This is a genomic window from Pedobacter sp. R20-19 (assembly GCF_000708265.2).
In the GTDB taxonomy this organism is placed as follows: domain Bacteria; phylum Bacteroidota; class Bacteroidia; order Sphingobacteriales; family Sphingobacteriaceae; genus Pedobacter.
This window is the reverse complement of the sequence record NZ_JCKI01000007.1, coordinates 173,014-230,684: the sequence shown is the minus strand read 5'-3', so window position 1 is coordinate 230,684 and position 57,671 is coordinate 173,014. Positions and strand designations below refer to the sequence as shown.

Annotated in this window: 54 protein-coding genes (2 of these 54 only partly in view); 28 read left to right on the top strand and 26 right to left on the bottom strand. The window is 36.9% G+C overall.

All coding sequences use genetic code 11. From position 1 onward, the window contains the following. The 14 genes from AN34_RS16360 to AN34_RS16295 all read left to right on the top strand — a co-directional run. Positions 1 to 424, top strand: partial view of an N-acetyltransferase gene (locus AN34_RS16360; protein WP_029287080.1) — the 3' portion only. 278 nt of this gene lie to the left of the window's left edge; 424 of the gene's 702 nt are visible here — the last part of the coding sequence; its start codon lies beyond the left edge, outside the window; the stop codon is at positions 422 to 424. Next, positions 424 to 1,617 carry an argininosuccinate synthase gene (argG, locus tag AN34_RS16355; RefSeq protein WP_029287078.1) on the top strand — a complete coding sequence of 398 codons (1,194 nt, stop codon included), beginning with the start codon at positions 424 to 426 and terminating at the stop codon, positions 1,615 to 1,617. The genes AN34_RS16360 and argG overlap by 1 nt, the downstream gene beginning before the upstream one ends. 151 nt (positions 1,618 to 1,768) lie before the next feature. Beyond that, positions 1,769 to 2,755 carry an N-acetyl-gamma-glutamyl-phosphate reductase gene (gene argC, locus AN34_RS16350; protein WP_029287075.1) on the top strand — a complete coding sequence of 329 codons (987 nt, stop codon included), beginning with the start codon at positions 1,769 to 1,771 and terminating at the stop codon, positions 2,753 to 2,755. 158 nt (positions 2,756 to 2,913) lie between these two features. Then, a complete protein-coding gene (locus AN34_RS16345; RefSeq protein ID WP_029287073.1) occupies positions 2,914 to 4,044 on the top strand; it encodes an aspartate aminotransferase family protein in 1,131 nt (376 codons plus the stop codon). Positions 4,045 to 4,197: 153 nt separating this feature from the next. Next, positions 4,198 to 4,536, top strand: a complete 339-nt coding sequence (locus AN34_RS16340) for a four helix bundle protein (protein WP_197285546.1) — start codon at positions 4,198 to 4,200, stop codon at positions 4,534 to 4,536. Positions 4,537 to 4,617: 81 nt separating this feature from the next. Then, positions 4,618 to 5,592, top strand: a complete 975-nt coding sequence (locus tag AN34_RS16335) for an acetylornithine carbamoyltransferase (protein WP_029287068.1) — start codon at positions 4,618 to 4,620, stop codon at positions 5,590 to 5,592. 55 nt (positions 5,593 to 5,647) lie between these two features. Further along, positions 5,648 to 6,700, top strand: coding sequence for a YhcG family protein (locus tag AN34_RS16330; RefSeq protein WP_029287066.1), 1,053 nt, complete (start codon positions 5,648 to 5,650; stop codon positions 6,698 to 6,700). Then, the gene (argB, locus tag AN34_RS16325; RefSeq protein WP_029287064.1) at positions 6,690 to 7,484 is read left to right on the top strand and encodes an acetylglutamate kinase; all 795 of its coding nucleotides are present in this window, start codon (positions 6,690 to 6,692) and stop codon (positions 7,482 to 7,484) included. The genes AN34_RS16330 and argB overlap by 11 nt, the downstream gene beginning before the upstream one ends. Positions 7,485 to 7,738: 254 nt before the next feature. Then, positions 7,739 to 8,551, top strand: a complete 813-nt coding sequence (gene proC, locus AN34_RS16320) for a pyrroline-5-carboxylate reductase (protein ID WP_029287062.1) — start codon at positions 7,739 to 7,741, stop codon at positions 8,549 to 8,551. An 87-nt stretch (positions 8,552 to 8,638) separates the two neighbouring features. Beyond that, complete coding sequence (locus AN34_RS16315) at positions 8,639 to 9,706, top strand: M20 family metallo-hydrolase (protein WP_029287060.1); 1,068 nt, start codon at positions 8,639 to 8,641, stop codon at positions 9,704 to 9,706. Between the two features lie 71 nt (positions 9,707 to 9,777). After that, positions 9,778 to 11,109 (top strand): argininosuccinate lyase, encoded by a 1,332-nt coding sequence (gene argH / locus AN34_RS16310; protein ID WP_029287058.1) that lies wholly within the window; start codon positions 9,778 to 9,780, stop codon positions 11,107 to 11,109. 20 nt (positions 11,110 to 11,129) lie between these two features. Next, entirely contained in the window at positions 11,130 to 11,318 is a 189-nt protein-coding gene (locus AN34_RS16305) for a hypothetical protein (RefSeq protein WP_029287055.1), read from the top strand. Further along, on the top strand, positions 11,318 to 11,650 hold the full coding sequence (locus AN34_RS16300; protein ID WP_029287053.1) for a type II toxin-antitoxin system RelE/ParE family toxin: 333 nt from the start codon (positions 11,318 to 11,320) through the stop codon (positions 11,648 to 11,650). The genes AN34_RS16305 and AN34_RS16300 overlap by 1 nt, the downstream gene beginning before the upstream one ends. Before the next feature lie 109 nt (positions 11,651 to 11,759). Then, entirely contained in the window at positions 11,760 to 13,013 is a 1,254-nt protein-coding gene (locus AN34_RS16295; RefSeq protein ID WP_029287050.1) for a pyridoxal phosphate-dependent aminotransferase, read from the top strand. 180 nt (positions 13,014 to 13,193) lie between these two features. On the opposite strand, the gene AN34_RS16290 is transcribed toward AN34_RS16295, so the two are convergent. The 3 genes from AN34_RS16290 to AN34_RS16275 form a co-directional block, all read right to left on the bottom strand. Then, a complete protein-coding gene (locus AN34_RS16290) occupies positions 13,194 to 14,618 on the bottom strand; it encodes an RtcB family protein (RefSeq protein ID WP_029287048.1) in 1,425 nt (474 codons plus the stop codon). A gap of 12 nt (positions 14,619 to 14,630) precedes the next feature. Further along, on the bottom strand, positions 14,631 to 15,203 hold the full coding sequence (locus AN34_RS16285; protein ID WP_029287046.1) for a metallophosphoesterase: 573 nt from the start codon (positions 15,201 to 15,203) through the stop codon (positions 14,631 to 14,633). Between the two features lie 633 nt (positions 15,204 to 15,836). Then, positions 15,837 to 17,354: a TROVE domain-containing protein gene (locus tag AN34_RS16275; RefSeq protein ID WP_029287042.1), complete on the bottom strand. Its 1,518-nt coding sequence runs from the start codon at positions 17,352 to 17,354 to the stop codon at positions 15,837 to 15,839. A 290-nt stretch (positions 17,355 to 17,644) separates the two neighbouring features. On the opposite strand from AN34_RS16275, the gene AN34_RS16270 reads away from it, so the two are divergent. Beyond that, positions 17,645 to 18,661, top strand: a complete 1,017-nt coding sequence (locus AN34_RS16270) for a YafY family protein (RefSeq protein ID WP_029287040.1) — start codon at positions 17,645 to 17,647, stop codon at positions 18,659 to 18,661. A gap of 137 nt (positions 18,662 to 18,798) precedes the next feature. Here AN34_RS16270 and AN34_RS16265 read toward each other — a convergent pair whose 3' ends face one another. Then, complete coding sequence (locus tag AN34_RS16265; RefSeq protein WP_029287038.1) at positions 18,799 to 20,382, bottom strand: peptide chain release factor 3; 1,584 nt, start codon at positions 20,380 to 20,382, stop codon at positions 18,799 to 18,801. 311 nt (positions 20,383 to 20,693) lie between these two features. On the opposite strand from AN34_RS16265, the gene AN34_RS22050 reads away from it, so the two are divergent. The 3 genes from AN34_RS22050 to AN34_RS16250 all read left to right on the top strand — a co-directional run bounded on the left by AN34_RS22050 (position 20,694) and on the right by AN34_RS16250 (position 24,225). Further along, positions 20,694 to 22,964, top strand: a complete 2,271-nt coding sequence (locus AN34_RS22050) for a helix-turn-helix domain-containing protein (protein ID WP_051666686.1) — start codon at positions 20,694 to 20,696, stop codon at positions 22,962 to 22,964. Between the two features lie 75 nt (positions 22,965 to 23,039). Next, positions 23,040 to 23,417: a GxxExxY protein gene (locus AN34_RS16255; RefSeq protein WP_029287034.1), complete on the top strand. Its 378-nt coding sequence runs from the start codon at positions 23,040 to 23,042 to the stop codon at positions 23,415 to 23,417. 199 nt (positions 23,418 to 23,616) lie between these two features. Further along, positions 23,617 to 24,225 (top strand): SprT-like domain-containing protein, encoded by a 609-nt coding sequence (locus AN34_RS16250; protein ID WP_231625570.1) that lies wholly within the window; start codon positions 23,617 to 23,619, stop codon positions 24,223 to 24,225. A 58-nt stretch (positions 24,226 to 24,283) separates the two neighbouring features. Here the strand turns inward: AN34_RS16250 and ade are convergent, their stop codons facing one another. The 16 genes from ade to pdxA all read right to left on the bottom strand — a co-directional run bounded on the left by ade (position 24,284) and on the right by pdxA (position 40,208). After that, the gene (ade, locus tag AN34_RS16245) at positions 24,284 to 25,921 is read right to left on the bottom strand and encodes an adenine deaminase (RefSeq protein WP_029287030.1); all 1,638 of its coding nucleotides are present in this window, start codon (positions 25,919 to 25,921) and stop codon (positions 24,284 to 24,286) included. Between the two features lie 138 nt (positions 25,922 to 26,059). Then, entirely contained in the window at positions 26,060 to 28,036 is a 1,977-nt protein-coding gene (locus tag AN34_RS16240) for a thiamine pyrophosphate-dependent enzyme (protein WP_029287028.1), read from the bottom strand. A 30-nt stretch (positions 28,037 to 28,066) separates the two neighbouring features. After that, positions 28,067 to 29,455 (bottom strand): LutB/LldF family L-lactate oxidation iron-sulfur protein, encoded by a 1,389-nt coding sequence (locus tag AN34_RS16235; RefSeq protein WP_029287026.1) that lies wholly within the window; start codon positions 29,453 to 29,455, stop codon positions 28,067 to 28,069. Positions 29,456 to 29,544: 89 nt separating this feature from the next. After that, positions 29,545 to 31,179, bottom strand: coding sequence for a M28 family peptidase (locus AN34_RS16230; protein WP_029287024.1), 1,635 nt, complete (start codon positions 31,177 to 31,179; stop codon positions 29,545 to 29,547). A 26-nt stretch (positions 31,180 to 31,205) separates the two neighbouring features. Beyond that, positions 31,206 to 31,643, bottom strand: coding sequence for a ribose 5-phosphate isomerase B (gene rpiB / locus AN34_RS16225; RefSeq protein ID WP_029287022.1), 438 nt, complete (start codon positions 31,641 to 31,643; stop codon positions 31,206 to 31,208). A gap of 45 nt (positions 31,644 to 31,688) precedes the next feature. Beyond that, entirely contained in the window at positions 31,689 to 32,573 is an 885-nt protein-coding gene (tatC, locus tag AN34_RS16220; RefSeq protein WP_029287019.1) for a twin-arginine translocase subunit TatC, read from the bottom strand. A 164-nt stretch (positions 32,574 to 32,737) separates the two neighbouring features. Beyond that, the gene (locus AN34_RS16215) at positions 32,738 to 32,911 is read right to left on the bottom strand and encodes a Txe/YoeB family addiction module toxin (RefSeq protein ID WP_231625573.1); all 174 of its coding nucleotides are present in this window, start codon (positions 32,909 to 32,911) and stop codon (positions 32,738 to 32,740) included. A 21-nt stretch (positions 32,912 to 32,932) separates the two neighbouring features. Further along, positions 32,933 to 33,091 (bottom strand): DUF2683 family protein, encoded by a 159-nt coding sequence (locus AN34_RS16210; RefSeq protein WP_157263338.1) that lies wholly within the window; start codon positions 33,089 to 33,091, stop codon positions 32,933 to 32,935. A gap of 135 nt (positions 33,092 to 33,226) precedes the next feature. Beyond that, complete coding sequence (gene accC / locus AN34_RS16205) at positions 33,227 to 34,567, bottom strand: acetyl-CoA carboxylase biotin carboxylase subunit (RefSeq protein ID WP_029287015.1); 1,341 nt, start codon at positions 34,565 to 34,567, stop codon at positions 33,227 to 33,229. Positions 34,568 to 34,679: 112 nt separating this feature from the next. Next, entirely contained in the window at positions 34,680 to 35,159 is a 480-nt protein-coding gene (gene accB, locus AN34_RS16200; RefSeq protein ID WP_029287012.1) for an acetyl-CoA carboxylase biotin carboxyl carrier protein, read from the bottom strand. Positions 35,160 to 35,273: 114 nt separating this feature from the next. After that, complete coding sequence (locus AN34_RS16195; RefSeq protein WP_029287010.1) at positions 35,274 to 36,272, bottom strand: beta-ketoacyl-ACP synthase III; 999 nt, start codon at positions 36,270 to 36,272, stop codon at positions 35,274 to 35,276. Positions 36,273 to 36,286: 14 nt separating this feature from the next. Then, positions 36,287 to 37,228, bottom strand: a complete 942-nt coding sequence (gene plsX, locus AN34_RS16190) for a phosphate acyltransferase PlsX (RefSeq protein WP_029287007.1) — start codon at positions 37,226 to 37,228, stop codon at positions 36,287 to 36,289. Positions 37,229 to 37,328: 100 nt separating this feature from the next. Beyond that, a complete protein-coding gene (gene rpmF / locus AN34_RS21465) occupies positions 37,329 to 37,520 on the bottom strand; it encodes a 50S ribosomal protein L32 (RefSeq protein WP_010600130.1) in 192 nt (63 codons plus the stop codon). Between the two features lie 15 nt (positions 37,521 to 37,535). Continuing rightward, positions 37,536 to 38,066 (bottom strand): DUF177 domain-containing protein, encoded by a 531-nt coding sequence (locus tag AN34_RS16185; protein WP_029287006.1) that lies wholly within the window; start codon positions 38,064 to 38,066, stop codon positions 37,536 to 37,538. 113 nt (positions 38,067 to 38,179) lie between these two features. Next, positions 38,180 to 39,019 carry a sulfurtransferase gene (locus AN34_RS16180; protein ID WP_029287003.1) on the bottom strand — a complete coding sequence of 280 codons (840 nt, stop codon included), beginning with the start codon at positions 39,017 to 39,019 and terminating at the stop codon, positions 38,180 to 38,182. A gap of 109 nt (positions 39,020 to 39,128) precedes the next feature. Then, a complete protein-coding gene (pdxA, locus tag AN34_RS16175) occupies positions 39,129 to 40,208 on the bottom strand; it encodes a 4-hydroxythreonine-4-phosphate dehydrogenase PdxA (RefSeq protein ID WP_029287002.1) in 1,080 nt (359 codons plus the stop codon). 156 nt (positions 40,209 to 40,364) lie between these two features. Between pdxA and rsmA the strand changes: the two genes are divergently transcribed. Both rsmA and AN34_RS16165 read left to right on the top strand, forming a co-directional pair. Further along, the gene (gene rsmA / locus AN34_RS16170; RefSeq protein WP_029287001.1) at positions 40,365 to 41,150 is read left to right on the top strand and encodes a 16S rRNA (adenine(1518)-N(6)/adenine(1519)-N(6))-dimethyltransferase RsmA; all 786 of its coding nucleotides are present in this window, start codon (positions 40,365 to 40,367) and stop codon (positions 41,148 to 41,150) included. A gap of 131 nt (positions 41,151 to 41,281) precedes the next feature. Further along, the gene (locus AN34_RS16165; protein WP_051666685.1) at positions 41,282 to 41,878 is read left to right on the top strand and encodes a thioredoxin family protein; all 597 of its coding nucleotides are present in this window, start codon (positions 41,282 to 41,284) and stop codon (positions 41,876 to 41,878) included. A gap of 146 nt (positions 41,879 to 42,024) precedes the next feature. Here AN34_RS16165 and AN34_RS16160 read toward each other — a convergent pair whose 3' ends face one another. Beyond that, on the bottom strand, positions 42,025 to 42,306 hold the full coding sequence (locus tag AN34_RS16160) for an ATP-dependent Clp protease adaptor ClpS (RefSeq protein ID WP_029286998.1): 282 nt from the start codon (positions 42,304 to 42,306) through the stop codon (positions 42,025 to 42,027). Between the two features lie 124 nt (positions 42,307 to 42,430). On the opposite strand from AN34_RS16160, the gene AN34_RS16155 reads away from it, so the two are divergent. Further along, a complete protein-coding gene (locus AN34_RS16155) occupies positions 42,431 to 43,477 on the top strand; it encodes a 3-oxoacyl-ACP synthase III family protein (RefSeq protein ID WP_029286997.1) in 1,047 nt (348 codons plus the stop codon). Positions 43,478 to 43,596: 119 nt separating this feature from the next. Here the strand turns inward: AN34_RS16155 and AN34_RS16150 are convergent, their stop codons facing one another. Together AN34_RS16150 and AN34_RS16145 are read right to left on the bottom strand one after the other, a co-directional pair. Then, entirely contained in the window at positions 43,597 to 46,050 is a 2,454-nt protein-coding gene (locus AN34_RS16150) for a hypothetical protein (protein WP_029286996.1), read from the bottom strand. Then, on the bottom strand, positions 46,016 to 47,041 hold the full coding sequence (locus tag AN34_RS16145) for a hypothetical protein (RefSeq protein WP_029286995.1): 1,026 nt from the start codon (positions 47,039 to 47,041) through the stop codon (positions 46,016 to 46,018). The genes AN34_RS16150 and AN34_RS16145 overlap by 35 nt, the downstream gene beginning before the upstream one ends. A gap of 28 nt (positions 47,042 to 47,069) precedes the next feature. On the opposite strand from AN34_RS16145, the gene dtd reads away from it, so the two are divergent. From dtd to AN34_RS16125, 4 genes are all read left to right on the top strand, one after another. Then, positions 47,070 to 47,522 (top strand): D-aminoacyl-tRNA deacylase, encoded by a 453-nt coding sequence (gene dtd, locus AN34_RS16140; RefSeq protein ID WP_029286994.1) that lies wholly within the window; start codon positions 47,070 to 47,072, stop codon positions 47,520 to 47,522. Positions 47,523 to 47,615: 93 nt separating this feature from the next. Beyond that, a complete protein-coding gene (locus tag AN34_RS16135) occupies positions 47,616 to 49,157 on the top strand; it encodes a glycosyltransferase family 39 protein (RefSeq protein WP_029286993.1) in 1,542 nt (513 codons plus the stop codon). A gap of 279 nt (positions 49,158 to 49,436) precedes the next feature. Beyond that, positions 49,437 to 50,528, top strand: a complete 1,092-nt coding sequence (locus tag AN34_RS16130) for a hypothetical protein (RefSeq protein ID WP_029286992.1) — start codon at positions 49,437 to 49,439, stop codon at positions 50,526 to 50,528. 12 nt (positions 50,529 to 50,540) lie between these two features. Further along, a complete protein-coding gene (locus tag AN34_RS16125; protein ID WP_029286991.1) occupies positions 50,541 to 51,029 on the top strand; it encodes a hypothetical protein in 489 nt (162 codons plus the stop codon). Between the two features lie 4 nt (positions 51,030 to 51,033). Here the strand turns inward: AN34_RS16125 and AN34_RS16120 are convergent, their stop codons facing one another. Beyond that, positions 51,034 to 52,443, bottom strand: a complete 1,410-nt coding sequence (locus AN34_RS16120; protein WP_029286990.1) for a hypothetical protein — start codon at positions 52,441 to 52,443, stop codon at positions 51,034 to 51,036. A 97-nt stretch (positions 52,444 to 52,540) separates the two neighbouring features. Between AN34_RS16120 and AN34_RS16115 the strand changes: the two genes are divergently transcribed. Next, positions 52,541 to 52,870, top strand: a complete 330-nt coding sequence (locus AN34_RS16115; RefSeq protein WP_029286989.1) for a nucleotide pyrophosphohydrolase — start codon at positions 52,541 to 52,543, stop codon at positions 52,868 to 52,870. A gap of 97 nt (positions 52,871 to 52,967) precedes the next feature. On the opposite strand, the gene AN34_RS16110 is transcribed toward AN34_RS16115, so the two are convergent. After that, positions 52,968 to 53,279, bottom strand: coding sequence for a DUF4286 family protein (locus AN34_RS16110; protein ID WP_029286988.1), 312 nt, complete (start codon positions 53,277 to 53,279; stop codon positions 52,968 to 52,970). A gap of 73 nt (positions 53,280 to 53,352) precedes the next feature. Here AN34_RS16110 and AN34_RS16105 point away from each other — a divergent pair, with 73 nt between their 5' ends. Next, entirely contained in the window at positions 53,353 to 53,910 is a 558-nt protein-coding gene (locus AN34_RS16105) for a GNAT family N-acetyltransferase (RefSeq protein ID WP_029286987.1), read from the top strand. A 73-nt stretch (positions 53,911 to 53,983) separates the two neighbouring features. Here the strand turns inward: AN34_RS16105 and AN34_RS16100 are convergent, their stop codons facing one another. Continuing rightward, entirely contained in the window at positions 53,984 to 55,810 is a 1,827-nt protein-coding gene (locus AN34_RS16100; protein WP_029286986.1) for a tetratricopeptide repeat protein, read from the bottom strand. Between the two features lie 268 nt (positions 55,811 to 56,078). On the opposite strand from AN34_RS16100, the gene AN34_RS16095 reads away from it, so the two are divergent. Continuing rightward, positions 56,079 to 57,671: the 5' portion of a prolyl oligopeptidase family serine peptidase gene (locus tag AN34_RS16095; RefSeq protein ID WP_029286985.1), read on the top strand. It continues 294 nt past the right edge of the window; 1,593 of the gene's 1,887 nt are visible here — the first part of the coding sequence; it begins with the start codon at positions 56,079 to 56,081; its stop codon lies beyond the right edge, outside the window.

The following is a 57,671-nucleotide window of genomic DNA, read 5'->3' as shown; positions in this document are numbered from 1 at the left end:
TGGTTTAGCCCACGCCATCAAAGAGAAAGTTTTCGATCTTTCCAGAAGTTTATATCCCAAGGCGAAAATTTTTGGTTTAACAACTGGTTTGGCAGTAATGAAAATTAACTCCGACTTGGGTTATGAGCCTGTTACCTATTCTGAACTGACACAGGATGAGGAATTCTGGAAAGGCTGCCAAAGCTGCGTCAATTTCGATATTTTGAAAATGAAGGAACGTAAAAACTGCATGTGTACTGCCATGTTATATGATCCGGCTACTCAAAAGCATGATGCCGCAAAGAAATTCGCAGAAGAATTACAGAAGAAACCTAGATTATACGAACGCTTTATGCGCATAAAGCAGCATTTAGTTGTAAAGCCTAAGCCAAAATCTGGTTTAAAGGCATTAATGTTTTTATTTACCCTATTATTTCATAAATAATGAAGAAGAAAGTTGTTTTAGCCTTTAGCGGAGGTCTTGATACCTCATTTTGTTGTATTTATTTAGCACAAGATCGTGGATTAGAAGTTCATTCAGTAATTGTAAATACGGGTGGCTTTTCTAATGAAGAATTGCAGGAGATTGAAAAAAGAGCTTATGCCTTAGGTGTAGCTTCACATGCTGTAGTAGATGAAACTAAAAGTTATTACGATGATTGCATTAAATACCTGATTTTCGGTAATGTACTTAAAAATGCTACTTATCCGCTTTCTGTGAGTGCAGAGCGTGTAAGCCAGGCTACTGCAATTGCCAATTATGTTAAAAAGGTAGGTGCCGATTATGTTGCTCACGGAAGTACTGGTGCTGGTAATGATCAGGTACGTTTTGATATGATTTTTAATATCCTGATTCCAGGTGTTGAAATCATCACACCCATTAGAGATTTAAAATTATCCCGCGAAGCGGAAATAGAATATTTAGCTGAACATGGTGTTGAATATAGTGCAGAAAAAGCCAGATATTCTATTAATAAAGGCTTATGGGGAACATCAGTAGGTGGAAAAGAAACTTTAACTTCTCACGAAACCTTACCAGAAAGTGCCTGGCCAACGCAGGTTTCAGAAACGGAAGCACGTAAAATCGAATTAACCTTTGAGGAAGGTGAATTGGTTGCCATTGATGGTGAAACGCTAGCGCCGGTTAACGCCATTCAAAAATTACAGGCCATTGCTCAACCCTTTGGAATTGGTCGTGACATTCATGTTGGTGATACCATCATCGGAATTAAAGGCCGGGTGGGTTTCGAAGCTGCGGCACCAGTATTAATTATTAAAGCTCACCATACTTTAGAGAAGCACACTTTAACCAAATGGCAGTTAAGCTGGAAAGAGCAATTGTCTTCTTTCTATGGCAACTGGTTGCATGAAGGTCAATTCCACGACCCGATCATGCGGAACATCGAAGCCTTTTTAGCTGATACCCAAAAAGTAGTTAGCGGAAAAGTATTTATTGAGTTGTTGCCTTATCGTTTCCAGATTATCGGTATTGAATCTAAGCATGATTTAATGAGCAACAAATTTGGTAGCTACGGCGAAATGAACAATGCCTGGAGTGGAGAAGATGTAAAAGGTTTCTCTAAAATTTTTGGTAACCAGGTGATGATTTGGCATAAGGTAAACGGAGAAGAAGCTTAAGGCTGAAAGACTAAAGCGGAAAGCTACCTTTATGCATCTCGTCATTGCGAGGAGGCACGACGAAGCAATCCCCAAAGTGTTGTCATCCTGAGCTTGTCGAAGGAGTATTAAAATCTAATTTTCATATCCATCTATATTGATAGAACAGATTATGAGTGATAAAATTAAAGCAGGAATAATTGGCGGAGCGGGTTACACAGGTGGTGAAATGCTTCGTATTTTGGTTAATCATCCTAATGTTGAAATTGCTTTTGTAAATAGTACCAGCAATGCCGGAAACTTAGTTTCTGATGTACACACTGATTTAATCGGAGATACAGATCTAAAATTTGTAAGTGATATTCCGCAAGATATTGACGTATTGTTTTTATGTGTTGGCCATGGTGATGCAAAAAAGTTTTTAGCAGCCAATCCCATCAAGGAAAGTATTAAAATCATTGATTTATCTCAGGATTTTAGATTAACTGCAAATGATGAGTTCGAAAATCGTAAGTTTATCTATGGCCTGCCGGAGTTAAATCGCGAAGCAATAAAATCTGCCAGCAACATTGCAAACCCAGGATGTTTTGCTACTTGTATCCAATTAGGTTTATTGCCTTTAGCTGCAAAAGGTTTAATTAAAAGTGAAGTTCACATTAACGCGACAACTGGTTCAACAGGAGCCGGACAAGGCTTAAATGCTACTTCACACTTTAGCTGGAGAAATAATAATCTCTCTATCTATAAAGCTTTTGAGCATCAACACCTGAATGAGATTGGCGAAAGTTTATTGCAGTTGCAGCCATCACTAAAAGATAGTTTAAGTTTTATTCCGCAACGTGGCGCATTTACCAGAGGTATTTTAGCTGCTATATATTTAGAAAGCGATTTAACTTTGGAAGAAGCACAAAGCATTTTTGAAGAATATTACAGTAGCCATCCTTTCACACATGTAAGCCGGCGAAATATCGATTTAAAACAGGTTGTCAATACCAATAAAGCGCTGGTCCATGTAGAGAAACACGGCGATAAATTATTTATCATCAGCATTATTGATAACCTCTTAAAAGGTGCCAGCGGACAAGCGGTTCAGAATATGAACCTAATGTTTGGCTTAGACGAAACAGCAGGTTTGAAACTAAAGGCAGCCAATTTTTAATTTAAGCTTAAAGTGGAAAGCCCAAAAGCTAAAGCAAAACAGCATACCGCCTGAAGAAACAACTAATATTTAATTAGACTAAAGCCCAAGGATAGCGACCAGAATGAAATTCGCAGGAAGCTTTAAGCCTTTAGCTTTAGTCTTTAAGCTCAAAAAAAATGAACTTATTCGACGTTTATCCTCTTAACGATATAGAAATTACTAAAGCATCAGGCAGCAATGTTTGGGATGCTAACGAACAAAAATATTTAGATTTATATGGTGGCCATGCCGTGATTTCCATTGGTCACACCCATCCGCATTATGTTAATCGCTTAACTGAGCAGTTAAATAAAGTTGGTTTTTACTCTAATTCAGTTAAAATTCCTCTGCAAGTACAGTTGGCCGAGAAATTAGGTCAGGTTTCTGGGAAGAAAGATTACCAGTTGTTTTTGGTGAACTCAGGAGCAGAAGCCAATGAGAATGCGCTAAAATTGGCCTCATTTTACAATGGCAGAAAGAAAGTAATCGCTTTCACGGGTGCTTTCCACGGGCGTACATCATTGGCTGTTGCGGTAACCGATAATCCAAAAATTGTAGCGCCGGTTAACCAGACCGAAAACGTAATCTTTTTACCTTTTAACAATGAGGTTGCTTTAGAAGAAACTTTCAAAGCGCAAGGCAATGACATTTCAGCGGTAATTATTGAAGGTATTCAAGGTGTGGGTGGAATTAAAGAAGCTTCAAAAAGTTTCTTGCAGAAAATCCGAACACTGTGCGATGAATACAATTCGGTTTACATTGCTGATTCCGTTCAGTGCGGTTATGGTCGTACAGGTTTATTCTACTCGCATGATTATGCAGGTGTTGAAGCTGATGTTTACACCATGGCCAAAGGAATGGGTAATGGATTTCCAATAGCTGGAATTTCAATTGCACCTAAATTTAAGCCTTGGCATGGCGAATTAGGTACTACTTTCGGTGGTAATCATTTGGCCTGTGCTGCAGCATTGGCTGTTTTAGAGATAATGGAGCAAGATAATCTCATGAAAAATGCTGAAGAAATCGGAAATTACTTAATTACAGAATTGAAAAAATTTGAACAGGTAGTTGAAGTTCGCGGTCGTGGATTAATGATTGGTATTGAATTGCCAGCGGAGCTTGCTCACGTTAAAAAAGAGTTATTATTCACTTACCATATTTTCACTGGCGAAGCAAAACCGAATGTGATCCGCTTATTGCCAGCCTTGAATTTAACAAAGGCACATGCTGATGAATTTTTGGAGGCATTTGGTAAACTTGTTTATTAGCGGAAAGCTAAAAGATTAAAGCTGAAAGCAGACTGCGATTAGCTTATATGATGACAAAAAACTAATTTTAAAGAATCCCTATTTTCAATTGGAGGAACTTTGGTCTTTCTGCTTAACGATTAAGCTTAAACGAAAATGAGAGATTATCAAAAATTGGAAGTTTGGAAAAAAGCGCATTTGATGGTACTATTTGTTTATTCAGATGTACTTCCATTATTTCCGCTGTCAGAAAAGTATGATTTGTATAGCCAGGTAAAAAGGGCTGCATATTCAGTTCCTTTAAATATTGCGGAAGGCGCTGGAAGAAATTCAGATATGGATTTCGCAAGATTTTTGGATATGGCATTAGGTTCTTGCCATGATGCTGAATACGCTTGCCTGCTTGCAAAAGATTTGAGATACTTGAATGAAGAAAAGCATCAGGAAATAAATAATAAAACTAATGAAGTTAAAGCAATGCTGATAGGCTTGCTGAAGCGATTAAGAAAATAATTTAGTTAAAGATTTGGCAATTAGTTTTTTGCATTTGGCAAAAGCTTTTATCCTTACGCTTTAACCTTTAAGCTCAACAAAATGAAACTTTTCACTTCCGTACACGATGTTCCAAGCATCAAACAATTTGTAGAAGATGCGCTTGAATTAAAGGCGAATCCATATGCGCACCAGGATTTAGGTAAAAACAAAACCCTTGGATTGGTATTCATGAACCCAAGTCTGCGTACTCGTTTAAGTACCCAAAAGGCTGCTTTAAATTTAGGGATGAATGTGATGGTGATGAATATGGATAAAGAAGGTTGGGCATTAGAAACACAGGATGGTGTAGTCATGAATGGCTCAACTGTTGAGCATATTCGTGAAGCCGCCGCCGTTATGGGGCAATATTGCGATATTTTAGGATTGCGTTCTTTTCCAAAGTTGGACAACCGTGAGGAAGATTACAGTGAAGATTTCTTCAATAAATTTGTTAAATATTGTGCTGTTCCGGTAGTTAGTTTAGAAAGTGCAACACGCCATCCTTTACAGAGCTTTGCTGATATCATTACCATTCACGAGACCTGGACGAAGAAATTAGATGGACACAAACCAAAGGTGGTTTTGGCCTGGGCACCTCATGTAAAAGCATTGCCACAAGCTGTTCCAAACTCATTTGCCGAATGGATGTGTAAAGCACAGGAGGAAGGAATGATTGATTTTACCATTGCTCAACCTGAAGGCTATGAACTTTCAGTAGATTTTACTAACGGTGCCGATATTCAGTATAATATTGAGGAGGCATTGGCTGGAGCTGATTATGTATATGTGAAAAACTGGAGTAGTTATCAGGAATATGGTAAAGTATTAAATTATCCTGAAGGCTGGATGATGGACAATGAAAAGTTAAAATTCACTAATGATGCGAAAGTAATGCATTGTTTACCGGTTCGCAGAGATCTGGAATTATCTTCTGAAATATTAGATGGACCAAATTCATTGGTCATCCATGAGGCGGGCAATCGTTTATGGGCAGCACAAGCCGTAATCAAAGCCATGCTAGAAGAATTGAAATAGCAAAATGCCTTGGTTCGTGTTGATACAATACGATCATTAAATACAATTTTTATATATGATTAACCCAATTAAAAATACTTTATCCGATTTCGAGCAAGTGATCATCATGATCAACGATGCCCGGAATCGGGTTTACAGTAAGGCAAATGCCGAATTGGTGATGTTGTATTTTAATATTGGAAAAATTGTTTCAGAAAAAGTTTTAGCGGGAAATTGGGGAGATGGAACGGTAAACGATTTAGCAGATTATATTGCTGAAAGGCAACCCCTTTTAAAAGGATTTAATCGCCGCGGACTTTATAGAATGAAACAATTTTATGAAGTTTATAGCGATTCGGAAATTGTGTCACCACTGATGACACAATTTCAAGATGCTGTAAATGAGCGATATAAATTTGTGTCAGCACTGCTGACACAAATTAGTTGGACAAACCATTTACTAATTTTGGCTAAAACAAAAACAAGCGAAGAAAAACTATTTTACCTTTATCAGAGTATAAAAGATAAATTATCTACCCGAGAACTCGAACGCCAGTTAAATTCAGCTACTTTTGAACGAACAATGCTTGGCAATAAATTTAGTACGGCAGTTACTTCAAAATTACCTGCAGGCATTTTTAAAGATCCTTATATTTTTGAATTTTTAGCCCTACCAGAAATTCATTCTGAAAGTGATTTGCAGCAAGCGCTGATTAAAAATCTTCAAAATTTCATTTTAGAAATGGGTAAAGGGTTTACTTATATGGGGAGTGAATACCGTTTGCAGGTAGGGAATAAAGACTATTATACCGATTTATTATTTTACCATCGTGATTTACAATGCATGGTTTTATTTGAGCTTAAAATTGAAGAATTTCAACCGGAATTTTTAGGTAAGCTAAATTTTTATCTTGAAGCCTTGGATCGTGATGTAAAAAGGCCACATGAAAATCCAAGTATTGGTGTTTTATTATGTAAAGGCAAGGATGAAGAAGTGGTAGAATATGCACTATCCAGAAATGTATCACCGGCACTAATTGCCGATTATGAAACCAAGTTGATAGACAAAAAACTGCTCGCAGAAAAATTGCATCAACTTTCTGAAATTTTTTATAGAAATGAACAATAAGCAACTTACCATCATCAAAATTGGTGGAAACGTAATCGATAACTCAGCAAACTTACATCAGTTTTTGCTGGATTTTACAGCTTTGCCTGGCGATAAAATATTGGTTCATGGTGGTGGTAAAATCGCAACAGAACTGGGTGAAAGCTTAGGCATCGAAGCGAAAATGGTGGATGGCCGCCGAATTACAGATATTGAAACCTTGCGAATCGTCACCATGGTTTATGCAGGGTTAATTAATAAAAATATGGTTGCCCAGTTGCAAGCCAAGGGCAGCAATGCCATTGGTTTAACCGGTGCAGATGGAAATATCATTCAGGCAAAAAAACGTCCTGTAAAAGAGATCGATTATGGTTTTGTAGGTGATTTGGATGAAGAATCTGTTTCTGCCGAAACCTTAAATAAATTATTGCAAGCCGGATTAGTTCCTGTTTTGTGTGCCATTACACATGATGGAGAAACCCAGCTGTTAAATACCAATGCCGACACCATTGCATCATCAGTTGCTGTAGCCATGTCTGCTTTATATGAAACACGTTTGGTATATTGCTTTGAGAAAAAAGGAGTGCTGAAAGATGTGAACGATGATGATTCTGTAGTTCGAGAAATCAAAGCAGATGAATTTGAAGGTTTAAAAGCTGATGGAACAGTGCAGGGCGGAATGATCCCAAAATTGCATAATGCATTTGAAGCGATTAAAAAAGGTGTTTCAGCTGTTTATATCGGTAAAGCCGATGAATTGGCAGAACTAGCTGATGGAACTTTTGGAACGAAGATGAACCCCTAAATCCCCTAAAGGGGACTTGTCATTGCGCTTAAGCGTTTTGCAATTCCCCTCTTTTAGAGGGGTGCCCGCAGGGCGGGGTGTTAGTTATAATGTAATAATGCAGCCTAAGATTGCCTCGCGCCTCAGCATGACAATGAGTTTAAAAAAGATTGCAGTGAATAGCAGGACTAACATTAATAGTATTACTGAAACTGCTTTTCAAATAAATATTAATTGATTAAAATCGGTGAAATCACTAAAATCTGTGTAATCAAATGAATAAAAAAATAGCCATCATTGGAAGCGGAAATATCGGTTTATCTTTAGCGAAAGGCCTGGTGAAAGCCGATTTTGCCAAAGCCATCGACATCACGCTTACCCGGAGAAATATCGATCATTTAAAACCTTTCGCCGATGCTGGATTTGTAGTGAGCAACAATAATAAAGAAGCGGTTGCCAAAGCTGATGTTGTAATCCTTGCCGTATTGCCACAACAATTAAATACAGTTTTGGATGAAATTCAGACTTCTATTGTTCCGGCTAAACACCTGGTTATTTCGGTGATTTCTGGTGTCAGCTGCGCTGCCGTTCGAGAAAAATTAGGAGAAGATGTAGAGGTAATCCGGGTAATGCCAAACACTGCAATCGCCATCGGACAATCTATGACTTGCATGGCCAGCGATAATGCCTCAGCAGAAAATATTGCGGATGTGACCAAAATGTTCGAAACGGTAGGTTCGGTAGTTAAAATAAACGAAGATTTAATGACTTCCGCTACAGCACTTTGTGCATGCGGCATCGCATTCTTTCTAAGGGCAATCCGGGCAGCATCACAGGGCGGTGTTGAAATTGGTTTTCATGCCGATGAAGCACTTAAAATGGCTGTTCAAACGGCAAAGGGAGCAGCCGATTTACTTTTATTGCATGGTACACACCCGGAATCAGAAATAGATAAAGTAACTTCGCCAAAAGGTTGTACCATTGCCGGTTTAAACGAAATGGAACACAATGGTTTTAGCTCATCACTCATAAAAGGAATTAAACTTTCAGCTTTAAAAGCAGGAAATTTGTATACCAAAGAAAGCTAAAAGCAGAAAGACTAAAGCTTAAAGCAAATAAAAGTAGCAAATCAAGATGAAATTTATCTTGATACTTATTACCAATTACTTGATACTATGTTACTAGAAAATATACAAAAAGAAAGCCTGGACTTATTGCGGCAGTTGATTCGTATCCAGTCTTTTAGCAAAGAAGAAGACCGGACGGCGAATTTAATTGCGCAGTTTTTGGAGGAGAGAGGGGTTAAGATCCAGCGTAAAATGAATAACGTTTGGACTTACAACAAACATTTTGATGCGGCTAAGCCAACATTGCTTCTAAATTCACATCATGATACGGTAAAGCCAAATTCAGGTTACACCCGCGACCCATATGATGCAGCCATTGAAGGAGATAAATTGTTTGGTTTGGGCAGTAATGATGCTGGTGGTTGTCTGGTTTCACTAATTGGTGCATTTTTGTATTATTACGAACAAGAAAATTTAAAATATAACATCTGTCTGGCTGCAACGGCAGAAGAAGAAATTTCTGGTAACAATGGATTAGAATTGGTTCTGCCCGATTTAGGTGAGCTGGAATTCGGAATTGTAGGTGAACCGACAGAAATGAATTTGGCCATTGCTGAACGTGGATTATTGGTATTGGATTGTGTGTCTCATGGTAAGGCTGGTCATGCGGCACGTGAAGAAGGCGAAAATGCCATTTACAAAGCTTTGAAAGACATTGAATGGTTCAGGAATTATCAGTTCCCGAAAGTCTCTGAAGTTTTTGGTCCGCTGAAAATGACAGTTACGATTATCAATGCAGGTTCACAGCATAATGTGGTTCCGGCAAATTGTACTTTTACTGTAGATGTTCGGGTAACTGATGCATATACAAACGAAGAAGTTCTGGAAATCATCCGGGCAAATGTAGATTGTGAGGTAACCCCACGTTCCATTAGGTTGAAACCATCATCCATAGATAAGAACCATCCGGTTGTTCAGGCCGGAGTAGCATTGGGAAAAACCACTTATGGCTCTCCAACTACATCCGATCAAGCTTTGTTGGATATTCCTTCCGTAAAATGTGGACCAGGTTTTTCTGGCCGCTCGCACATGGCTGATGAGTTCTTATATGTACGCGAGGTTGCAGAAGGTGTGGAAGGATATGTAAATATGCTGAAACCAGTTATCCTATTTTAGATTTTAGATTGATGAATTACGATTTCGTAGTTCAAAAATCGTAAATCGTAATTTTAAAATCGTAAGTAAGAATGAAGATTTGGCAAAAAAATATAGACGTAAATAAATTTGTAGAAACCTTTACGGTTGGAAAAGACCGCGAACTGGACCTGCAGATGGCAAAGTTTGATGTTTTGGGTTCCTTGGCTCATACAGAAATGTTAGAAACGATTAATTTGCTAACCGCAGATGAATTGAAAACCATTCAAAAAGAACTGAAAAACATCTACGCAGAAATTGAGTCTGGAAATTTCACTATTGAAGATACAGTAGAGGATGTTCACTCGCAGGTAGAATGGTTGCTTACGCAGCGCATTGGTGAGGCAGGAAAAAAAATTCACAGCGGGCGTTCACGTAATGATCAGGTTTTAGTTGATTTAAAATTATTCTTCAGGGCTTGTATTGAAGATATGGTGAGCCAAACATCAGCCTTGTTTAACCAATTAATCGAATTAAGTAATACGCACAAAGATAAGTTTATGCCAGGCTATACGCATTTGCAGATTGCCATGCCATCATCATTCGGACTATGGTTTGGTGCCTATGCAGAAAGCCTTGCCGATGATCTGGAACTCATGCTCGCTGCATGGAAAATTACCAATAAAAATCCATTGGGTTCAGCTGCTGGTTATGGTTCTTCCTTTCCATTAAACAGAACTTTAACCACTGAATTATTAGGATTCGAAAGCTTAAACTATAATGTGGTTTATGCGCAGATGGGACGTGGAAAAACGGAAAGAATTTTAGCCCAAGCGATGAGTTCCATTGCAGCTACTTTAGCCAAAATGGCAATGGATGTTTGTTTGTTCATCAACCAGAATTTTAGTTTCATTAGTTTTCCGGCAGAACTGACTACAGGTTCAAGTATTATGCCGCACAAGAAAAACCCAGATGTTTTTGAGTTGATTCGTTCACGTTGCAATAAAATCCAGGCTTTACCGAATGAAATTGCCATGATGATCACCAATTTGCCATCAGGTTATCACCGTGATTTACAATTGCTAAAGGAAAATCTTTTCCCCGCAATTACTTCCTTGAATGAATGTTTGGAGATCGCTACGTTTATGTTTCAAAACATCACCATTAAGGATGATATTCTGAAAGAAAAGAAATACGACTACCTGTTTAGTGTAGAGGTGGTTAATGAACTGGCGCTACAAGGCGTTCCATTCAGAGAAGCATACAAAATTGTAGGTGAACAGATTGAAAATGGTACCTTTGCACCATCGAGCCAAATACACCATACACACGAAGGAAGCATCGGCAACCTTTGTAATGAGCAAATTTCTGCAGTAATGCATGATGTTTTATCGCAATTTGGTTTCGGAAAAGTGAATAAAGCTATTGAAGATTTGGTTAAATAAATTTTGCTAATTTTGTAATTATGACAACTTTAACAATAGAAATTAAGGATAAAGACGCAGGTTTCGTAAAAGAGTTCCTCAGCAAAATTGGTGCTAAAGTTAAAGTAGAACCAACAAGTCAGATTACTTCTGAAATTGCTCAGGCTTTAAAAGAAATTAATGAGATGCAGCAAGGAAAACGTAAGCCTTTAAGCCTAAAAGATATTTAATGGCTAATGAAGTTATTTATTCAGACGTTTTTATCAAAAAAGCCAAAGTCTATAAAAAGAAATATATCTCTTTAGTAGAAGATCTCTACGAACTCGAAGAAAAACTTCTTGAAAATCCGCACCAAGGTAATGATCTGGGTGCAGGTTTGTACAAAATTAGACTTGCTGTAAAAAGCAAAGGAAAAGGTAAAAGCGGAGGATTTAGGATAATAACTTATTTAATTTCAAATACCCCTGATGGAATCATTATCAATATGTTGACCCTCTATGATAAATCAGAAGAAAGTACTATTGATAAAAAAGAACTTCAGAAAATAATTAAAGCATTATAAATCTGCTAATAGCAGATTAATATATATTTATGAAACCATCATGATTTTCCATCAGGAATAATTAATAAGTCATGATAGCTTCATCACCCTACAAATAAAATATAAACAGATGAAAGTTTCAGTATTGGCCAGTTCATTAATCGGCTCAGAAATTATAAAAATCGGTAACGAAGTTAACGAAATGAAGCGCAAAGGTGCTTCAATCGCTAATTTAACCATAGGCGATTTTGATGCGAACATCTACCCGATTCCAACCGAATTGAAAGCTGGGATCGTAGATGCGTATCATGCTAATCAAACCAATTATCCACCTGCAGATGGGGTTTTATCCTTAAGAGAAACTGTTTCTGAACTATTAAAAGATAGGTTCGGATTGGAATATAATACCAATAGTATTTTAGTTTCCGGTGGCTCTCGTCCGTTAATTTATGCTACTTATTTAGCCTTAATTGATCCGGGAGATACCGTTGTTTTCCCTGCACCATCATGGAATAACAATCATTATTGCCACTTAACTTCTGCAGAAGCTGTTGCTGTAGAAACCGATGCAGCGCACAACTTCATGCCAACTGCGGCGCAATTAAAACCGCACTTAAAAGGTGCCACGTTATTAGCACTTTGCTCTCCCTTAAATCCAACAGGAACCATGTTCGATGGTGATTCTTTAGCTGAAATATGTGATGTTGTTTTAGAAGAAAATGCAAGTCGTGGAGCTGACGAAAAGCCATTGTATTTAATGTACGATCAGATTTATTCACTTTTGACATTTGGAAAAGAACATGTAAACCCAGTTTCATTGCGTCCGGCGATGCGTGAGTTTACGGTATTTGTGGATGGAAGTTCTAAGTGTTTAGCTGCAACTGGTGTACGTGTAGGTTGGGGTTTTGGTCCGGAAGATATTATCAATAGGATGAAGGCTTTGGTTGGCCACATGGGCGCCTGGGCACCAAAAGCAGAGCAGGTAGCCATGTCAAATTATTTTAATGATAAAGCACAGGTTGATTCTTTCTTAACCAGTTTTAAAAGTCAGATTCAGGATAGTTTGAATGCGCTTTATAATGGCTTTAACGAATTAAAAAATGAGGGATTTAACGTAGAGGCTGTTGAACCAATGGGGGCCATTTATTTAACCATCAAAATCGATTACATCGGAAAAACTACCGAAGATGGTCAGCTTTTAAAAGACAGTGCAGACGTGAATTTCTACCTGATCAAAGAAGCAGGTGCTGCTTTGGTTCCTTTTTCAGCCTTCGGAAATGCAGATAGCATGCCTTGGTTCAGGGCATCAGTAGGTGCATGTACTTTGCAAGATATTAAAGATATGCTGCCAAGGATTAAAGTGGCTTTGAGTAAGTTAAAATAAGATTATAAGCGTATAAGAAACCCTCTTCAATTAATTTTGAAGAGGGTTTTTTGATTGATCGTCATGCTGAATTTATTTCAGCATCTTTCTTGCAAGATAGATTCTGAAATGAATTCAGGGTGACGATTTGACTTTAGACTAAGGACTTGGGACTCAAGACTCCCAGCTCTGAACTCCAAACTAATCCTCCCTGCTTCCATCATCAGCCATTCTCACCATTTTTGGTTCAAATTTGGCTATTACATCAACCAGTTCTGTTTGTGCGGCCATTACTTTGTTAATGTCTTTATAGGCCATTGGTGCCTCATCTAAGCCAGCTCCAATTAAGGTAACGTTGTGATCTTTCAAAATGGCTTTCATATCCGATTTAGTAATCGATTGAATCGCCTTTGTTCGGCTCATTTGTCTACCCGCACCATGCGAAGCTGAATTGATTGCATTTACTTCGCCTTTTCCTCTCACCAGAAATCCTGGTGCAGTCATGCTTCCCGGGATAATTCCCATCACACCTTTACCAGCTGGTGTTGCACCTTTTCGGTGAACAATTACTTCTTCGCCATCAAGCATTTCTTTCCAGGCAAAATTATGATGGTTTTCTACCTTGGCTAAAACTTTAGCACCAATGGCTTTGGTTAATCTTTTATGGATAACCTCATGACAAGCAGAGGCGTAATCGCCGGCCAAATTCATGGCAATCCAATATTCTTGCCCTTCCGCCGAGTTTAAATCCAAATAAGCCAGGTTTGCAGCCTCTTTAGGGAGTTTACAGATTTCTTTCGCCAGTTTGGTGTAATGACCTGCAATGGTTGCTCCAAGGCCACGAGAACCAGAGTGTGTTAACAAAGCCACGTAACGGCCTCTATCGATATTTAAAATTTCATCGCGTTCGGCGAAATCAATAATACCCCATTCCACAAAGTGATTTCCACCGCCCGAAGTACCCAATTGCGCCCAGGCCTTTCCATGTAAATTTTTAAGAAATGGAGTGGAATTAAACGCTTCATTTTCTAAAACTTCATGATCTGCCCTTTCGTCACTTTTGAAGTTTTGTCCGGCACCAAATTTGGTAAAAGCAATCAGTTCTCGTTTGTACATGGCATCCTTCCCGAAATAATGTTTTTCTGGGATATCGAAAATACTCAAAGCCATACGGCATCCGATATCTACACCTACGCCATACGGAATAATTGCATTTCTAGTCGCCAAAACACCACCAATCGGCAAACCGTAACCTTGGTGGGCATCAGGCATTAGTGCACCAGCTACCGAAACAGGCAGTTTCATGGCAATATTCATTTGATTTCTAGCGCCTTCTTCTATATAATCAGCACCGAAAATGGAATAGTCTTTTGCATTTTTAACCAGCTCGATTGTGCCATCCGATTTTGGATTCGACTCTTCAATAATCGCTGTGGCCAATACATTTAAGACTTCGTCATCCAAAAAACTTTCCGGGTAATCTTTCACTTTTTTAAATAAGGCCAGTAATTCTTTTTCTTCTATATCCGTGAAATTTTCTCTCAGGATACCTAAAGTTAGGCCTACTATTTTTCCTTCGGAATAACCTATTTCTATGAGGTTATTCCCTGTTATGTTGTTGTTCATTGCTATTTCGTATCACTTATTTCTAGGTCCAAATGGTGGCATCCATTTCTTTTTTATCATAATGTTTTTTATATCCCGATAAGATAGTGGATAAAAGTTGTGACAGTCTACGCCGACATCAAATGACAAAGAAGTTTCGTCATCTGGTAAACTACCATGTGAATGGCCATATAAATGCCAAGTTCCGTGATGACTAGCGTTCCAAACCTTCATTGCGTAATGACTCAAGACTATAAGCCTTGGTCCTTTGTTTTCTGAATCGTTATCATTAACCTTTAATTCAAAATAATCTTTTATCCATTCGAAACAATCAGCGCATTCTAAGGCTGCGCTTTCATGATTTCCTTTTATCAAATATATTTTCCCGTTTAATTGTTCTCTGATCTGCCGAGTTCTATTTGCAGACATCAAGGCAAAGTCACCTAAATGATAAACAATATCATCTTTTCTAATTTTTTCGTTCCATCGTTTTATCATCTCGGCATTCATTTCATCTCCATTTGCAAAGGGTCTTTTCGAAAATTCAATGATGTTCTTGTGCCCGAAATGATTGTCGGACGTGAACCATATTTTATTTGTATTCATATTCTATTTAATTGCGTATTGATGTCATATGAATCAACTACACTATTCTAATAATCCTCGGCAAGCAACATTCGCCTAACCGAAGGGTTCTAAATTTAATTTATTTTAATTAATGAGGCAAAAGGTGCAAAATGTATCAATTTTTGGACGAAGTAACATTTAGCTACGGCACTCATTTTTTGAGCGTGTTTAATATTTAAGAGCAAAACTGGCAAGTGTGTATTTACTAGCAGGATTCGAACCTGCACTATATTCAACCAATCGAAGTAACACTTAAACAACGGCATCTTAATTTTTTAATTAACAGAAGCAAAAAGCAACAAAAGTTTATGGGGCAAGTCGTTGCCGGAGTCGAACCGGATAATCTTGCTGGTTTTACAGCTTCATTATTCCTCCCCTCAATTGTGACGAAGTAACTCTTGTTTACGGCATTCTGTGTTATTTTAATTAAGCAAGGTGAAAAGCAAAAGGAGACTGTTTCCTGCTCTAACCAATTGAGCTATTCTATTTTATAAGAAGTAGGACTCGAACCTACAACCCGGGTATCCCTAAATACGAAGTAACTCTTTTTTACGACACTTGCTTTTCTTTAATTTCTTTTAAACTCCCGCAACTAAATATTGCGGGAGGGGTTTACAATGTAATCTGATTTATTTTTTCTAAAGCAAATTTGGTATCTTCCATTGCCGAAAGGATATCGAAAATTTTATCCGACCATCCTGCCAAAAGATAGACATCATTTTTTTGTATATCTAAAGGTACTTTACCATAACCAGAAAGATCAAATAAGAATAATTTTGCATCGGGAGCAATTTTTTTATAATTAGTCCATGATTTGGCAAATGAATGACTGGTATGATTACTGTTCCACATTTGTGTATCGGTAAATAACATCACTTTATCAACTACTTCTTTATTTTTGACCAGGCTTTCAATAACCAGATGCCCGTTTGTGGAGTAACCAACCTCACCCTCTCTTCTGTAATATTCCATCACATTTGCTAAAACATTTCTTTTCGGCATATTGATTATTTTCCAGGTATCACCGAACATGCCTGATACTACATTTTTGCATTGCGATTGTAGTAACATCGCCAACATTAATCCAATATCATATAAAAATATCGAGCTTTTTGGCGAAATGGCATGTTGCATTGAACCTGATACATCGCAGGCAATCACTACCGAAGTATTAATGCCAAAACCTTTAATGTTTTTTGCACAGCACATTACTGCATCTTCCAGAGCGTCTAATATAACCGAAGTGTATTTCGATTTCATCACTTTGATCTCACGGTAAGCTGATAAAAACCTGAATGGCAATTGCTTTGAGCTTAAAACTGCTTTTTCGTTTGACAAATAACTACAGATCATTTCAATATGGTTACCGGATACATTAGCTTCCAAAATGTTGCGCAGGTTTCTCAAAAGGGCCATATAACCGATTTTTTTGCTTTCGATCATTTCTTCCCATTTTTGGGTAAAGGCCAATGCTTTGGCAGATTCATTTTCAAATCTGTTTTTACCCAAAGCCGAAAACTCCGTTTCCCAGGTGTAGGGCGTTGCTAAACTATCTGATGCTATTTTATTAAATATCAACTGTTGATTGGCATCTTTAGCTTTAGGGTGTACCAAAAACAAAGCATCTTTTAATTTTACCTCCGCGTTTCTATTGTATTTCGCGAATTGATACTCATCAAAATTGTTAAAAGATGCTACCAAACCTTTTTGTATCTGTTTAGAAAGTTTATTCAGTTTTTTGGTTTGCGTCCGCTCATTTGCAATCTGATAGTAAGCCAACATTTCGGTGATCTCATCAGCACGTAAAACAACCCTGTTTACTGTTTTGCTCACGATTGAATTACCTGAAGTTTTTCTGGCCAACTCTACCGATAAAACCATTGGGATTGATCTCAAATTCATCTCCGTCCTGGCATAAACAGCCAATCTTGCAACGAATTCCGGATTGCATTTTTCAATCAAAGCCTTAATTCTTTCTAACCTGCTGTTGCCAGCTTCATAAAACGAATCGTTCAATCCTGTAGTCACAACTGCAGTATACAGTTCCATTTCAGGACTCATGATATATGCTTTTGCACCCTCATGATTTGTTGTTACCTGTATGTTTTTGTTAAAGAAATTGAATCTCATAATCGTTGAATTAAGTGTTTAAACTTTTATTTAATCAGTGCAAATTTCTTTGCCATTCTGACATTACAAAGATGCCACCACCACTATGCGGCTGATTTGCGCAGTAAAAATTATTTTGATATAAAAGAATTAATTATCTGATAATTAGGTAAATAAATTTAATTTTTCCATTATATTTTTTCTTTTATCGTCCAATTGCGCAATTGTATTGCGTAGATGAAGAACACTTTGCTATATTTAATTAAGCTTTACGATCAGATTGTTAGCGTGAAACCCAAATTGTTTAAAAAATGGCAGTAAATAAATTAGCACTCATTCGTTACAAAACTATCGACGATTGCCTGAAAAACCGTTTCCGGAAATGGACATTGGAAGATCTTATCGAAAAGGTATCTGAAACGCTTTATGAACTGGAAGGGATAACCACTGGTGTAAGTAAACGCACCATTCAGGCAGATATTCAGCTGATGCGGAGTGATAAGCTTGGATATAATGCACCGATCGTAGTGAAAGATAAACGCTTTTATGCTTATGAAGATTCAAATTTCAGTATTACCAAAGCGCCGATCAATAATGCTGATGTCGATAAGATGAAGGAAATTGTTGGTGTACTGAAACAGTTTAATGCATTTAATTATTTTGACGAGATGAGTGATATGATTGCTCGTTTGGAAAATAATTTGAACAAATCGACCAAACAAAGTGGTAATCACATCCAATTGGAAAGTAATAAACTGGTAAAAGGCCTGGAATGCATTCCATCCTTATATCAGGCGGTTTTGAATAAACGATCGCTATTGATCGAATATAAGTCTTTCAAGGCGCAGCAGGCTCAACAAGGCATTTATTACCCTTATCTATTAAAGGAATATAGAAACAGGTGGTTTCTTATCTGTAAAGCCAAAAAACGTCAGGGAATTTTGAATCTGGCTTTGGATCGGATTATTGAGTTTCAAGAGCTACCCAATGAAGAATTTGTTGCATACCAAGGGATAGATTTCGATCGATATTATGATGATTTAATTGGTGTAACCAAAAGTGAAAGGGATCGGGCACAAAAGGTAGTTTTAGAGTTTACAAATGATCATGCGCCCTATGTACTTACAAAACCTTTGCATTCCTCGCAAGTTGTATTAAGTAAAAATGAGAAAACGACTACTTTTAGAATTGATGTGGTATTAAACTTTGAACTGGAACGTGAAATATTGGGTTTTGGGGAGTGTGTTAAAGTACTGTCGCCAAGATTATTAATTTCTAAAGTGAAAAGACGGCTGGGGCAGAATTTTAAACAGTATGAAACTAAATAATGATTGCATTTTGAATGATTGAATGAGAGAATATAGGCAGCTATGCAGGCATTCTCTCATTCAAAATTCTTTCATTTAATAACGCTGTTATTCACTCATTCTTTCATTCAATCAATCTATAATTCTTTCATTCCATATTAACTCTTAAACTCACTCGTTTTATGGAATTCAATATCAGGATAATCTTGTTTGGTTAAATTGATCATGTATTCACTATCCGCTAAATAAACTGGATTGGCTTCCTTATCAAATCCAATATGTTGTTGCTTACGCTTCACAAATTCATCCAGTTTTTTTCTGTCGGTAGAAGTAACCCAGCTTGAGCGGGTATAACTCAATGTACGGAAGCGACATTTTGCACCATATTCATGCTCTAACCTAAAATTGATTACCTCGAACTGAAGCTCACCAACGGCGCCGATCACTTTCCTGTTTCCCGGCTGCATCACGAACAATTGTGCCACACCTTCATCCGTTAACTGCTCAATACCTTTTTCCAATTGTTTGGTTCGCATAGGATCCATGTTTTCTACTTCTTTAAAGATAGATGGAGAGAAACTAGGGATTCCTTTGAACTGCAGTTTTTCACCTTCGGTTAAAGTATCACCGATTTTAAAGTTTCCACTATCGTATAAACCTACCACGTCACCTGGCCAGGCCTCTTCAACAATACTTTTCTCATTGGCCATAAAATCCATCGGATTAGAGAATTTTAATTTCTTATCCTGACGGGTATGGTAGTAGAATTTATTGCGCTCAAATTTGCCAGAGCAGATTCTTAAGAAAGCAATCCTGTCGCGGTGTTTTGGGTCTAAGTTGGCATGGATCTTAAATACAAATCCACTGAAATTTTTCTCTTCAACCAATACGTCACGCTCTTCAGCTTCTCTATGTCGAGGGCTTGGAGCGATATCAATAAAAGTATCTAAGAGTTCTTTTATCCCGAAATTATTGATCGCACTCCCAAAAAACACAGGTGCAACCAAACCATCGGTATATAAATCTTTATCAATTTTACCATAGATACCGTCAACGAGTTCCACATCGTCTTTCAACGTATTGATCTCGTTTTCTTTCAGGTAATTCAATAAAGAAGGATCATTTAAATCATTGGCCGCTACAACCGAATCGGTTACTTTGGTTTTATCAGAATTAAATAAATTTAGGTGTTTGTTATAAATGCTGTATACGCCTTTAAAAGTATGGCCTTGACCAATTGGCCATGAAAGCGGACAAAGGCTGATACTTAGTTTTTCTTCAATTTCATCTAATAAATCGTAAGCCTCTTTACCTTCACGATCCATTTTGTTAATGAAGATGATAACCGGTGTATTTCGCATACGGCAAACCGACATGAGTTTTTCGGTCTGCTCTTCCACACCTTTCACACAATCAACCACCAGGATAACGCTATCCACCGCTGATAAGGTTCGGTAAGTATCTTCCGCAAAATCTTTGTGACCAGGTGTATCTAAAATATTAATGCGCTTGCCACTATATTCGAAACCCATTACCGATGTTGCAACTGAGATTCCACGTTGCTTTTCAATCTCCATAAAATCGGAAGTGTTGCTTTGATTCGCTTTGTTCCTTTTTACTGCACCAGCAGTGTTAATGGCACCACCAAAAAGCAGAAATTTTTCTGTTAATGTGGTTTTGCCTGCATCGGGGTGACTAATAATGGCAAAGGTTTTACGTTTTTCTATTTCAGGGTTAAGCATAATAAAATTTTGGATGTAAAGGGTGATGAAACCTTGTTAAAGGAATTTAACAGCGATAAGAAGTTGATATTGTTGTTTCATCAGGCGGCAAAGATAAGAAAAAGATGAGTGATTTGGTTAACTGTTTAATTGAAAACAGATTGCAGTTTTTTAAAATTGAAAAGCAAGTTTTTTCAAATTAGTTTCCACTGGTATTAACTTAAAATTATCGCTAATATTTAAAATTTCTAAGCAATCATTGTTTAGTTTTGTGCTAAAATGTTTAGCTTTATTCATCCCTCCGATTATTGCTGACAAAAATTTTACTGCCGATGTCCATTTTAGAAGAAACTTCTATGCCTGCAGAAATTGCGGCTAAATTTGTGAATTATACCTCAAAACATGTTTTCTTAACCGGAAAAGCAGGTACTGGTAAAACCACTTTTTTACGTAAGCTAATTAAACTTACCCATAAAAAGGCCTTAATTGTTGCACCAACAGGTATAGCCGCCATCAATGCATCGGGGGTAACCATTCATTCGCTTTTTCAACTTCCTTTTGGTGCTTACCTGCCAGATGCGGCAGGTGCCTTGATTAATGAAAATATTAATTTCAACTTCAATACATCCAAAACACTGGTAAAGCACATGAATATGCAGGGGAATAAACGCCGCATGTTGCAAGAATTGGAATTATTGGTAATTGATGAAGTAAGTATGTTGCGGGCAGATATGCTTGATGCCATCGATTTCGCTTTGCGCTATGTGCGTCGGAACAGAAATCTTCCATTTGGTGGGGTACAATTGCTATTTATAGGAGATTTACACCAGTTGCCTCCTGTTGTTAAAAATGACGAGTGGCGCATTATGGCTAAATTTTATAAAAGCATTTATTTTTTCGATGCGCTGGCCTTACAAAATAATCCGCCGGTTTATATCGAACTTGATAAGATTTACCGTCAGGATGATGCCGTTTTTATAGATTTATTGAACAACCTGCGGAATAATAAAATCACACCAGAAGATACCGCTTTATTGAGACAGCATTTTAAACAGGATTTTAAACCTTCGGCTGATGATAATTATATTACCTTAACCACGCATAACAATAAGGCAGATAGTATTAATCGCGAAAGGTTAACACAACTCAAAACTAAATCTTATTTTTTTGAAGCAAAGGTTCAGGGTGAATTTAATGAATATGCATACCCAAATGATAAAAGCTTAGAATTAAAGGTTGGTGCACAGGTGATGTTCATTAAAAATGATATGACAGCCGAAAAGCGTTATTATAATGGTAAAATTGGTGTTGTACATCATATCGAAAAAGATATAATAGAAATTGAACTTCCTGAAGATAAAGTGGTGATTCAGATTTCGCCATATACCTGGGAAAATGTGAAATATAAATTGGATGAAGCAACCAATGAAATTAAAGAAAACGTTGCAGGTTCATTTATTCAATATCCTATAAAACTCACCTGGGCCATTACGGTGCATAAAAGTCAGGGTTTAACTTTTGATAAAGCCATTATTGATGTTGGCGATGCCTTCGCTCCGGGTCAGGCCTATGTTGCACTATCACGTTTACGTTCTTTAAATGGTTTAGTTTTAACCTCTCACCTTCGGGATAGTGGTTTGCAGCAAGATCAGAATGTGCACTATTTTTCTAAAACTAAGCAGCCATCAGAAGTACTGCATGAGCAGATCAGTGTAGAGAGTTATACTTTTATCAGGAGTTATCTTTTTGCAGCATTTGATTTAAACCTGATCCGGTATTATTTAAAGGAACACAGTCAAACTTTTGATAAAAGTGAAAATAAATCTGCCAAGCAAAAGCATGAAGATTGGACAAATACAGTATATGCTGACTTTCAGAAAATTACAGCTACTGCCGATACATTTGTGAATCAGCTTAAAAATCTTTTTTCTGAGCAAACGGAATACACTTTATTTAATGTATCAAAAAGGGTAGAGGCTGCATTAAAGTATTTTAATCCTTTAGTTAAGGAAATTTCAGATCGTTTTCTGGCTCAAATTGAAGCTGTAAAAGAAGAAAAACAAATTAAAACCTATGTAACCGAACTGCTTGAACTGGAGATTCTGGTGTATGAACAGCTCAAGAAAATGCATAAAAGCAAGGCTTTATTACAGGCGCTTATTGCGGGGAAAGAATTTAGCAAAGCAGATACAGAGGCGCTATTAAATACTTCAGAGCGGAATCAACAATTGCAAAAGGCCATTCAATTAAAAGGTGAAACACTGAAAGTGAAATCTGCAGTTGAAAAGAAAAAGAAAGAACCAAAGATTGATACTAAACTAGTTAGTTTTGAACTTTATGAACAAGGAAAAAGCTTAGGAGAGATTGCAAAAGAACGTGGCTTTTCAGTTGGTACAATTGAAGGTCATTTGGCATACTATGTTTCCACGCAACAACTGGATGTTACAAAGCTCGTTAAGCCTAATAAAATCAGAAACATTACGGATGCGGTAGAAAGTCAGAAAACAAAATCGATGGCTACGATACGGGAATTTCTAGGGAAAGATTATTCTTTTGGCGAGATCAAAATGGTATTGGCTTCTTTGTTCCCATCGGAAGAGTAACGATTTAACCGCAAAGAATGTTATTTCATTTTACCACAGAGAAACAGAGTTAAGGCACAGAGAGCATAAAGTTTTATGGAAGAAGATTTATTAACAAGAACCATCATTGGGCTGGCAATAGATGTACATACAGCTCTTGGGCCAGGATTGCTGGAGAGTGCTTATAAGGAATGTTTATTCTATAAGATTGACAAGGCAGGCTTTCAAGTTGAAAAAGAAAAAATAATGCCTTTGCATTTTGAAGATGTAAGATTGGATTGTGGTTATCGGATTGATATTTTAGTAGAGAATAGGTTGGTTTTAGAGTTGAAAAGCGTAGAGCGTTTGACTGATATTCATTTGGCACAAACCTTAACTTATATGAAATTAGGTGGCTATAGATTTGGGTTGTTAATGAATTTTAATGTTTTAAGAGTAAAGGATAGAATCAAACGTGTTGTAAATGGTTATTAAATTGGCTATATTTTCTCTGTGAAAACTCGGCGTGCTCTGTGGTTAAATTAAAGAATGGCATAAATAGTTATTAAAAGCCTGTGTTTTCTCTGTGTAAACTCCGTGTGCTCTGTGGTTTATCTATTGTAAAATTATGTTTTCTAAGTAAATCTTTGTGCCCTCTGTGGTAAGAAATACTAAAATACTTACCTTAGCATTCGTGAAGAAAATTGATTTATTAGCGCAATACATGCCTGCCGAGGCCGCACCGCTAATTGCAAAGTGGATTGATTATTTTCAGTGTGAGTTTAAAATCGCTAAAACACGCACTACAAAACTAGGCGATTACCGTCACCCTTTTCGGGATAAGGGACATCGCATTTCTGTAAATTTCAATCTTAACCATTATGCTTTTTTGGTTACTACTGTTCATGAATTTGCGCATCTTTTAACCTGGAACGACTTTAAAAACAAGGTAAAACCTCATGGCTCAGAATGGAAAAAGAACTTCCAAAGGATGATGGTTCCGTTTTTTGAAATGAAGGTTTTTCCTGTAGATATTCATCTGGCCATCAATAATTACATGTCAAACCCTGCTGCTTCCAGTTGTTCTGATCTGAATTTATCACGTGCTTTAAAAAAGTATGATACGAATAAAACCGAAACACTGCATTTAGAGCAAATACCCATTAATACCAAATTTAGAATTAAAGATGGCAGACGCTTTACCAAAGGCGAACAAATCAGAAAACGGTACCGTTGTATCTGTTTAGATGATAAACGGCTATACTTATTTAATCCTTTGGCTGAGGTTTTTGTGGTAGAATAAGAATAAACGCGTGAATTCGTCATTGCCTTTGGTAAACTAAATGCAATAACGAATTATTTTAAACAAACTCAAACTTATCACCATCAAATAATCCTTTATCACTTAATTTTAAACGTGGAATAACAAGTAAAGCCATAAAAGAAAGGGTCATGAACGGAGCGAGAAGCGTAGAACCCAAATCTTTCGCAAACTGATCTATTAAAGTATAACTTTCAGCTACCTGATACCCATTTTGATGACTCATCAAACCTGCGACTGGCAAAGCCAGAACTATTTCCTTTCCAAGGCCTATGGCAGCTACTCCGCCAGTTTCTTTGATTACCAGATTAACGGCTTCGCAAATGCTTTTGTCATCTACACCAACTGCAATAATATTATGACTGTCATGTGCCACACTTGAAGCGGTTGCACCATTTTTTAAACCAAAGTTTTTTACAAATGAAATTGCGATTGGTGCATCCTGATAACGGTTAACCACCACCATTTTCAATACATCATTTTCTACATCACTAACGATATTTTGCTCCAAAACATGGGGTTTTGCTGAAAGCCTATTCGTAATTAACTGGCCATCTAAAGCCTCAATTACTGCAATTTCTGTCTGATCGGTGAAAGGAAATTTAAAATCCTCAATTTTTTTGAGGCTACACTTAAAGTGATTTACGGATTCTTGGTTTGGTGTCTGCTTTATCCAATCACCAATCATTTTTCCGTTTTCAGCAAGCAAATTCCCATCAATGTAGGTTTGTTTAACGTGGAAGTTTTTTAAATCTTCAATAACAATAAAATCAGCAAAATCACCCACCTGTAGCTGGCCAACATCCAGTTTGTAATGGATAATTGGATTAATACACGCAGCCTGCAGAATGTTGAAGATATTAATTCCTTTGGCAACAGCTCTCGCACATAGGGCATTGATATGATTTTCGACCAGACTATCAGGATGTTTGTCATCGCTACAAAACATCATCATTTCCGGCCATTCATTTAATAGATCAATCAATGCGTCAAAATTTTTAGCAGCACTTCCCTCACGGATGAGGATTTTCATTCCACGCTGTAATTTATCTAATGCTTCTTCGGCTGTAAAACATTCATGATCTGTAGATATACCAGCATCAATATATTGTTGAACAGCATCGCCACGTAAGCCAGGTGCGTGTCCATCTACAGGTTTGTCAAGTTCAAGCGCTGCGGCAATTTTCATTAAAACTTCTTCATCTTTATAAAGTACACCCGGAAAATTCATCATTTCACTGAGGTATTTTATTTCCGGACGCATTAAGAGCGCTTTTACATCATCATGATTGAGCTCGGCACCTGCAGTTTCAAAAATGGTAGCAGGCACGCAGCTTGGCGCACCAAAGTTAAACTTGAATGGTACCGTATTGCCATTATTTATCATGAACTCAACACCTTCTATGCCGCAAACATTGGCAATTTCGTGAGGGTCGCTAATGGTGGCGACTGTTCCATGATTAACTGCTAACCGTGCAAATTCACTAGGAATAAGCATGCTACTTTCAATATGTACATGGCTATCAATAAAACCTGGTGTAATAAAATGAGCATCTTCTTTCTGTTCAGAAATTTCTATAACCGATTTTATCTTACCTTCTTCAACCAACACTTCACCAAAGAAAATTTTTCGCTTTGTGATGTCAACTATGTTTCCTTCAACTTTAAAATTGCTCATTTTTATGTAATTTGTTTTGCACGGTCGTCAGCCAGAATTCATTTCAGGATCAAAGGCAATTCAGATGCTGAAATAGATTTACTTCGTAGCTTTCCGCTTCGCTACAGGTTTGCATGACGATACGGCAAGAAATACTTTTTAATATTTTAATAATTTATCTATTGTTTTCGCTAACCTTGCCTTTGCTAAAAAATCTTCTTCTAACACTTTGCTCATGGGAATGGCGGTATCTAAACTGGCACAGCGTATAACAGGTGCATCTAAATCCGAAAAGCAATGTTCGCCAATCCAGGCTGAAATTTCTGCACCAAAACCGCTGGTAAGCGTATCTTCATGTAAAATTAAAACTCTTCCAGTGGTTTTTACTGCACTAGCAACTGTTTCTTTATCCCAGGGTTGCAAGGTTCTTAAATCAATTAGGGTCATATCACTAAAAGGATTGTTTTTGATGTAATCTAAAGCCCAATGCACACCCAAACCATAGGTGATAATGGTAAATTTATTTCCACTGGCTAGTGTAACCGCCTTTCCAATTGCTGTAGTATAATAACCATCCGGAACAGGAGCAGTTAAACTTCTATATAAATACTTATGCTCGAAATAGAGTATTGGATTTGGATCTTCAATTGCAGCCAGCAGTAATCCTTTTGCATCTGCCGGAAAAGCTGGATATACAATTTTTAAACCAGGTGTTTTAGTAAACCAGGCTTCATTGCTTTGTGAGTGAAAAGGACCAGCACCCGTTCCAGCCCCTGTAGGCATACGTACCACCACATCCGCTTTTTCGCCCCATCGGTAATGTGTTTTGGCCAGGTTATTTACAATCTGATTAAAGCCAACCGTAACAAAATCTGCAAATTGCATTTCTACTACGGCTTTATAACCATTAATGGAAAGACCTAAGCCCGCACCAACAATGGCAGATTCACAGATTGGTGTATTCCTTACCCTTTCCTTACCATATTTTGTAGTAAAGCCATCTGTAATTTTAAAGGCTCCTCCATAATCTGCAATGTCTTGTCCCATTAAAACCAGATTTGGATATTTTTGCATGGCTAAATCCAGTCCTTCGCTTATCGCATCCAGATATCGCATTTCTGTTGATGATTTTCCCGATTCTGTAATCTGTTGAGTGTAGGGGAAATACATATCAGCTTGTTCATGATTGGCACCTGCCTCTGGTTCCGGTTCATTGAAGGCTTCTTCAACAGCTAACTCAATATCTGTTTTAAACTGAATTTTAAAATCAATAACTAAATCAGGCGTTAAAACACCTTGCTCAATTAAATAGGATTCATAATTACTTAAGGGGTCTTTCTTTTCCCATTCATTAAATAATTCTTGTGGAACGTATTTGGTACCTGATGCTTCTTCGTGCCCACGCATTCTGAAAGTTAGACATTCTACAAGAACCGGTCGTGGGTCTTTCCTGATTTCATTTGCCAACTGATCAATGGTATGATAAACTTCAAGAATATTGTTGCCATCAATTTGAACCCCTTCTATTCCATAACCTATTGCTTTGTCAACTAAATTTTTGCATCTAAATTGTTCTGATTTTGGTGTAGATAATCCGTAGCCATTATTCTCAATCAGGAAAATAACGGGAAGATTCCAAACTGCAGCTACATTAACCGCTTCATGAAAATCACCTTCGCTGGTTGCGCCTTCTCCGGTATAAACCAAGGTAGCTTTAGGCTGCTTGTGCAAAACATCGGCCAGCGCTATGCCATCAGCTAGGGCCATTTGCGGGCCAAGATGGGAGATCATACCAATAATTTTATAATCTTGTGTGCCGAAGTGGAATGACCGATCGCGACCTTTGGTAAAGCCAGTAATTTTGCCCTGCCATTGGGCCATTAATTTTTTTAGTGGAATATCGCGTGAGGTAAAAACACCCAGGTTACGGTGCATGGGCAAAATATATTCATCATTCTGCATGGCTAGGGTACTGCCAACTGCAATGGCTTCCTGACCAATGCCTGAAAACCATTTGCCAATTCTGCCCTGGCGCAATAGTTTTAGCATTTTCTCTTCAACCAATCGGGGATAAAGCAGCCTTTTATATAAATTCAGTAAGAATTTGTCGTCTTTATCTCCTCTGTGAAATTGCATATCTGGTTATTTTGACTAATGACTCTGGACTCAAGACTCCTTACTTTTCTTCAACTCCTCCCATTGTTTTGCGAAAGATTTATCGGCAACCTTTGGCATTTCACGGTATTTACCCCAGCTTTTTTTGAAGAAAGATTTCAGCATAAAATTTTTAAACTTTCCACCGAAAAAATCCATCCATTTGCGTTTCTGCATCATCCGGTTGAACATTCCCCAGCCCAACTCTTCCACTTTGCCATTTTCGTGTGTAGCAGCAGCATCCCGGCGGTTCAGCAATAACATTTTATGAATATCAATTTTAACCGGACAAACTTCAGAGCATTTTCCGCATAGGCTGGAGGCATAGCTTAAATGCTTAAACTCTTCCATGCCTTTAAGGTGTGGCGTAATTACCGAACCAATAGGACCACTATAAGTTGTATTGTAGGTATGTCCTCCTATATTTTTATATACCGGGCAAGCATTTAAACAAGCACCGCAACGGATGCAATACAATCCTTGGCGCTGGTCTTTTTGCGCCAATAGATTGGTACGGCCATTATCCAAAAGAATTACATACATCTCTTCCGGTCCATCAGTTTCATTTGGCTGACGCGGACCACTCAAAATAGTATTATAAACAGTTAAATTTTGCCCGGTACCATGCGAAGCCAATAGTGGCCAGAATAAGTCCAGGTCTGCTATAGATGGGATTACTTTTTCAATACCTACAATAGCAATATGTATTTTTGGGAAAGTGGTACTTAACCGGGCATTCCCTTCATTTTCAGTAAGTGCAATACTGCCGGTATCAGCAATAAGAAAATTTCCACCACTAATACCAATGTCTGCCTTTAAATATTTATCACGAAGTAATTCTCTTGCCTTTTGAACCAGTTGTGGCGGTGTTGCGTCAATAGGCGTTCCAAACTTATCGTGAAATAATTTTGCAATATCCGTTGCACTTAAATGCATGGCTGGCGTAACAATATGGTAAGGTGCCTGCCCAAGCAATTGAACAATATATTCGCCTAAATCACTTTCTAAAGATTCAATTTGATTACTTTCCAGAAAATCATTCAAATGGATTTCTTCGGTGGTCATCGATTTTGATTTGATTACCGTTTTACCATTGTTTTTTTGAATGATGTTTAAGATTTCTCTTTGGGCTTCTGCTGAGTCGTTTGCCCAGATCACTTTACCACCACGACGTTGAAAATTCGATTCAAATTCTGGTAAGAATTTATCTAAATTTTCCATTACACGCCATTTGATCACATGCGCCTTCTTTTTAGAAGCTTCGAGATTTTCGAATTTTGATAAGCCACGCTCTACTGCCGTATTGTATTTACCAATGTTATAATTGATGGTTTTACGATGCGGTAAATCGAAAGCTTTTTCATCAGATTTTTCTAAAAATTCCTCGGCAGTCTTCATCATATTTCAAAGATATGAATTTCTGTTGCTGACGAAAACTATGTGCATAAAAAAGCCCCCTGAATAATCAAGGGGCTCGTTTTATGACTTTCTTATTTCTTTGGATTACCTTTTCCATCCAAATCTACTGTCGGTCGCTTAGCACCATTGGCTAATTCCCATGCTGTATAGTAAGTTAACTGCGCTCTTTTTGCCAATAGCGGAAAGTTAATTTTACTTACTTCGTCTCCAGGCTGGTGATAATCTTGTTCCAACATGCCATCATAATAGAAGATAATCGGAATGCCGAGCTTAGCAAAGTTATAGTGATCTGAACGGTAATAAATGCGTTGAGTATCTTTTGGATCGTCATATTTATAATCCAGAATCATTTTAGTATAAGTTGCATTTACCTGCTCACTCAGTCTACCCAGTTCTGAACTTAACATTTTTGAACCTACAGAATAGATATAATTAGCAGAATCAGGTTTACCCAGGTATTCTTCACCAATACGGCCAATCATATCGGTATTTAAATCTGCAATTGTGTTTTCAACCGGGAAAACAGGATGCTCTGAATACCAATCAGATCCCCAAAGTCCTTTTTCTTCACCAACCACAGTCATAAATAGAATGCTACGTTTCGGACCTTTACCGGCTTTTTTAGCATCTGTAAATGCTTTGGCCATAAGTAACACGCCTGTAGTTCCTGAACCGTCATCATCGGCACCATTATTAATTTTATCTGCACCTGGAGCTTCTGGAGTGATACCGATGTGATCATAGTGTCCAGTTAAAACCAAAACTTCTTTTTTCAATTTAGGATCAGAACCTTCTAAAAACCCTAAAACATTCTCACAGCGAAGTGGTGTTTCTTTTTTCATTGCGCTGGCAGAAATGGCAACATTAATAGTTTGAGAAGCTGGTTGCCTGGTATCTGCAATTTTATTTTGAACAGCTGAAACTGAAGTGCTGCCTACTTTTAGAATTTCATCTGCTGTGGCAGTAGATATTGAAATGGAGGTAAAAGGATTCATTTTCTCCATCCTTTCTACGGTTTCTTTTGATTTCATCACCATTTGACCAGAAAGATAAGCTGCTTTGCGTTCTTCGGAAAGATTATCTAAAGCAGGGTCAATTAAAATTACAGCCTTTGCTTTATTTTGGGCCAGGTAATTTATTTTTCTTGATCTTGCCATCATCATCGCACGGCGATCATTTGGATCTGTTGTTTTTGTTGGATCGCCATTTACGAAGATCATCACAATTTTTCCAGCTACATCTAGTCCATTGTAATCATTATAACTATCATTGGATACGCCATAACCTGCAAAAATTAAATCATCACTGCTAAAAGTAAAGCCTTTTAGCCCTACAGCATTGCTGGCAATAACAAAGTCTTTGTAGGCTACCTTCGGCTGGCCGTTAATGGTTAACATGCTTTCGCTTAATGCATAATTTACCAAATCAATTTTTTGAAAATAACTGCCATCAACAGGTCCTTTCAAACCTAAAGATTTAAAATAATCACGAATATAATCTGCAGCCATCCAGGCACCTTTTTTTCCGGTCTCGCGACCTTCAAATGCATCAGATGCCAGCACTGAAAGATGTTTATAGGCATTATCTTTATTAATTGCCTTGCTAAAACGCATGGCATCTTTATTTGGTATTAGTGGTTTAATTTGCGCAAAGCAACCTAAAGATAGGAAAGACGCTAAGCCAAGACTTAAAATTTTTTTGTTCATTATTGAATAGTTAGATTAGTTTTTAGTTAACACGAAATTTTATCAACTCTAATTTGATGACGGCCACCTTCAAATGTGGTATTTAAAAAAGTGGTTGTAATTTCTTTTGCCAGTTCTTCTGATACAAACCTTGCCGGAATACATAAAATATTAGCATCATTATGTTTCCGAACCAATGCTGCAACTTCGTTTTCCCAACAAAGGCCAGCTCTGATTCCGCTATGTTTATTGGCTGTAATGGCTACACCATTAGCAGATCCGCAAAGTAGTATGCCAAAAGTAAATTCACCATTTTCTACAGCTGAAGCCACTGAGTGTGCAAAGTCTGGATAATCTACTGAGGCTGAAGAATGCGGTCCAAAATCTTTTACTTCGTAATTTTTTAGGAAATTCTTTAACACTTCCTTGTATTCAAAGCCTGCATGATCTCCGCCAATAGCGATTTTTATTTTAGTCTCAGACATGTTCAAATGTATACACAATTATAAAATCTGTTCGTAATGTTTTTGTTAGTTAGCGTAGAAAGCAGCATCTGCTTTTTTCTTCTTTCTTTCGATATATGCGGACACGAAAATACTCAATTCATACAATAGGAATAAAGGCGTGGCCACAATCAGCATGGTCATAATATCAGGCGTTGGTGTTACTATGGCTGCTATAATTAAGATAATTACGGCCGCGTATCTTCTGCTTGATCTCATCAGTTTAGGTGTCATTAATCCTAATTTTGATAAGATGAAAATAATTACCGGCAGTTCGAAAATGATACCTGTTCCTAAGGTTAATGTGGCTACAGAAGAAAGATAAGAATCTACTGTAAAAGTGTTTTTTATTTCTGCACTTACAGTATAACCTGTTAGGAAATTAACTGAAAGCGGGCAAACAACGAAGTATCCGAAAAGGATACCGATGATGAATAAGATTGAGGCGAAAAAGACAAAGCCGCTGGCAGATTTACGTTCGTTATCATGTAATGCAGGTTTAATAAAACGCCAGATTTCCCAAAGCAGATAGGGGAAGCCTGCAATAATGCCACACATTACGCACACATTAAGCTGCAGGTTGAACTGACCAGCCATTTCAGTATTGATGATTTCACCATTAATTTTGGTGATACACATATCTTTACCTAGTGATGGAAAATTTTCAACCAGTTTGCACATCATCCTGTAAGTCCAGAAATCAGGTTTTTTAGGGCCGAAAATAACTTTATCTAAAATCTCTTCATTAAAGTAAAAGGCAATACCTGTAAATACACCTATGGCAATTACGGCTCTGATTAAATGCTTGCGGAGTACATCAAGATGATCAAAAAAAGACATTTCTGCCTCTAAAGTTGTTCCTTTTTGTCCGATTGCTTTTCGTAGGGATGTTTTTTCTGTAGTGTCGCTCATGTTGAAAACAAAAATACCATTCTAAATGAATAGAATGGTATTTACGTGTTAAATATAGAAATAGTTTATGCTTTTATTAAAAATTTCAGGTGCTGATTTCAATATTAATTGTAATGGCCTTTTAAAGAATGTATTTTAATGATCTGTTCCTCTTCTAAAACCTCTTAAATAATTCTATGTTCAGAATTTATTCTTCTTGACCATTTTCCCGCGAGATTATATTTTAAAGCCTCTGGCTTTCCGATTCCCTTGAAAGGAGAAATAGCAATCGATTGTATTAATTCTTGAATTTTATTTTGAATAGCCTTATTGCCAGTTTTTCCAAAAGAGGAGATCATTCTCTGCAACTTCATCAAAGGCTATTTCCATAAATCCTCTACTTTTATAGTTTTAAATTTGCCATCCTTGTAATTTTGATCCGATTCTTTAATCTTTGCCACAAACTCAGGATTATATGCTTTTTCCTCTTTTTCAAAAGAAATTTTCATCGCTTTTAAAACTTGTTTTATAGCATTCAATTGAGCCTTATTTTTCGGGATGTACAATTAATGTTTCCATAATCAAATTTAATAAAATAATTCCAAAATTTAAATAAGCAAAAATCCCATTTTGGTTTTACCAAAATGGGATTAATATTGTCAATTAGTAAGATTTTATTCTGAAAATTCAAATGTTTCCATAAACTTAGTGGTGAAATTTCCTGCTCTGAAATTAGGATCTTTCATCAATTGTAAATGGAAGGGAATAGTCGTTTTAATTCCTTCAATTACAAATTCACCTAAAGCACGCTCCATGGTACAAATGGCTTCTTCGCGGGTTTGCGCCACACAAATCAACTTTGCAATCATTGAGTCGTAATTTGATGGAATGGAATAACCCGCGTAAACGTGGGTATCTACCCGAACACCATGTCCACCTGGTGAGTGGAAATTCGTAATTCTTCCTGGTGAAGGGCGGAAGTTATTTGCCGGATCTTCAGCATTGATACGACATTCAATAGCATGCATGTCAGGGAAATAATTTTTACCTGAAATTGGAATCCCGGCAGCTACTTTAATTTGTTCTTTAATTAAATCGAAGTTAATTACTTCTTCAGTTACCGGATGCTCTACCTGAATACGGGTATTCATTTCCATAAAATAGAAGTTACGGTGTTTATCAACCAAAAATTCGATTGTTCCGGCACCTTCGTAATTTACAGCTTGTGCACCTTTAATGGCCGCTTCACCCATTCTAACACGAAGTTCGTCAGTCATAAAAGGTGATGGAGATTCCTCCACTAATTTTTGGTGACGGCGTTGAATAGAACAGTCACGTTCTGATAAATGACACGCCTTACCAAACTGATCACCTATAATCTGGATTTCAATGTGTCGGGGATCTTCGATATATTTTTCTAAATATAAACCATCATTACCAAATGCAGCTCCAGATTCCTGACGGGCACTATCCCATGCATTTTCAAAATCTTCATCTTTCCAAACTACCCGCATTCCACGGCCACCGCCACCAGCAGTAGCTTTTAAAATAACCGGATATCCCATTTCGTTGGCAATAGCAATACCTTCTTTAACGCTGGTAAGTAAGCCTTCTGATCCAGGAATGGTAGGAACACCTGCAATTTTCATCGTTTCTTTTGCAGAAGCTTTATCGCCCATACCATTAATTTGCTCTGGTGTGGCACCAATAAATTTGATGTTGTATTCACGGCAAATGTTAGAAAACTTAGCATTTTCTGATAAGAAACCGTAACCCGGATGTATGGCATCAGCATTGGTTAATTCTGCTGCCGATATAATATTTGGAATATTTAAATAAGAATCTTTACTTGGTGGAGGACCAATACAAACAGCCTCATCAGCAAAACGTACATGTAAACTTTCGCGATCGGCGGTAGAGTAAACAGCAACTGTTTTGATGCCCATTTCCTTACAGGTACGGATAATGCGTAATGCAATTTCCCCTCTATTGGCAATCAGTATTTTTTTAAACATAATTTTTCCTTTTCGTCTCTGTTTTAAAATAATCGTCATGCTGAATTAAATCCGGCATCTATTTAAAAAAGAAGACCCTGAAATAAATTCAGGGTGACGTAAATGTTTATAATTAAATAGGTTCTACTAAAAATAATGGTTGATCATATTCTACCGGAGATGCATTATCAACCAGAATTTTAACGATACGACCTGAAACTTCACTTTCAATTTCATTAAAAAGCTTCATTGCCTCAATGATACATACAACCTTACCAACGCCAATCTCATCGCCAACATTTACAAACATTGGTTTTTCCGGACTTGCAGAACGGTAAAAAGTACCAATCATTGGAGATTTAATAGTAATGTATTTTGATGCATCTTCTTCAGCAGCTGGAACAGCAGGTGTTGCTGCAACTGGAGCAGTAGGAGCTGTAGCAACCGGAGCAGCGGCCTGTACAAGCGGCGCTTGTGGTACGGTAGCATGCACAACTGTTGGTGCCTGGTTTGTTTTAATCGTAATCTTGAAGTTTTCTTGCTCAATAGCAACTTCGTTTACTCCAGAACGAGAAACAAATTTAATCAGTTCCTGTATTTGTTTGATATCCATTTTTTAATCCTTGTTATGTAAAAAATAGTGTATAAATGAATTAACTAAGTTATACTTTTTTTGTTTTAAATTTTATAGTTAACAGACTGAAGACTTTCGACTTCCGACTGTGGGCTAATTTGAATCGTATGCCCACTTAAGGTAAATTGAACCCCATGTAAAACCGCCACCAAAAGCAGCCAATACAATGTTATCACCTTTTTTTAATTTACTTTCCCATTCCCATAAACACAGTGGAATGGTTCCGTTAGTGGTATTTCCGTAACGTTCGATATTGATCATTACTTTATCCAATGTTACACCCATCCGATTTGCCGTGGCATCAATAATGCGTTTATTGGCTTGATGTGGCACTAACCAGGCTACATCATTAGAAGTAAGATTGTTGCGTTCCATAATTTCAGCAGCAACATCTGCCATATTGGTTACCGCGAACTTAAATACTGTTGGGCCTTCCTGATGGGCATAATGTAATTTTGCATCAATGCTTTCATGAGTGGCCGGCTGAACTGAACCACCACCTTTCATGCCCAGGAAATTTCGGCCTGCACCGTCAGTTCTTAGGATAGAATCCTGAACACCCAGGCCTTCTTCATTTGGCTCTAATAAAGCACAACCGCAACCGTCGCCAAAAATAATGCAGGTAGTGCGGTCTTCATAATTGATGATGGATGACATTTTATCACCACCAACAACCAAAACTTTTTTATGCCTTCCGGATTCTACGAAAGATGCACCAGTTGCTAAACCGAAGATAAAACCAGAACATGCTGCCTGTAAATCGTAACCCCAGGCGTTAGTGGCTCCAATTTTATCTGCTAGTACATTGGCTGTCGCTGGAAAAGTAAAGTCTGGGGTAGTGGTACAAAAAATAATGAGCTCAATTTCTTTCGCATCTATTCCTCTCTTTTTAAGCAAGCCGTTTACAGCATGAACTGCCATATCTGATGTGCCTAAACCTTCACCTTTTAAAATTCTACGTTCTTTAATGCCCGTTCTGCTGGTAATCCATTCATCAGAAGTATCAACCATGGTTTCTAACTCTGCGTTGGTAAGCACATAGTCGGGGACGTAACCATTTACTGCCGTAATAGCAGCATGAATTTTACTCATTTTAAGAATTTTTGTTAATTTTTAAATGCCATTCTAATTTTTTCTACCAATCCTGTAGTAATCATTTCTCTGGATTGAAGAACCATATTTTTAACAGCTAGCGGACTTGAAATTCCATGTCCGATAACAACAGGAGCGTTAACGCCTAAAACCGGACTTCCACCATACTGTTCGTAGTTAAAGCGATCAAAAAACTCATCTTTTAATCCTTTTTTGATTGTAATTACGTAGAAAGATTCTGCTAATTTAAGCATTACATTTCCAGTAAAACCATCGCAAACAATTACATCAGATTTATCATTAAAAAGATCCCTACCTTCTACATTACCCACAAAATTAAACAGATCTGTTTCTTTCATTAAAGGGAAAGTTGCCATACTGAGCATATTTCCTTTTTCATCCTCTTCACCAATATTCATTAAAGCAACTCTTGGGTTATCTATTTTAAATAGGTTTTCTGCATACAAGCTGCCTAAAACACCAAATTGTAATAGAATATCTGGTTTGCAATCTGCATTGGCACCCACGTCTAATAATAAACCTGTACCGCCTTTAAGCTTTGGAAGAATGGAACATAAACAGGGACGAATAATGCCTGGAATAGTTTTAACGCTAAATACAGCGCCAACTAACATGGCACCAGAATTACCTGCACTTGCGAATGAATCGATTTTACCCTCTTTAAGAAGATTAAAACCAACCGCAATGCTCGAATTTGGTTTCTGAACGATTGCTTTAGTGGGATGTTCGCCCATACCAATAACTTCATCAGTATGAACGTATTCAAAATGATCCGGATTAAAACCCTCTTCTGCGAGAATGGGTTTAATCTGTTCGGTATCACCGATAAGAACAATATGTTCTCCGGCGTTTAGCGATTGATGAGCTGCTATTGCTCCCAAAACAATTGCTTTGGGAGCATAGTCTCCGCCCATTATGTCGAGGCCTATTTTCATCGAAAAAATCTGTTTGTGTTAAGTTAGGTTAAATCCTAAATTTTCAGTGGACTAAGGTATGACTAAAGCCGCTGAAAACACAAACAATTTCTTAAGAAAATTACCCGATTTGAGTATTTTCGATAACCAATTTACCGTTATAGTATAGGTTACCATCAACGTTGTATGCACGGTGAGGTACGTGAATAGCACCTGTTGCTGCGCAAGTTGCCAAAGAAGGTGTCACTGCTTTGTAGTGTGTTCTTCTTTTATTTTTTCTCTGTTTCGAGATTTTCCGTTTTGGATGTGCCATTGGTGTATAATCTAATTATTTTTTTAACTTATTAAGGGCTTCCCAACGTGGGTCGCTTGTTTGTTCATTTTCTTCTGCCTGCTTATCGATAGAGAGTTGTTCTAAGCGATCAATCATTTCCTGATCACAATCTTTACCTGCCTGCTCACAATTTTTGATATATGGTACTGAAACGTTTATCATTTCATATAATGGACCTGATATATCAATCTCAGAATCTTTACGGCTTAGCGAAATGATTTCTTCATCATTGCTTTCCAGTTCATCTCCTGCAAATTTTACAATCTGTCTTTCGTATAGGTTAACCGGGTATGCAAATTCCGATAAACATTTATCGCAATCTAAATTTAATGTTCCCGCAACTTTAAATTTTAAAAGCAACATGGTCTCTTGCTTATCAAGTTCAAGATTAACCTTCAAATTGCCACTTTTAATTAACGAATATTCAAAAGCACTAAAAAAACGGTCATCAAGCTCATAATCAAACTGATGAGTTCCCAATTTTAGTCCGGTAAACGGTATAGAAAATTGTTTTAGTGGGTTCAAAGTACTGTAAAATTTTAGCCTGCAAATGTATGGATAAAATAATTAGATTAAAAATGTTTTTTAAAATTGTTATCTATTTAAAAAACCAATGAGGTTTTAAAAAACCCATAGGTTTAGCTTTTTAAAATCATTTTTTTATTGTTTCTGCTCCACTCACTCCACGAGCCAACGTAAAGTTTTGGAATAGTTAAGCCGGCGTAATCCATCGCTAAAAGTGTGTGGCAGGCTGTAATGCCAGATCCACAGTGTACAATCACATTTTCAGGTTTTACAGTAGCTAATGCAGCAGTATATTTTTCTTTTAGTACATCAGGTGATAAAAATCGCCCTTCCTCATTTAGATTTTCTGTAAACGGAATATTAACGGCTCCTGGAATATGACCAGCTATGGTATCAATTGGTTCAGTAAGGCCAGCGTAACGGTTAGCATCGCGAACATCAATAACCATATACTCCTGATGCTTTGCCACGTCTTCCACCTCATTAATATCAGACAATGGCAAACTCCAGGATGATATTGTGTATTTACCAGCTGATTTAGGAGTTTCTGTTTGATTGGTAGTAGGGAAGCCAGCTTTTATAGCTGCTTGAAATCCCCCATCAATTACCTGAACTTTTTCATGCCCGATTGATCTCAGCATCCACCATAATCTTGCGGCTGCATTACCTGCATTCTTATCATCATATACGATGACATGCGTATTTTTAGTGATGCCAAATTTTTGTAATACCTGAGCAAATTGTTTAACATCAGGTAATGGATGACGGCCGCCTTTTGCAAAGTCGCCGATATTGGCCAGGTCTTCGTTTATATCTGCAAAAAGTGCACCTGTTAAATGTTGTTCATCGTATCGGGCTTTCGAACCGGCACTGGCATCTATCAATACAATTTCTTTATCCTGATTTATACGGATCAGATCTTCGGGTTTTATAATCGGGGCTAATGTTGACATGGGGTTATCTGTTAATTATACTCAAACCATCAGACTTATATGTTCATATTTATGGCAAAATGCGGTATCCTGCACTTTGATTTTCCACTTTTAGCTTTTCTCTTTCCGTTTAAGACGCATCATCTTTAATATCAAACTGCGTTTCCACAATTTTACCTCCAGAACGCAACTGGCCACTTAACATTTCTTCTTGTTCTCTACGATTTTTTACAATATGAATAGCTGAAAATAAAGCCTCTGTAAATGAAGTAGAATCTGCAAGATCTTTTCCAGCTATATCATAACCGGTTCCATGATCTGGAGAAGTACGAACAAAGTTTAAACCTGCTGTATAATTTACGCCGTTGTGAAAAGCTAAAGTTTTAAAAGGAATTAATCCCTGATCGTGGTACATGGCCAGAACAGCATCAAATTTTTTGTAACTGCCATTTCCGAAAAAACCATCTGCAGGGTAGGGGCCGAAAACCATCATTCCTTTATCATATGCTTCCTGAATGGCTGGTGTAATAATTTCAGCCTCTTCTGCGCCTAATAGGCCATTATCACTGGCATGTGGGTTTAAACCGAGCACCGCAATTTTTGGTTTTTCAATCCAGAAATCCTTTTTTAAACTCTCATTAATCAGCTTTAATTTACTTAAGATTTTATCTTTAGTTATAGAAGTTGGCACATCTTTAACCGGAATATGTCCGGTAACTACACCTACGCGTAAATTTTCGCTGATTAAGAACATCAGCACATCTTTACTACCACTTTTTTCTTGTAAATATTCCGTATGACCTGGAAATGCAAAGGTTTCTGATTGGATGTTATGTTTGTTGATTGGTGCAGTAACCAAAGCATCAATTTCGCCAGCTACTAAATCTGCGGTTGCTCTTTCAAGCGATAAAAGCGCATATTTTCCACCTGTTGCAGTTACCTGGCCAAGTTCAATTTTTACATCTTCTTCCCAGCAATTAATCATGTTTGCCTTTTTTACCTGTGCCTGGTTGGCATGATTGATTACATTAAAACTGAAATCACCAAGGTTATTTGCCTTTCTGTGAAAAGATGAAACTTTTGTGTGTCCGTAAACAATTGGAATACAATAATTTAAAATAGCTGGATTGGATAACGTTTTGATAATTACCTCTAAACCAATACCGTTCACGTCGCCTATACTAATACCTATTTTAAGTTTATCGCTCATAATTACTGGAAAATTTTAGCGCAAAATACTGATTTTCGATTAAAGACTTTAAAAAAAATGAAAGCGCATAGCGCACTAAGTTATCCGCGAAGGAATATTAAGTCTATCTTTGCTAATCATTTTAATTTTTAAAAGCCCTTTTTGGGGTTTGGGTTTATGAGTTTAGTAAAAGCAAAAAAACATTTAGGTCAGCATTTTTTAACTGATAAGGGCATTGCTAACCGCATTGTTGAAGCTTTGGTGAATACCGATAAGTATCATCAGGTTTTAGAAGTTGGTCCGGGAATGGGAATTCTTTCTGATTTTTTGTTGAAACGTGAAGATTTACAAACTTATTTAATTGATATTGATACGGAATCTTACCATTTCCTGAATGAGAAGTATCCACAATTGGGTGAACGTTTAATCAATGGTGATTTTCTGAAATTAGATTTTGATGCCATTTTTCCAGGTCAGTTTGCCATTATCGGTAACTTTCCTTATAATATTTCTTCTCAGATTTTATTTAAGATTTTGGATAACCGCCATAAGGTTGTGGAGATGGTTGGTATGTTTCAAAAAGAAGTTGCACAACGATGTGCTTCGCCTGCAGGTACAAAAGATTATGGAATCCTAAGTGTTTTTCTTCAGGCTTATTATAAAATTGAATACCTTTTTACCGTAAAGCCAGGTACTTTTAATCCACCACCAAAGGTTAATTCAGCCGTTATTCGCTTAACCAGAAATGAAACGGAAACGCTGGATTGCGATGAAAAACTGTTCTGGCGTGTAGTTAAAGCAGGCTTCAATCAACGAAGAAAAACATTGCGTAATGCAGTGTCTGCTGTAATGCCGAAAGATAAAATGGATGATCATATTTATTTTGAGAAACGTGCCGAACAATTAACCGTTGATGATTTTGTGGTACTAACACAGCATCTAAGTAAATTGATGGCAGTTTAGTTTTTTTTGTCATTGAAAAAACACCTGCGTAATCCCAAAATTTTGTAATTATCCACTGAGAGATTTCTTGCAAATCCGTGATTATTTTCGTTAAATTTCTCCTTTCCTTTGCGCTGTAATTGAAAGACACCATGATTAATTATAGCGAAATTTTTAGTGAGCAGGGAATGGATTATCAAACCTATCGTGCTTTGGTAGACCAACTTTTATTAGAAGGTAAATCTACTAGTGAGGCTAGTTATGACCTGCATTACACTAAAATGAATGTGCAGCGCATGAATCGGGTTGATAAAACCGTTAGTTTAACTGATGATTTAACTTCTACCATTAATCATTTAAAAGGTAATTATAAGTTCTTGGTGATTACTGAAGGCTGGTGTGGTGATGCTGCTCAAATTGTTCCAGTGTTCAATAAAACCGCGACTGCATCTTTAGGTAGAATTGATTTGAAATTTGTGTTGCGAGATAAAAATCTACCATTAATTGATGCACATTTGACTAATGGTGGCAGAGCGATTCCAGTTTTAATTGTGTTGAATGAAGCAGCCGATCAGGTTTTAGCTACTTGGGCACCGAGACCACAGATTTTACAGGAACTTTTAAAAGAATGGAAAAAGGAAACAACTGAGATGCCAGTTCTGGCCGAAAAACTGCATGGCTGGTATGCGAAAGATAAAACGCAAAGTACGCAAGCTGAGTTGACCAGGCTTTTGAAAGGATTATTATAAGGTAATAGCTTATACAGCATATCTTTTCTGAAAATCGTCATTGCGAAGCCGATTTTTAATTGGCTGAAGCAATCTTTATCACGAGTAGGAAAGATTGCTTCGTCGTTCCTCCTCGCAATGACGACTCCTCTTTTATAATATGAAGATTAATCCACTGAAACCGTCAATCCTTCTTGCTGCAAAATTTTGCGATACACTTCCATTTCTGTAAAAGAACCTTCCAAAACAGGGCATTTACCATCATTATGTACTTTCCAGGCTATTTTTTCAGATTGAGCCTCATTATAATCCAAATACTTCATCATGCAATAGATTACATGATCGAAAGTATTGATATCATCATTCCACAAAATAAGGCGGTGTACGGTTTTTAAGGAAGTTAAAATTTCTTCGAGCGTAAAGGTCTCTTCTTTGGTTTCTGTAGACATGGGGCAAAAATAAACATTAGTATCAAGTATTTGGTATCAAGTATCAAGATTTTGTTCCTTTGCGAATAATAATGGCTTAGGCAATAAATGATTAACTTTGTTTTACACAAATGATCAATAACACATGCATCAATCTAAAATAGGCGGAATTGGTTACTACGTTCCGAAAAATGTTTATACCAATACTGATTTAAGTCGTTTTATGGATACCAATGATGAGTGGATTCAGGAACGCACCGGTATTCAGGAACGTCGTTTTGCTGATCGTTACGAAGAAACCACTACTACAATGGGAGTTGAAGCAGCAAAAATTGCTATTGAACGTGCTGGCATTACCGCAAAGGATGTTGATTTTATTGTTTTTGCTACCTTAAGTCCTGATTATTATTTTCCTGGTTGCGGGGTTTTATTACAACGTGAAATGGGTATGGGGGAAATTGGTGCATTGGATATTCGTAACCAGTGTTCGGGTTTCGTTTATGCCCTTTCAGTAGCTGATCAGTTTGTTAAAACCGGGATGTATAAAAATGTTTTGGTAGTGGGGAGTGAGAAACATTCATTCGCCATGGATTTTGAAACCAGAAGCCGAAATGTATCTGTGATTTTTGGTGATGGGGCAGGTGCAGTCGTATTGCAGCCTACAGATGAAACAGATAAGGGTATTTTGAGTACGCATCTACATAGTGATGGTGCTGATGCAGAAATTTTAGCAATGCATTATCCAGGATCACATGCTAATAAATGGATGAAAGATAAACCAGCTTTTCCTGATCAGGAATTGGGTGGTTTATTTATGACAACAGAAATTTTAGCGAGTGGTGCTGTTTTGCCATATATGGATGGCCCATCAGTGTTTAAAAAAGCTGTGGTTAAATTTCCTGAGGTAATTCGTGAGGCTTTGGTCGCTAATAATCTTACCGAAAAAGATATCAATCTGCTGGTACCACATCAGGCAAATCTTCGCATCAGTCAGTATGTGCAGAATCTATTAGGCTTAAATGACGACCAGGTTTTCAATAACATCCAGAAGTACGGAAATACCACAGCTGCATCAGTTCCGATTGCTTTATGCGAAGCTTGGGAAGCGGGAAAAATCAAAAATGGCGATCTGGTTTGCCTTGCTGCCTTTGGATCTGGTTTCACCTGGGCGAGTGCATTAATCAGATGGTAGAATCTTTAGTTAAATTTAAAGCAGAAAGGTTAAAGTGAAGATAGCATCATGCTCATTATCTTGCTTTGACTTTCCAATTCTGCATTAACTTTTCTGCTTTTGCCTTTTAGCTTTTACGCTTACTTCCCAGCAATAAAATCTTCCAGATAGCTACATTCATTTACTGCGATTCTATAAAAAGGTGTTTTCGCGTACTTTGTTTTCAGTTCTTTAAAATAGGGATTGTTATAATTAGCTGCTATAAAATCCTTATAGGCTTTGCTTTTGGTGTCATAATAACTGTAAGCAGAATAGTCAGCATTACTGATAATTTGCTTTTGGGCACATTTGGCAAGCATAAAAGTGCATTTAGCTTTAAAATCTGGATTTGTACTTAAAGCCATTGCCTTTGCATACCATACGGCAGCTGTTTTAGCCAACTTATAATCTACATCATAATTGTATTGTGGTTTTTGTTCATTGGCATAAGTGCTCCAATCATAACTAATCAAAAACCATGAATTGCCATAATAGCCGGTTTGGTAAACAGCATTTGCCATGCGATAATAATAACGGGCTGCATTCTTTTTATCGGTTACAATTAATTTCTGTAAACGGGCCATTTCCCTGGCGAAAATTACTTTATTAAATCGCTGATTATTTGAAGCATATTTTTTGGGGTAATCATTTACAGTTTCTATGAAGGGATTGGCAACCAGCCTGGCTTCGCTATCATCGGCATACCAATCATCAGGTGAAAAATACTGGTAGCTAGCTGAAACTTTTTTAAAGTAAATCAGTGCTTTCTCATACTGATGGGTTCTTAAATAGGTGGTGCCATAAAGCTCGTAGAAATCATCATTTGCCATATGGTTTAATGCTTGGGTAAGCATGCCTGTTAAGCCTGTGTTACTATTTTTTACTTTGTAATTAGCCAGAGCAGCCATACTTTTTGGTGTTAAATAATTCTGCCAGAATGCGGTGGCTTGATAGCTTATGTTGTTAAATGATATGGCGTTTATTGCCGATGCGGTATTGATATCTGCCTTAACCATTGCCAGCGCAGCAAGGGCAGTATCGCCCATTTTTAAATAGGCTGGTGCCATAACCTGCTGATAAAAATTTCTGGTGGTGATGGTAAAGCGTTGATCTGTACTTTCTCTATCGCTAATACGTTTTTCAGTAGAGTCTTCTTTGTTTTCAGCATAGCGCTTTTCATCTAACCATTTTAAAGTAGCTACCAAGTCAGGATCATTATTAAAAGCATTGCCCTTGCTGATGTTTTTAGATCTAACTAGTAAGTCTGTAATCCGATATTGATCACTTAACCTTTCGGGCAATTGATTGGGATTAAGCTGATTGAGGTATTCTGCAGCCAAATCGTTTCGATCCTCCATCCAGGAAAGATAGGCCGCGGTAATGGTGCCCAACTCCGGCTGCGGATATTTCTTTTCGGCAGCCAGCTTTAAAGCAAACTGCTTCACATCCGTTAAGTTTTTAATATTTTTTTTCCTTAAGCTGTCGTTGTCAAGATCATTATATCGACTGAAATAACTTCCATAATAACCTCTTGAAATGTCGCTGGAGTTATTTAAGCGCTCTTCCAGTTTATTCACTTCCCTAACCAAGAGGGCTCCGTTTAATAAACTTGCAGGCTCAAGCTGGTAAATCTTCTCCAGGTTTTTAATGTTGATATCGGAATTTCCAAAAGAATTAATGGCATAAATAGTAGCCCTATCCTGATCATTTTGTGCAAGTTTAAGCACATCTTCTATTTTGCTGCTGGTATAAAAATAATTTTTGTAAGCCTGAATTCTTCGTTCCGGACTTTGCTCGAAAACCTTTGCAAAAAGGTATGCTGCCTCTATAGGTTTACCAGAATGCCGAATGGCACCTGCATAAACTGCCAGCCCCCAGTTTTTAACAGCAGAATTAACCTGGCTTGTTTTAATGTAATTTTCATAAACATTGATACTCTGCTCCTCATTTGCGGCATAATGGAATAAACGTTCTGCCTGATAGGCGTAACGCAATTTTAAAAACTCATCTCGTTTTACTTTTTTAATAAAGGTTATCGCTTCATTTGCTTTTTTATCCATGGCTGCTGTATCTCGCGGCATTGGATCCCACAGGTTATAATGAATAACGGTCAATGGTTCGCAGCTTTTAGCAAATAAAAAATATTTCATTGCCAGCTTATTCTTAAGTAAAGCTTTAATGAATGTGTTTTTATATAAACTATCAGGCAGTTTTCGTAGGGTTTTACTAGCAAATTGCTGAAGTTGGGTTTCTGTAAGGCTGTCCGTTTGATACATGATGCGGTATACATCTTCTACTGAGGCACCTGTGTATTTTGCCCATTCTTGGCTGTTTATCTGCGTTTCATCTTCCACTTCATTATCATCATATAAATATACATTGGCATTATAGGAAAAGGGTTTGTAGGTGTCGCCCTGAATGTTATTATGGAAATAACTTACGTAATAGTCATAGGGATCGGCCTCCGGACCACAGGCAATGTTAACGGCGATTTCTCCAAAAAAAGTAAGCAAGAAAATGCTAAAAATTATTGATGATTTTGTAAAAGTCTTCATTCGTAAAATGTTTTAAAAGATCGGAATCTAGATGATAGAAAACCAGGTTTCGTTCTTCTGGTTTTAAATGTCGGGATAAAAAATCAGATGTTGAAAGTAAATCATTGGCAGAAATTTCTTCCCATCGGATGACATCGCCGCGTTTTAATCCTGCTGCAGGATAATCTGTTAACAAATCATACAAAATAGATTTTCCCCTTTGCTTAAATAATCTTTTATTCTTGATCTGTGTTTTGCTTATTCGCTTAGAAATTCCTGCATATTCTTTTTTTCTGAATACCACAGCCCATTCAAATAAAGGCAAAGCAACATCTAATTTTAGTGGATAATTTTCCAGATCATCTTTCAGGTAGAGATCCATTTCACGCTGATCAAGAATGGAATTTTGGTTACCATACTTCCTCAGATTGCCCATATTGTAACACATCAGCATGGCTTTTTTAACGGGTGGAATGCCACTGGTAATCACGTTTTTTACCTGATGCAAACGTAGTGTAACCGAAATGTTTTTACCTTTTAAAAGGGGATGGGCGGCTAATTTTTTAAGAAAATTAAAATACCTGTCCCTGGTATTTTTTGTCCAATCGCAATCGATTTGAAGCTCTGCGTAATTTTGTTTTCCGGCTTGTTTTACTTTGGCATCTACAAAATTGGCAATCCGATCGGCCAGCCATTTGTTTTGGCTAGAATCTAAATGATTGAATATATTATTAACCAAAAAAACAACCGGAATAATATTTACCTGCTGAGGTAAGGGATTAGAAAATTTAATTGGTGATATGGGTACAGGCTGTTGCAGATCTGTATTATAATCTACATCCATGATCCTCACATACAAAGATTTTGATTTAAATTGATCAAGATAACTGGTTTCGTCTTTCTGGTTTTGATAATCAGTTCTCCAATAATAAAAGGTTGGATGAACGATTGATTTTCGTTTACAGCCGAAGATGAGAAATACAAAAATCACTAAAATACTTATCTTGCGCATATCAATTTATTGAGCAAAAGTATATAAAATGCGGGCAGTTTTACAAAGAGTTACACAGGCAAGTTGCACAGTTGATGAAGAAATTACAGGGGCAATAGATTACGGGTTTCTAGTTTTATTGGGTATTGAGGAAACTGATACTTTAGAAGATTTAGATTGGTTGGCACAGAAAATCATTGGCATGCGTGTTTTTGGTGATGAAAATGGAATGATGAATAAGGCATTAGCAGATATCGATGGAGACATTCTGTTGATTAGTCAGTTTACCCTCTTCTCTTCAACTAAAAAAGGAAACCGACCTGGATTTACCAGAGCGGCCAGACCTGATGTGGCTATTCCATTGTATGAAAAAATGATTGTAAAGCTATCAGCGTTGCTTGGTAAAAAAGTGAAAACCGGAGTTTTTGGCGCTGATATGAAAATTGCCTTATTAAATGATGGACCCGTTACCATTATTATCGACACGAAGAACAAGGAATAAATTAGATTTAAACGTTACAATCGTAACTAGTTATGCTATTATCTGTCAAAGTGGTAATTAATCTGTTTCAATAAATTATTGCCCTAAATGAATATGGAAGGTAAAAGTCCGAACCGACTGATAGAATATAGTGCCCTTACTTTTTTCTTGCTTTTAAAGATCGTTTTATCTTTTGTATTGGTTAATTCAGTTTATGAACTTCAGCGTGATGAGTTTTTGCATCTTGATCAGGCCAACCATCTGGCTGCTGGTTTTACTTCTGTACCGCCGTTAACTTCATTGTTTTCTTTAATGATTAAGTGGTTGGGTAATGGCCTGTTTTGGGTGAAATTTTTCCCTGCTTTATTTGGGGCACTAACTATTTTTTTTAGCTGGAGAATTGTAGCACATTTTAAAGGAAATCTGTTAGCCAAATGTTTCGTTGCTGTTGCTTGCATATGCTCTTTACTTTTAAGGCTGAATACACTCTATCAACCCAATTCTTTTGATGTGCTGGCCTGGACAGCTTGTTTTTATTATTTGATTAAGTATTTTGATCAAACGGCACCTAAGTATTTATATTATTTTGCAATTTCATTTGCACTTGGTTTCTTAAATAAATACAATATTCTTTTTTTGATTATGGGCATGTTGCCTGCAATAATCATCAGCCCGAATAAAAAAATATTTGCCAATAAGCATTTGTATTTAGCAATTATGATCGCCTTGATGATCATTTCTCCGAATATAATATGGCAGATTACCCATGATTTTCCAGTACTTACTCATATGAAGTTACTGGAGAAAACCCAGCTCATTCACGTTAATCGGGTCGATTTCTTTATCAATCAATTGCTGTTTTTTGCCACCAGTATTTTTATTCTACTTGGTGGAATAGGTGCATTGATTTTTTATAAGCCATTTGCCAAGTACCGATGGGTGATTTTAACTTACCTTTTCACCATGGTTATTTTTAGCTATTTCAGGGCTAAAGATTATTATGCTTTGGGTTTATATCCTGTATTACTCGCCTTCGGAGCAACTTATTTTGGGATTATTCTTTACAAACGCTATGTATGGATTGCTTTGCTTCTGGCTTTTAACATTGGGTTGTTTATTTATGCATTGCCTTTAATCATGCCAATCTATTCTCCTGAACAGATTATTGCAAATCACGATCGTTTTGAAAGAGTTGGATTGTTACACTGGGAAGATGGAAAAAATCATCAATTACCACAAGATTATGCAGATATGCAGGGTTGGAAAGAAATGGCTGCCTTAACAGATATTGCCTATGCAAAGGTTAAGGATAAATCAGCACTACTGGTGCGTGCAGATAACTATGGGCAAGCTGGTGCTATTAATTATTACTCTAAATTTAAAAATACAAATGCGGTATCATACAATGCTGATTATCTCTATTGGTTTAAAATGGATAAGCCAATTAAAGATGTAATTTTAATTCAGGGTACTTATGATGAAGATCCAGAAAGGAAGAAGGAGCAACCCCTTTTTGAAAAGATCACTAAAATTGGGGAAGTAAAAAATCCATTTTCAAGAGAATTTGGCGCAAGTGTTTTCTTACTGGAAGGCGCTAAAATCGATATAAATGAACTGATTAATCAGGAAATAGAAGAAGAGAAAGAATATAATTAAGCACGTATTAAATTTTTGAGGCATAGATTTGATAATATCGGCACGCACCATACGCAAAAAAATGAAAGTTAGATGCTTAGAACCCTATTAAGATTGCTTCATTAAACAATGAATTGTTTGCAATACTGATTGACATAAAGATAAGGCGTAATTAACAGGTTTATTCTATATTTGATTATCTTCAAAACAATTATGATGAATTTACGCTCCAGTTTCTTTAAAAATCTATTGTTATTTGGTCTTCTGTCTGTCCTGTTTTTGACGTCTTGTAAAAGGGTGGTGAAAACAGACCTAGATGAAGTTTCATCTGCTGATGATATCGAGGAAGTTTCCAAGGCTGAATACCAGCAGATGATGAATATAAAAGTGCCTTTGAAAACAGTTTTAGTTGATCAGCGCTATTCCATCACCATTCCGGAAAACAGCGATTTTGAAGTGAGTAAGATGAGTTCAAAAGAAATCGTATTGGGGGATATAGACCTTACAAAAATTGATTCGAGCTTCTTAAATGTTAGTTTAAATAATTTTTTTACCAGAAGTGAAGGGCTTTATTCGGAAGAGGTTTACATTGTTCCTGGAAACGATCCAAAGCAATTTTCGATCGATGATTTAAAAGCGAGCAATGAAAGGATAGATGCTGTTTATTATGAAGATGAAAATAGTGTTATTTATGTTCAGGGCGATACTTTCTTTACTTATAGTATCCATTATGATGACATGAAAAAGTGCTTCATTTTTTATAAGGGAGAAATCAGCTGGACACAGAAGTATCCTAAAAAGCAAAAGCTAGCACTTTCTTTACTCCTTGTAAAACATGCAAAAAGCTTAACGGCAATGGATTATCCACCTGTAAAATTTACATCTTGGAACGATTACGTTCAGCATATGCCCGTTTTAGAAATAAATTGGATAAATGGTATGTTTAGTAAGATTGAGAAAGAACTTAAATTTTTTCTGGAACCTAATGAACAGTCTTCGCCAAGAACACCAGGCAACTATACTTTTGTTAAGTTATTCAGGCCATCACCTGATGAACTGCTCAGTTTCTATAAAGGTGTAGATCAGCTTAAAGCCAATAAAATCAGTGAAACGGATTATTATTCCAGGCCTGAAATTCTTCGTTTGGACAGCCAGTTTTCTTATCAGTTAAAGGAAGAGATGGGCTGTTATGTGGTTATAGCGAGTTCGAAAAATGATGATGGAAGCATATCACGTAAGGAAACAACTGTGTTTTGTCCTGTTGATTATAAGGGAAAAACTTTTATACTTAAAACTGATAAAGACCTATCTCCATCCGATGCTGATTTTTTTGTAAAAATGTTCAGCTATTTTAGTAAACACTACACCCTAAATACAACAGCTAACCCATAACCGCCCAGAAAAATGTATAGAAATTATCTGTTTTCAGCCTTATTTATTTTAGGCTTAAGTTCTTGTAATCCTATAGGTAAGGAATTAACCGTATTGGAGTTAACACTAGGTGAAATTGCATCGGCAGAAAACATAAGCCTGAAAAAAGGCGATGTGGTAACCATTTGGTCTAAAGTTTTGAAAAGTAGTAAAGGTGAAGGATCAACATTTAGAGTGAAATATAATATTGAAAATAAAGGCCAGTCCATTCTTTTTGATAGTTTAAATGTGGATGCTCAGGATCATGTAATCAATTCTAAAAAAACAAAGGAATCTAACAATGAAAGCAGCTCTGAAGGTGATAGCACCATTTATTATACCGTACATGAGTATGAAACGGAAAGCAAGAAGTTTACCGTACCAAAAGATGGTAAATATTCTTTTGATTTTAAGCTTACTGAACGCTCCAATCAAAGTAGTTTTTTTGGAAATAAATTATCTATAGTATTACGGAAATCTTAGAAAACTATTGAAATTTATCAATATAAGTTTCGAAATCCTCACGGTTTTGCTTTTCAAAATAAGGTGTGTAAAAGCACTTATGAAGAAAGTAATCGATGATATAATAGATAATAAAAGTAGCCAGGGTTCCGATCCATACAAAGGAGATTAGTTTTTTCTGAATGAAGGGCCAAAGGCCATCTGCAAAGTCAAAAAATGCTTTCAAGTCAGCATAATATAAAATAACCACAGCTAAAAATGGAATAACCTTCGTGCTCCATTTAAATCTTGCCAATAATATAACTGATATCATAAATACCAGCAATTTATAAAGAGGTTCAAAAGTTCTGTAATCTGGTTTTAAGGAAAAATAATGATAAGTGTAATATAAAATGAGCAAAGCCACATAAATGATCAAATGCACATTTCTGTTCTGTTTTAATTTATCAATATAACTGTTGGTCGTTTCTAGGTTTTTTTTAAATAAAAGTAAGCTGAAAAAGGAAGCCAGATTGATGATCGGTAAAATTGCTAATGTATTTACTACGCCGAAATAACGTTTTAACGTGAAGTTTCTATATTGAATTAACGTGGCGAAAAACCTTCCACAGATAAAAAGTACCAATAAATTAGCGGTAATGTAAAATAATGTAGAAAATGCTATAGATGAAAAAGAGAATGAAACCTTCAGTGCCGAAGAACCCATATCCAATACTGAAAGCAGTAAAATAGGATAGCTAATTAAAAAGCTCAATTTGAAAAAACTGGTTGATACAGACTGTTCATCTAAAGGATTCAAAATCTGCTTCACCTGATAGATTCTGTTAGACAGATAGAAAAAGCCAACTAAAACCGAAATCATTTTGAGTGATACGATCATAAATATGATGGATACGATGGCATCTTTTAGATAAAGGTTGCTGGTGCTAAAGCTACCTATAACGCTATATAAGGAATCAGGATCTGAAGAGATGGTTACACTAAAAATTAAGATGAAGATCATTTGAATAAGAGTAGCCTTAATTTTTGAAATGTTATTAGGTTTAGCTTCAGCCTTGAAATAAAAAACTGCAAATAGGAGGATTGGTGTTAGAAAAGAAAGCACATCAATTACCTGATAAATTAATGCACTATTGTCAAAATTGAAATGATAATCTATAAAACTGGGCCAATCTTTCTTAAATATATAATAAGGAGAAAATAATAATTGAATGATTAAACCTTTCAATAATATTTTATTTTTATAAAAATACCATGCAAAGATTAGACTCTCCAGAAACCAGGTTTGTACGCTCCACAAATAGTCATATAGTACATTATCAGGTCCATAGCTATCGATGAAGTAACAGCTGATTTGCAAAACGGCGATAATGACACCCAAGATCCAAATAGATTCAATTGCTTTTTGTTGTTTTTCACTGAAGAGCGTATTCATAAGATTAATTTAGATTATTTAGCGTTTTTATTTCGGAATATAAATTTATATCAGCCTAAATTATGAAATTTAACCCACTAAAAAATAAAAGAAAAAAATGACCATTAACGAAGCACAAGAAACTGTAGACCAATGGATAAAAACTACGGGAATCCGTTATTTTAACGAGCTTACCAATACTGCAATTTTAATGGAAGAGGTTGGGGAGGTGGCCCGGATTATGGCCCGTCAATACGGTGAACAATCTTTTAAAAAAAGTGATGAGGCGGTAAACCTGGCCGATGAAATGGCTGATGTGATGTTTGTATTGATTTGCCTGGCCAACCAAACCGGTATCAATCTAACAGAAGCCTTTACCAAAAACCTGGAAAAGAAAAGCATCCGTGATGCAGACAGACACCGGAATAATGAGAAGTTGAACCCGTAAATCCCCTAAAGGAGACTTGCCTGCCTATCGTTTATGTAAGAAGAACTAATTTATTTTTTTAATCGCTTGCATAAATCTGAGCCTTTCAAAGCCCCATCTAGGGGGTTGGGGGTACAAACTCCATCAGTGTTCTATAAGCTACAAAACGATTTTTAAACTTTTCATTCAAATCTTCCTGCAAAGCTGGTGCATATACCTGTTGGTATTGATTGTAGTTTTCCTGATTTTCAGCAACGTATTGTGTGCAATAGGTAACACCTTCGTTTGGAGAATCCAGCACTTTTAATAAACGGTGAGAAACAAACATTCCGGTAGCCATAACTGCAGGGATGTGGGTTTCCTCCATCCATTGTAACCATTCGGCTGCAGCAGAATCTTCTAAAATTAGCGTAACATTATATAAAAGCATGTGGCAAAGATAAGGAAGAAAATATGGGAACGAATAGATTACTTATATTTAGTGGTCAATAATTACCAATAATATGATTGAAATAATCACATCTAATACTTCTTCTGACCTGGAAGGAATTATAACCCTTCAAAAGAAAAATCTAAAAACGGATTTATCTCCTTTAGAAATTAAAGAGCAGGGATTTGTAACGGTTTCGCATACACTTGATGATCTGAAGAAAATGCATCTTCATGAAAAAAATATCATTGCTAAAGATGGTGAGCAGGTTATTGCCTATGTGTTGGGAATGACCGAGCAATCGAAGAATGACATCCCCAGGTTGGTAGAATTGTATGAAAGTTTTGATCATATCCAATTCAAAGGAATGCCTGTTGGTGATTATCATTATATTGTAGTTGGGCAAGTTTGTGTAGATAAGAATTACCGCGGGCAAGGTTTATTTGATCAGTGTTATGAAGCGTATAAAAATCATTTTGCTTCCTGTTATGATTTTGCGATTACAGAAATTGCCTGTATTAATCTGAGGTCTATGAAAGCGCATGAAAGGATAGGCTTCAAAACCATTTATACTTACACAGATGTTGCAGGTGTGGCCTGGAATGTAGTCGTATGGGATTGGAAAGAGTAGCTCTACCTGGCGTTTAGTGCCAGGCATTAGGGCTACTAGTTGATTAACCTTAACAATAAAATATGGGAACTAATCATGAAACCCCATCACCTCTTAAATTTCTAAACCTTTTTCTTGCTTCTGCACTGAACATACTACCCGGATAATCTGTAATTAATTTTTGGAAATAGCTTTTGGCTTGTGCAATATCATTGAGTTTCTTTTCATATAAATCGCCCAGGGTAAACAAAGCATCATCAGTCCAGATGCCATCTTTAAAGTTATCTGCAATATTTTTAAGCATTTCTGCAGCCTTCTGAAAATCAGCTGATTTGATAAATATTTTAGCTTTGCTCATTAATATGGCATCGGCCAAACCATTTTGCGGATAGGAAATGCCAATGCTATCTAATTTTTTTACAGCTTGAGCAGGTAGGTTTCGGAACACCAACATTTCTGCATCAGCATACATTTTTAACGCATTACTATCAGTTGGCGTTTGAATGTTATCAGAAATCAGCAGGCTTAAGTTAAGGGCGTCATTGGCAATAAGCTGCGAGGTTGCTGCTTTAAGTACCTGGCACTGTCCATTACTGTAATCAAAATTTCCCTGGTAGAAAGAAAGTTTGGCACTTCTAAAACGGGCTTCATTTCCAATTGGCTGACTTTCAAATTGCTTACTTACTTGTTCATAAACCAGAAATGCTTCCCAGGGTTGATTGGTCAGGATATAAACATCACCTAAATCCAATTTTAACTGTCCAAGATCCGCTGCACTGATTCCGGGCATCTGCAGAGCTTCTTCCAGGCCTTTTTCGGCCTTACCCGGTTCATTTAAATAGTATGCCTGCAGGTTCGCCAGTTTTTTAATGGCAAATAACGTATTCCTGTTTTTTCCATTTTCATCAAGCAAACCTTGATAATCCTTAGCCAGTAAATTCAAGTCTGCTGCTGTATATTTTCCTGATGTTTGGAGATTATACCGGGTATTTAACATTTCAATTTTCGATGGCAGGTAATATTGGTTTTCCTTTCCCTTAGTTAACAGGTATTCATAAGCTTTTATAGCAGTTTCATAAGCGTCATTATCTATAAATATATAGGTGGCATTAAATAAAGTTCCACCATCAGCTTTTGTACGTTTATCAAAGGCAATAAGCTGGCGCAATGCTGCATCAAATTCCTGTTGCTGGATATAATTCCAAGTTAAAAGCTGGATGTAAATTTCTGCATCTGGCGCTTTTTGGATCTTCCTGAGTATGGCCGCCTGAAAATTTTGGTAGTCACTTTTATCCTCAAAAATCATTGAAAGTACATTCTCAGCTTGTGGCAGTAATTGTGGGGTGGAAGGTAATATGTCCAGATATTCCTGCATTAGCATGGGTTTATCTTTTTTATACCGATAGATGTTCAATAATTCATAAGTAAACAATTGTTCATTTGCGAGAATTTTTCTTCCTTGTTTAAAGGTTTGAACTGCCAAATCGTAGTTTTCGAAACGATAAAAATTATTTGCTAAATTCCGGATCTTAAATTCATCTTTTGGGAGTTTGGCGATGATATCGTTAAATATTTTATTGGCAGCTTGTACATCACCTTTTTCCTGATAAAGTTTACCGAGTGCAATTGGATAAGCATCATTTTCCTGATGCTGTTTCATCACTTTTTTAACTACTTTTTCAGCTACGTCATAACGTTTCAGCTTCAACAAGCTATTAAAATAGACGTCGAAATAACCTTCATTATTGGGATTAGCAAACATTTTCTCTAGCAAGACAACAGCCTTTTCATAATCGCCATCCCGGTAATATTGGATGGCTAAATTGTTATCTTCTGATAAAAAAGATGAATTATTATTGATAATCTGCGCCTGAACATTAAAGCTTAAAATGAAAAATGCGAAGGTGATTAAACGATTCATAATCCTATTTTGTAAATTTTAAATGTAATAAAAAGACGCGAAAGGTAAAAGATTTAGTGTTAAAGAATAACTAAATTGATTTAGTGTAACTGCATGCTTTATTACTTGAAATTTTGAGCAGGCTTATTGTAGCATTTGTTTTCTCAGATTCTGAATAAATACTAAATTGGGCGCAGGCTAAGATCTGTTATTAAAGTAACATTGTTAGTGTAAACTAGAGTTAAGTGGTTGAGATGCCTATTTTTGTCATCCCGGCGAGAAATTATTTATGTTGAAAAGGATTGTTTTATTGGTTTTTATTGCTGCAATCTGTGCTTGTAAGCGCTCAGGTAATGTAGGCATTATACCTGTTGATGATTTCTTTAAAACGCAGGATAAAGCCTACTACCGCATCTCGCCTGATGGTAAAAGCCTGTCTTATCTTAAACTTCAGGATAAAAAACTTGATCTGTTTGTAGAAAACCTGGCCACTGGAAAAAGTGTTCAGCTCACACACCTCACAGAAAAATCAATCAGCTTTCATTTCTGGACCAGTAATAACGAATTGATTTATTACACCGAAGATGATACTAAAGAACGAAGATCCGATCTGTTTGTCATCAATAAGGATGGAAGTAAACAAGTGCAACTGAGTTCAAATGAAAAAACCAGGGTTCGCGTAATTGAAGATCAGTTAATTGATGATAAATATATTATTGTTGCTTCGAATAAAAGAGATTCGACCGTTTTTGATGTTTATCGGTTAAACGTTCGGAATGGGAAAATGGAAATTGCCGCAAAAAACCCGGGCAATATTACCGAATGGATGACGGATAATAAGGGAATTCTAAAGATTGCGGTGGCGAGTGATGGCGTAAATGAAACGTTGCTTTACCGGGAGAATGAAAGTAAACCTTTTCTCCCTGTAATTACCAATAACTTTGAAACTACTTTTCAGCCTGTAGCCTTTCCTGAAAATGAGCCAAATGTGTTATATGCAATTTCTAGCGTAAACAGGGATAAAAATGCTCTGGTGGCGCTGGATTTAAATACGGGTAAAGAAAAAAAGGTGCTTTTTGCTAACGATACCTTGAACGTTACGGAAACCAGGTATTCCAGAATCCAAAATAAAATTATGTTTGTTACCTGTGAGACCTGGAAAAAGCAAAAATATTACCTGGATAATGCAACAAAGCTTACTTATGGTAAAATAGACCAGCTTTTACCAGGTACCGAATGGCGGATTATGGATAACGATAAAATGGATAACGTTTTTGTGGTTAGAACCTTCACTGATAAAAATCCTGGCTCTTATTATTTGTATACGGTGAGCGAAAATAAACTAAAGAAACTCACTGATATCAACTCCTCTATTAAAGGAGAATCAATGAGCGCTATGAAACCCATTAGTTTTAAAAGTTCTGATAGTTTAACCATTAATGGCTATTTAACCCTTCCGAAGGGTAAAAAGAAGACCAATTTGCCGGTAGTCGTTTTGCCGCACAATGGTCCGGGAGGAAGAAATTCATGGGGGTATAATGCCGAAGTACAATTTTTGGCCAATCGGGGTTATGCGGTATTGCAAGTGAACTATCGTGGCTCAAATGGTTACGGAAAATCTTTTTATGCTGCGGGTTTTAAAGAGTGGGATGATAAAATACAGGAGGATGTAAACGATGGTGTTCGCTGGCTGATTGCAAATAAAATTGCTAATCCAAAAAAAATAGCCATTTATGGCAATGGCTTTGGAGGCTATATTGCGCTGAATTGTTTATATAAAAATGCCGATCTTTATAGTTGTGGAGGATCAAATTCTGGGGTGATTAATTTATTTAGTTACCTGAAAGGGATTCCGCCATTTTTAAAGTCTAATCTACAAATG

Bases quoted from the DNA above. Each gene is read 5' to 3' on its own strand.
- argB (WP_029287064.1), top strand. From the start codon at position 6,690: ATGAACAATAAGCAACTTACCATCATCAAAATTGGTGGAAACGTAATC.
- AN34_RS16115 (WP_029286989.1), top strand. From the start codon at position 52,541: ATGACCATTAACGAAGCACAAGAAACTGTAGACCAATGGATAAAAACT.
- AN34_RS16165 (WP_051666685.1), top strand. From the start codon at position 41,282: ATGATTAATTATAGCGAAATTTTTAGTGAGCAGGGAATGGATTATCAA.
- tatC (WP_029287019.1), bottom strand. From the start codon at position 32,573: ATGAGCGACACTACAGAAAAAACATCCCTACGAAAAGCAATCGGACAA.
- AN34_RS16135 (WP_029286993.1), top strand. From the start codon at position 47,616: ATGGAAGGTAAAAGTCCGAACCGACTGATAGAATATAGTGCCCTTACT.
- AN34_RS16125 (WP_029286991.1), top strand. From the start codon at position 50,541: ATGTATAGAAATTATCTGTTTTCAGCCTTATTTATTTTAGGCTTAAGT.
- AN34_RS16195 (WP_029287010.1), bottom strand. From the start codon at position 36,272: ATGAGTAAAATTCATGCTGCTATTACGGCAGTAAATGGTTACGTCCCC.
- accB (WP_029287012.1), bottom strand. From the start codon at position 35,159: ATGGATATCAAACAAATACAGGAACTGATTAAATTTGTTTCTCGTTCT.
- AN34_RS16295 (WP_029287050.1), top strand. From the start codon at position 11,760: ATGAAAGTTTCAGTATTGGCCAGTTCATTAATCGGCTCAGAAATTATA.
- argH (WP_029287058.1), top strand. From the start codon at position 9,778: ATGAAGATTTGGCAAAAAAATATAGACGTAAATAAATTTGTAGAAACC.
- argG (WP_029287078.1), top strand. From the start codon at position 424: ATGAAGAAGAAAGTTGTTTTAGCCTTTAGCGGAGGTCTTGATACCTCA.
- AN34_RS16145 (WP_029286995.1), bottom strand. From the start codon at position 47,041: ATGCGCAAGATAAGTATTTTAGTGATTTTTGTATTTCTCATCTTCGGC.
- AN34_RS16230 (WP_029287024.1), bottom strand. From the start codon at position 31,179: ATGAACAAAAAAATTTTAAGTCTTGGCTTAGCGTCTTTCCTATCTTTA.
- AN34_RS16105 (WP_029286987.1), top strand. From the start codon at position 53,353: ATGATTGAAATAATCACATCTAATACTTCTTCTGACCTGGAAGGAATT.
- accC (WP_029287015.1), bottom strand. From the start codon at position 34,567: ATGTTTAAAAAAATACTGATTGCCAATAGAGGGGAAATTGCATTACGC.
- AN34_RS16215 (WP_231625573.1), bottom strand. From the start codon at position 32,911: ATGATCTCCTCTTTTGGAAAAACTGGCAATAAGGCTATTCAAAATAAA.
- AN34_RS16100 (WP_029286986.1), bottom strand. From the start codon at position 55,810: ATGAATCGTTTAATCACCTTCGCATTTTTCATTTTAAGCTTTAATGTT.
- AN34_RS16285 (WP_029287046.1), bottom strand. From the start codon at position 15,203: ATGAATACAAATAAAATATGGTTCACGTCCGACAATCATTTCGGGCAC.
- pdxA (WP_029287002.1), bottom strand. From the start codon at position 40,208: ATGAGCGATAAACTTAAAATAGGTATTAGTATAGGCGACGTGAACGGT.
- AN34_RS16155 (WP_029286997.1), top strand. From the start codon at position 42,431: ATGCATCAATCTAAAATAGGCGGAATTGGTTACTACGTTCCGAAAAAT.
- AN34_RS16315 (WP_029287060.1), top strand. From the start codon at position 8,639: ATGTTACTAGAAAATATACAAAAAGAAAGCCTGGACTTATTGCGGCAG.
- dtd (WP_029286994.1), top strand. From the start codon at position 47,070: ATGCGGGCAGTTTTACAAAGAGTTACACAGGCAAGTTGCACAGTTGAT.
- AN34_RS16150 (WP_029286996.1), bottom strand. From the start codon at position 46,050: ATGAAGACTTTTACAAAATCATCAATAATTTTTAGCATTTTCTTGCTT.
- ade (WP_029287030.1), bottom strand. From the start codon at position 25,921: ATGAGCAATTTTAAAGTTGAAGGAAACATAGTTGACATCACAAAGCGA.
- AN34_RS16240 (WP_029287028.1), bottom strand. From the start codon at position 28,036: ATGCAATTTCACAGAGGAGATAAAGACGACAAATTCTTACTGAATTTA.
- rpmF (WP_010600130.1), bottom strand. From the start codon at position 37,520: ATGGCACATCCAAAACGGAAAATCTCGAAACAGAGAAAAAATAAAAGA.
- AN34_RS16160 (WP_029286998.1), bottom strand. From the start codon at position 42,306: ATGTCTACAGAAACCAAAGAAGAGACCTTTACGCTCGAAGAAATTTTA.
- AN34_RS16345 (WP_029287073.1), top strand. From the start codon at position 2,914: ATGAACTTATTCGACGTTTATCCTCTTAACGATATAGAAATTACTAAA.
- AN34_RS16330 (WP_029287066.1), top strand. From the start codon at position 5,648: ATGATTAACCCAATTAAAAATACTTTATCCGATTTCGAGCAAGTGATC.
- AN34_RS16335 (WP_029287068.1), top strand. From the start codon at position 4,618: ATGAAACTTTTCACTTCCGTACACGATGTTCCAAGCATCAAACAATTT.
- AN34_RS16235 (WP_029287026.1), bottom strand. From the start codon at position 29,455: ATGATGAAGACTGCCGAGGAATTTTTAGAAAAATCTGATGAAAAAGCT.
- plsX (WP_029287007.1), bottom strand. From the start codon at position 37,228: ATGAAAATAGGCCTCGACATAATGGGCGGAGACTATGCTCCCAAAGCA.
- rsmA (WP_029287001.1), top strand. From the start codon at position 40,365: ATGAGTTTAGTAAAAGCAAAAAAACATTTAGGTCAGCATTTTTTAACT.
- AN34_RS16300 (WP_029287053.1), top strand. From the start codon at position 11,318: ATGGCTAATGAAGTTATTTATTCAGACGTTTTTATCAAAAAAGCCAAA.
- AN34_RS16120 (WP_029286990.1), bottom strand. From the start codon at position 52,443: ATGAATACGCTCTTCAGTGAAAAACAACAAAAAGCAATTGAATCTATT.
- AN34_RS16255 (WP_029287034.1), top strand. From the start codon at position 23,040: ATGGAAGAAGATTTATTAACAAGAACCATCATTGGGCTGGCAATAGAT.
- AN34_RS16265 (WP_029287038.1), bottom strand. From the start codon at position 20,382: ATGCTTAACCCTGAAATAGAAAAACGTAAAACCTTTGCCATTATTAGT.
- AN34_RS16110 (WP_029286988.1), bottom strand. From the start codon at position 53,279: ATGCTTTTATATAATGTTACGCTAATTTTAGAAGATTCTGCTGCAGCC.
- proC (WP_029287062.1), top strand. From the start codon at position 7,739: ATGAATAAAAAAATAGCCATCATTGGAAGCGGAAATATCGGTTTATCT.
- AN34_RS16290 (WP_029287048.1), bottom strand. From the start codon at position 14,618: ATGAACAACAACATAACAGGGAATAACCTCATAGAAATAGGTTATTCC.
- AN34_RS16180 (WP_029287003.1), bottom strand. From the start codon at position 39,019: ATGTCAACATTAGCCCCGATTATAAAACCCGAAGATCTGATCCGTATA.
- rpiB (WP_029287022.1), bottom strand. From the start codon at position 31,643: ATGTCTGAGACTAAAATAAAAATCGCTATTGGCGGAGATCATGCAGGC.
- argC (WP_029287075.1), top strand. From the start codon at position 1,769: ATGAGTGATAAAATTAAAGCAGGAATAATTGGCGGAGCGGGTTACACA.
- AN34_RS16270 (WP_029287040.1), top strand. From the start codon at position 17,645: ATGGCAGTAAATAAATTAGCACTCATTCGTTACAAAACTATCGACGAT.
- AN34_RS22050 (WP_051666686.1), top strand. From the start codon at position 20,694: ATGTCCATTTTAGAAGAAACTTCTATGCCTGCAGAAATTGCGGCTAAA.
- AN34_RS16305 (WP_029287055.1), top strand. From the start codon at position 11,130: ATGACAACTTTAACAATAGAAATTAAGGATAAAGACGCAGGTTTCGTA.
- AN34_RS16275 (WP_029287042.1), bottom strand. From the start codon at position 17,354: ATGAGATTCAATTTCTTTAACAAAAACATACAGGTAACAACAAATCAT.